Annotated in this window: 48 protein-coding genes and 1 pseudogene (2 of these 49 cut by a window edge); 18 read left to right on the top strand and 31 right to left on the bottom strand. The window is 44.3% G+C overall.

Annotation, left to right across the window (positions count from 1 at the left end; translation table 11 throughout):
* The 3 genes from DWX84_RS11930 to DWX84_RS11940 all read right to left on the bottom strand — a co-directional run.
* A protein-coding gene (locus DWX84_RS11930; RefSeq protein WP_036632352.1) for a RagB/SusD family nutrient uptake outer membrane protein crosses the window boundary here: on the bottom strand, window positions 1–1,335 show its 5' portion. It extends 186 nt beyond the left edge of the window; 1,335 of the gene's 1,521 nt are visible here — the first part of the coding sequence; it begins with the start codon at window positions 1,333–1,335; its stop codon lies beyond the left edge, outside the window.
* Between the two features lie 24 nt (window positions 1,336–1,359).
* Window positions 1,360–4,650 carry a TonB-dependent receptor gene (locus tag DWX84_RS11935; protein ID WP_172618163.1) on the bottom strand — a complete coding sequence of 1,097 codons (3,291 nt, stop codon included), beginning with the start codon at window positions 4,648–4,650 and terminating at the stop codon, window positions 1,360–1,362.
* Between the two features lie 253 nt (window positions 4,651–4,903).
* The gene (locus DWX84_RS11940) at window positions 4,904–5,971 is read right to left on the bottom strand and encodes a FecR family protein (RefSeq protein WP_048927973.1); all 1,068 of its coding nucleotides are present in this window, start codon (window positions 5,969–5,971) and stop codon (window positions 4,904–4,906) included.
* 320 nt (window positions 5,972–6,291) lie between these two features.
* Between DWX84_RS11940 and DWX84_RS21855 the strand changes: the two genes are divergently transcribed.
* From DWX84_RS21855 to DWX84_RS11970, 6 genes are all read left to right on the top strand, one after another.
* Window positions 6,292–6,672: a transposase gene (locus DWX84_RS21855; protein ID WP_048927972.1), complete on the top strand. Its 381-nt coding sequence runs from the start codon at window positions 6,292–6,294 to the stop codon at window positions 6,670–6,672.
* 32 nt (window positions 6,673–6,704) lie between these two features.
* A complete protein-coding gene (locus DWX84_RS11950) occupies window positions 6,705–7,553 on the top strand; it encodes an IS3 family transposase (RefSeq protein ID WP_081033073.1) in 849 nt (282 codons plus the stop codon).
* Window positions 7,554–7,865: 312 nt separating this feature from the next.
* Window positions 7,866–8,417, top strand: coding sequence for an RNA polymerase sigma-70 factor (locus tag DWX84_RS11955; protein WP_034527742.1), 552 nt, complete (start codon window positions 7,866–7,868; stop codon window positions 8,415–8,417).
* 130 nt (window positions 8,418–8,547) lie between these two features.
* Window positions 8,548–11,367 (top strand): TonB-dependent receptor, encoded by a 2,820-nt coding sequence (locus DWX84_RS11960; RefSeq protein ID WP_044545677.1) that lies wholly within the window; start codon window positions 8,548–8,550, stop codon window positions 11,365–11,367.
* Between the two features lie 264 nt (window positions 11,368–11,631).
* Window positions 11,632–13,191 carry a sensor histidine kinase KdpD gene (locus tag DWX84_RS11965; protein ID WP_005861390.1) on the top strand — a complete coding sequence of 520 codons (1,560 nt, stop codon included), beginning with the start codon at window positions 11,632–11,634 and terminating at the stop codon, window positions 13,189–13,191.
* Between the two features lie 2 nt (window positions 13,192–13,193).
* The gene (locus DWX84_RS11970; RefSeq protein WP_005861388.1) at window positions 13,194–13,925 is read left to right on the top strand and encodes a response regulator transcription factor; all 732 of its coding nucleotides are present in this window, start codon (window positions 13,194–13,196) and stop codon (window positions 13,923–13,925) included.
* A 53-nt stretch (window positions 13,926–13,978) separates the two neighbouring features.
* Here DWX84_RS11970 and DWX84_RS11975 read toward each other — a convergent pair whose 3' ends face one another.
* The 14 genes from DWX84_RS11975 to rsmH form a co-directional block, all read right to left on the bottom strand.
* A complete protein-coding gene (locus DWX84_RS11975) occupies window positions 13,979–15,388 on the bottom strand; it encodes a carbon starvation protein A (protein WP_008773831.1) in 1,410 nt (469 codons plus the stop codon).
* A gap of 115 nt (window positions 15,389–15,503) precedes the next feature.
* A complete protein-coding gene (locus tag DWX84_RS11980; protein ID WP_005861384.1) occupies window positions 15,504–15,953 on the bottom strand; it encodes a GatB/YqeY domain-containing protein in 450 nt (149 codons plus the stop codon).
* A gap of 19 nt (window positions 15,954–15,972) precedes the next feature.
* A complete protein-coding gene (gene ftsZ / locus DWX84_RS11985; RefSeq protein ID WP_005866974.1) occupies window positions 15,973–17,337 on the bottom strand; it encodes a cell division protein FtsZ in 1,365 nt (454 codons plus the stop codon).
* A 33-nt stretch (window positions 17,338–17,370) separates the two neighbouring features.
* A complete protein-coding gene (gene ftsA, locus DWX84_RS11990) occupies window positions 17,371–18,729 on the bottom strand; it encodes a cell division protein FtsA (protein WP_048927970.1) in 1,359 nt (452 codons plus the stop codon).
* Window positions 18,730–18,734: 5 nt separating this feature from the next.
* Window positions 18,735–19,463 (bottom strand): cell division protein FtsQ/DivIB, encoded by a 729-nt coding sequence (locus tag DWX84_RS11995; protein ID WP_005866972.1) that lies wholly within the window; start codon window positions 19,461–19,463, stop codon window positions 18,735–18,737.
* The gene (murC, locus tag DWX84_RS12000; RefSeq protein WP_005861375.1) at window positions 19,460–20,848 is read right to left on the bottom strand and encodes a UDP-N-acetylmuramate--L-alanine ligase; all 1,389 of its coding nucleotides are present in this window, start codon (window positions 20,846–20,848) and stop codon (window positions 19,460–19,462) included. Before murC ends, DWX84_RS11995 begins: the two co-directional genes overlap by 4 nt.
* A gap of 5 nt (window positions 20,849–20,853) precedes the next feature.
* Entirely contained in the window at window positions 20,854–21,960 is a 1,107-nt protein-coding gene (murG, locus tag DWX84_RS12005; RefSeq protein ID WP_048927969.1) for an undecaprenyldiphospho-muramoylpentapeptide beta-N-acetylglucosaminyltransferase, read from the bottom strand.
* Window positions 21,957–23,264: an FtsW/RodA/SpoVE family cell cycle protein gene (locus DWX84_RS12010; protein WP_005866970.1), complete on the bottom strand. Its 1,308-nt coding sequence runs from the start codon at window positions 23,262–23,264 to the stop codon at window positions 21,957–21,959. Before DWX84_RS12010 ends, murG begins: the two co-directional genes overlap by 4 nt.
* 11 nt (window positions 23,265–23,275) lie before the next feature.
* Entirely contained in the window at window positions 23,276–24,613 is a 1,338-nt protein-coding gene (gene murD, locus DWX84_RS12015; RefSeq protein WP_048927968.1) for a UDP-N-acetylmuramoyl-L-alanine--D-glutamate ligase, read from the bottom strand.
* Window positions 24,614–24,616: 3 nt separating this feature from the next.
* The gene (gene mraY, locus DWX84_RS12020) at window positions 24,617–25,876 is read right to left on the bottom strand and encodes a phospho-N-acetylmuramoyl-pentapeptide-transferase (RefSeq protein WP_005861367.1); all 1,260 of its coding nucleotides are present in this window, start codon (window positions 25,874–25,876) and stop codon (window positions 24,617–24,619) included.
* Between the two features lie 13 nt (window positions 25,877–25,889).
* Entirely contained in the window at window positions 25,890–27,350 is a 1,461-nt protein-coding gene (locus tag DWX84_RS12025) for a UDP-N-acetylmuramoyl-L-alanyl-D-glutamate--2,6-diaminopimelate ligase (protein ID WP_048927967.1), read from the bottom strand.
* 2 nt (window positions 27,351–27,352) lie between these two features.
* A complete protein-coding gene (locus DWX84_RS12030) occupies window positions 27,353–29,548 on the bottom strand; it encodes a penicillin-binding protein (protein ID WP_048927994.1) in 2,196 nt (731 codons plus the stop codon).
* 18 nt (window positions 29,549–29,566) lie between these two features.
* Window positions 29,567–29,920: an FtsL-like putative cell division protein gene (locus DWX84_RS12035; RefSeq protein WP_005861360.1), complete on the bottom strand. Its 354-nt coding sequence runs from the start codon at window positions 29,918–29,920 to the stop codon at window positions 29,567–29,569.
* Window positions 29,921–29,932: 12 nt separating this feature from the next.
* Window positions 29,933–30,850 (bottom strand): 16S rRNA (cytosine(1402)-N(4))-methyltransferase RsmH, encoded by a 918-nt coding sequence (gene rsmH / locus DWX84_RS12040; RefSeq protein ID WP_048927966.1) that lies wholly within the window; start codon window positions 30,848–30,850, stop codon window positions 29,933–29,935.
* Window positions 30,851–31,326: 476 nt separating this feature from the next.
* Between rsmH and DWX84_RS12045 the strand changes: the two genes are divergently transcribed.
* Window positions 31,327–32,151, top strand: coding sequence for a 1-acyl-sn-glycerol-3-phosphate acyltransferase (locus DWX84_RS12045; RefSeq protein WP_048927965.1), 825 nt, complete (start codon window positions 31,327–31,329; stop codon window positions 32,149–32,151).
* 12 nt (window positions 32,152–32,163) lie between these two features.
* Window positions 32,164–33,138, top strand: coding sequence for a GNAT family N-acetyltransferase (locus DWX84_RS12050; RefSeq protein WP_005866962.1), 975 nt, complete (start codon window positions 32,164–32,166; stop codon window positions 33,136–33,138).
* Between the two features lie 104 nt (window positions 33,139–33,242).
* Here the strand turns inward: DWX84_RS12050 and DWX84_RS12055 are convergent, their stop codons facing one another.
* Complete coding sequence (locus DWX84_RS12055; RefSeq protein WP_048927964.1) at window positions 33,243–33,974, bottom strand: YjbH domain-containing protein; 732 nt, start codon at window positions 33,972–33,974, stop codon at window positions 33,243–33,245.
* A 64-nt stretch (window positions 33,975–34,038) separates the two neighbouring features.
* Window positions 34,039–36,369, bottom strand: a complete 2,331-nt coding sequence (locus DWX84_RS12060) for a carboxypeptidase-like regulatory domain-containing protein (RefSeq protein ID WP_009018316.1) — start codon at window positions 36,367–36,369, stop codon at window positions 34,039–34,041.
* 432 nt (window positions 36,370–36,801) lie between these two features.
* Between DWX84_RS12060 and DWX84_RS12065 the strand changes: the two genes are divergently transcribed.
* Both DWX84_RS12065 and DWX84_RS12070 read left to right on the top strand, forming a co-directional pair.
* Window positions 36,802–37,110 carry a TRL-like family protein gene (locus tag DWX84_RS12065; RefSeq protein WP_057328672.1) on the top strand — a complete coding sequence of 103 codons (309 nt, stop codon included), beginning with the start codon at window positions 36,802–36,804 and terminating at the stop codon, window positions 37,108–37,110.
* Window position 37,111: 1 nt separating this feature from the next.
* Entirely contained in the window at window positions 37,112–37,537 is a 426-nt protein-coding gene (locus tag DWX84_RS12070; protein WP_122377521.1) for a hypothetical protein, read from the top strand.
* 293 nt (window positions 37,538–37,830) lie between these two features.
* On the opposite strand, the gene DWX84_RS12075 is transcribed toward DWX84_RS12070, so the two are convergent.
* A complete protein-coding gene (locus DWX84_RS12075; RefSeq protein WP_121961108.1) occupies window positions 37,831–38,196 on the bottom strand; it encodes a hypothetical protein in 366 nt (121 codons plus the stop codon).
* Window positions 38,197–38,354: 158 nt separating this feature from the next.
* Between DWX84_RS12075 and DWX84_RS12080 the strand changes: the two genes are divergently transcribed.
* Both DWX84_RS12080 and DWX84_RS12085 read left to right on the top strand, forming a co-directional pair.
* Window positions 38,355–39,284 (top strand): IS1595 family transposase, encoded by a 930-nt coding sequence (locus DWX84_RS12080; protein ID WP_121961107.1) that lies wholly within the window; start codon window positions 38,355–38,357, stop codon window positions 39,282–39,284.
* Window positions 39,281–39,484, top strand: coding sequence for a hypothetical protein (locus DWX84_RS12085; protein WP_121961106.1), 204 nt, complete (start codon window positions 39,281–39,283; stop codon window positions 39,482–39,484). Before DWX84_RS12080 ends, DWX84_RS12085 begins: the two co-directional genes overlap by 4 nt.
* Before the next feature lie 80 nt (window positions 39,485–39,564).
* On the opposite strand, the pseudogene DWX84_RS12090 reads toward DWX84_RS12085, so the two are convergent.
* Window positions 39,565–40,836 (bottom strand): annotated as a pseudogene (locus tag DWX84_RS12090) (hypothetical protein).
* Window positions 40,837–41,412: 576 nt separating this feature from the next.
* Between DWX84_RS12090 and cls the strand changes: the two are divergent.
* Entirely contained in the window at window positions 41,413–42,849 is a 1,437-nt protein-coding gene (gene cls, locus DWX84_RS12095) for a cardiolipin synthase (protein ID WP_005866953.1), read from the top strand.
* Here cls and DWX84_RS12100 read toward each other — a convergent pair.
* From DWX84_RS12100 to DWX84_RS12110, 3 genes are read right to left on the bottom strand one after another with little or no spacing between them, the layout of a single operon-like run.
* Entirely contained in the window at window positions 42,821–43,378 is a 558-nt protein-coding gene (locus DWX84_RS12100) for an RsmD family RNA methyltransferase (protein WP_005861342.1), read from the bottom strand. The two genes, cls and DWX84_RS12100, sit on opposite strands and share 29 nt — an antisense overlap.
* Entirely contained in the window at window positions 43,369–44,193 is an 825-nt protein-coding gene (locus DWX84_RS12105; protein WP_008773842.1) for a DUF3822 family protein, read from the bottom strand. The genes DWX84_RS12100 and DWX84_RS12105 overlap by 10 nt, the downstream gene beginning before the upstream one ends.
* A 12-nt stretch (window positions 44,194–44,205) precedes the next feature.
* A complete protein-coding gene (locus DWX84_RS12110; RefSeq protein ID WP_005861338.1) occupies window positions 44,206–44,841 on the bottom strand; it encodes a hypothetical protein in 636 nt (211 codons plus the stop codon).
* Window positions 44,842–44,934: 93 nt separating this feature from the next.
* Between DWX84_RS12110 and DWX84_RS12115 the strand changes: the two genes are divergently transcribed.
* The 5 genes from DWX84_RS12115 to DWX84_RS12135 all read left to right on the top strand — a co-directional run bounded on the left by DWX84_RS12115 (window position 44,935) and on the right by DWX84_RS12135 (window position 49,453).
* Window positions 44,935–46,350, top strand: a complete 1,416-nt coding sequence (locus tag DWX84_RS12115; RefSeq protein ID WP_005861336.1) for an ATP-dependent RecD-like DNA helicase — start codon at window positions 44,935–44,937, stop codon at window positions 46,348–46,350.
* Window positions 46,351–46,459: 109 nt separating this feature from the next.
* On the top strand, window positions 46,460–47,155 hold the full coding sequence (locus DWX84_RS12120; RefSeq protein ID WP_048927962.1) for a hypothetical protein: 696 nt from the start codon (window positions 46,460–46,462) through the stop codon (window positions 47,153–47,155).
* 9 nt (window positions 47,156–47,164) lie between these two features.
* Window positions 47,165–47,869, top strand: coding sequence for a 16S rRNA (cytidine(1402)-2'-O)-methyltransferase (rsmI, locus tag DWX84_RS12125; RefSeq protein WP_005861332.1), 705 nt, complete (start codon window positions 47,165–47,167; stop codon window positions 47,867–47,869).
* A 19-nt stretch (window positions 47,870–47,888) separates the two neighbouring features.
* Window positions 47,889–48,761, top strand: a complete 873-nt coding sequence (locus tag DWX84_RS12130) for a hypothetical protein (RefSeq protein WP_005861330.1) — start codon at window positions 47,889–47,891, stop codon at window positions 48,759–48,761.
* Window positions 48,761–49,453, top strand: coding sequence for a YjjG family noncanonical pyrimidine nucleotidase (locus DWX84_RS12135; RefSeq protein WP_005866942.1), 693 nt, complete (start codon window positions 48,761–48,763; stop codon window positions 49,451–49,453). Before DWX84_RS12130 ends, DWX84_RS12135 begins: the two co-directional genes overlap by 1 nt.
* A 131-nt stretch (window positions 49,454–49,584) precedes the next feature.
* Here DWX84_RS12135 and DWX84_RS12140 read toward each other — a convergent pair whose 3' ends face one another.
* From DWX84_RS12140 to DWX84_RS12170, 7 genes are all read right to left on the bottom strand, one after another.
* Window positions 49,585–50,592 (bottom strand): FAD:protein FMN transferase, encoded by a 1,008-nt coding sequence (locus tag DWX84_RS12140; RefSeq protein ID WP_048927961.1) that lies wholly within the window; start codon window positions 50,590–50,592, stop codon window positions 49,585–49,587.
* Window position 50,593: 1 nt separating this feature from the next.
* On the bottom strand, window positions 50,594–52,174 hold the full coding sequence (locus DWX84_RS12145; protein ID WP_009018323.1) for a peptide chain release factor 3: 1,581 nt from the start codon (window positions 52,172–52,174) through the stop codon (window positions 50,594–50,596).
* 29 nt (window positions 52,175–52,203) lie between these two features.
* The gene (rfbD, locus tag DWX84_RS12150) at window positions 52,204–53,067 is read right to left on the bottom strand and encodes a dTDP-4-dehydrorhamnose reductase (RefSeq protein WP_048927960.1); all 864 of its coding nucleotides are present in this window, start codon (window positions 53,065–53,067) and stop codon (window positions 52,204–52,206) included.
* 14 nt (window positions 53,068–53,081) lie between these two features.
* Complete coding sequence (locus DWX84_RS12155) at window positions 53,082–53,630, bottom strand: DUF4924 family protein (RefSeq protein ID WP_005861320.1); 549 nt, start codon at window positions 53,628–53,630, stop codon at window positions 53,082–53,084.
* Window positions 53,627–54,553, bottom strand: a complete 927-nt coding sequence (locus DWX84_RS12160) for a Mur ligase family protein (protein WP_005861318.1) — start codon at window positions 54,551–54,553, stop codon at window positions 53,627–53,629. Before DWX84_RS12160 ends, DWX84_RS12155 begins: the two co-directional genes overlap by 4 nt.
* A 63-nt stretch (window positions 54,554–54,616) precedes the next feature.
* Entirely contained in the window at window positions 54,617–56,086 is a 1,470-nt protein-coding gene (locus DWX84_RS12165; RefSeq protein WP_121961105.1) for a PD40 domain-containing protein, read from the bottom strand.
* A protein-coding gene (locus DWX84_RS12170) for a DUF6057 family protein (RefSeq protein ID WP_121961104.1) crosses the window boundary here: on the bottom strand, window positions 56,083–57,671 show its 3' portion. The gene runs 187 nt beyond the window's last position; 1,589 of the gene's 1,776 nt are visible here — the last part of the coding sequence; the start codon falls outside the window, past its right edge — the gene reads right to left on this strand; its stop codon occupies window positions 56,083–56,085. Before DWX84_RS12170 ends, DWX84_RS12165 begins: the two co-directional genes overlap by 4 nt.

A 57,671-nucleotide genomic window follows, 5' to 3' on the forward strand; every position in this document is an offset into this window, starting at 1 on the left:
TCTATGACCTTCAAAAGCTAATTCATGCCGACGCTCTTTCGCGACAATATCAGCATTTACCATAGACAAAGCCTTTAATCCTGCTCGTTGGCGAACTTGATTTACGAATGTTACAGCTTCTCCCGCCTTACCTTGTTCTACCAAACATTCCGCTAGTAAAAGAAGAGCATCCGAATACCGATAAACAGGCCAATTATCATCCGTATTTTTCACTTTTGAATGAGCATGATGATATTTGTTGATAAAATAATAAGATATAGGATAGTCCTTAATTCCAAGATCCCCTACATTAAAAACTTTATCATATACAAAACGTCCATACTCATCATTATGTCCTGCTATTACAGAAACCGAAGGATCTACACGCAAGTCCCCCTCTTCATAAGAATCGACCATCTCCTGTGTGGGTATATTCCAGCCAGCATCGCTAAGTGTATTACTTGCGGGAACGCCTGTTATAATCTCAGCCTCACTTGTTCTCGGTATAAAATAATACAACCAGTTGCTTTCCTGTCCTTGATCCCCCTGTTGAAACTGAACTTCAAAAATAGATTCCTTGCTATTCTTATTCGAGGGTTCAAAGACTGACGCATAATTTGTTTGTAATTCATATCCCATCTTCAGTATTTCCCTTAATTGAGCCTCTGCTCCAACATAATCCCGAGAGGGCATTGTCATCAAGACATAGGCCAATAGCATACGTGCAGAACCTTGTGTAGCAGAACCATTTTGTGGAAAACTAACAACAGGAAGTTTAGCAACGGCATCATTTACATCACTCAAAATTATCTTGTAAACCTCCTCCTCAGAAGAACGAGCCAAAAACGCATCATTAACACCGATTACCTCATGTAAATATAAAGGAACTCCTCCAAAATACTGAACTAATTGAAAATAGTAATACCCTCTCAAAAACTTCGCTTGCCCTATTATATGATTTTTAAATTCTTCTGAAAATTCCATTCCCTCGATACGATCCAATATAGAGTTTACCCTAGAAATGCCAGAAAAACAGTTATAATACATATCATCAGTTACAATATTCTGCTCATCATTTGTAAAATCTGCCACTTCCTCATATTGACGTTGTGCCCTATCCGCCTCAAAGCGGATATAATGAGTATTATCGGCACGCATTTCGGACATTAATGTCCCATAAACGCCATGAACATCACGTAATCTTTGATATGCTCCATTAATGGCTTGCGTAAAATGCTCTTCTGTCTTGAAAAAAGTAGATTCACTACCTGTATGCTGAGGTGCCAAATCTAAAAAATCACCAGAACAAGAGCTTAATAACAAAGTAGTTATACATATACTTATTAACTTCTTCATAATTCATTTATTTTATACAGATTCTTAAAAAGTTATATTACACCCAATACTAAATGTTCTAGGAACTGGATAAGCCGTACGATCTACGCCTAATCCTCTCCAATCCATTCCATTTTGACTAACTTCTGGGCTAAGACCCGGATATTTCGTAAAAACGGCAAGTTGTTGGGCAGTCAAATACACACGAAGTTTCGATATATAATGATTAGGAGTAAATGGAATCGTATACCCCAAAGTAACATTTTTGATCGCCAAATATGAAGCGTCATACACTTGTCCACTATGCCCCAAACGGAATAACTCTGTAGTCCCTGATTTTGTACGCGGAACAATACCATTGCCCGGATTCTCCGGTGAACGCCATCTGTCTTGTACATATTTACGGACATTGAACACACCATCTAGATTTTCCGTATTTTCATAATTGGCATTCATTATATCTCCACCAATCTGACCTTGAAGTAATATACTCAAATCAAAATTCTTATATTGGAATTCATTAGTCATACCAAAAATAGCATCAGGAGTAGGATTTCCTATAATCGTCCTGTCATCAGCGTCAATTTTTTTATCATTATTTACGTCCACCATCCGAGCGGTTCCAATCTCCGATGTAGCATGTTTAGGTTGGGAATTTAATTCTTGTTCCGTCATGTATACTCCATCATAAATATACCCGAACAAAGCACCAATCGGTTGTCCAACTTCTAATCGATTAAAATCACCATAAGTCTCATATCCTCCAATCGGAGCATTTTCCGTACCTAATTTTAAGATTTTATTTCTGTTGAAAGAAACATTAAGATTAGTAGTCCATTTAAATTCATTTACAAGATTACGAGATGTAATGGTTATCTCATGCCCCCATATCTTGAAATCCCCCATATTGGATTGTATATCCCAAAAACCTGTAGCTGCAGGAATATCCGTTTGATACAACATTCCGTCCGTCCGTTTCAAATAATAATCATACATCATAAAAATACGATCATTCAAGAAACCAAGATCAATACCCAAATCCAGCTGTTTTGTCTCTTCCCAAGTTAATTCATTATTCCTCAGGCTTTCCAATGCTTTACCCGGAGCTAAAGCTCCCCCTAAAACATAATTTGCCTTAGCAACCCGAGCTAGATAATTATAATTATCAATATTATAATTACCAGTCAAACCATAGCTCGCACGGACCTTCAAATAATTCAATATTTGAGACATCGGCTGCATAAATGCCTCGTCAGAGGCAATCCATCCCGCAGAGACTGAAGGAAAATTCGCATATTTATTTCCTGAACCAAAACGAGAACAACCATCACGACGGAAAGTTACTTGCAACAAATATCTATCCTTAAAGCTATAGTTAGCCCTTCCAATGAAAGAAGCCATCGCCCATTGTTGCATCGTACTAGTTCCATTTTTAGTAGCTGCGGCATCAATCCAAGAGATATCATCATCTGGAAAATCTGTTCCTGACAAATCTGAACCTTCCCACGTATATTTTTGTGCAGTATAGCCAATCAAAGCATCTATACTATGATCTTTAATTGTCTTATTATACATCAACATGTTTTCAACCGTCCAGTTATAATAGAAGCCCGTATTAAAATTAGCCGTTGCCTTCTGAGGGGGGGCAATATTAAAAGCGCCTCCTGCAGTGGATGGAGTAAAGTCACGTAAATTATTCGATCCAATATCTACTCCAGCTTGAAATTTATACTTGATGCCATTCCAAATATCCAGCTCCGCAAACATATTGCTCAAAACCGTTATCGTTTTCCTCTGATCAATCTTTTCATCTAATACCCTTCGCCAGTTTGGTTGTGGAAACATATTAGGTGCATTCAAAGCCAAAACATAATCTCCATTTGCATCATAAGGACTTAACAATGGAGAAGCTAATGTAGCTGCACTCAGCAAATTACGTTGCCCGTCAATCGTTTGATTTTTGGCCAATTGTAATGTCGGAGCTATATTCAAGCCTAATTTCAAACGGTCATTCACTTGATAATCATTATTCGCACGAAGAGAGAAACGCTCAAAATTAGTATTATACAAAACACCATCTTGACGGAAGTAACCTAAGACAATCGCAGAATTGAATTTATCCTTACTTGCCGAAATACTTAAGCTATAATTTTGAACAGGAGCCGAATGAGTTAATTCTTTATACCAGTTCGTACCTTCTCCATATTGCTCTGGATGTTGATAAGCCTCTGGGACACCTTCCGTATAGCCTTCATATTTAGCCTTGTCCTCATAAAATTCTTTTTGGAATTGAGCGAACTCACGTGCGTTCATTACATCTGGTTCTTTTAATCCCCGGATCGATTGTATTCCATACGAAGCATTTAAGCTCACTTCCGTCCGACCTTGTTTTCCTCGTTTCGTGGTAATCAAGACAACTCCATTTGCGGCTCTCGAACCATACAGAGAAGTTGCCGCAGCATCTTTCAATATAGAGAAAGATTCTATTTCATCCGGATTGATATTATTTAACCCGGTTGATATCGGTAGTCCATCCACCACAAACAATGGTTCATTACCTCCATTTATAGAGGCAGCCCCACGAATACGGAATGCCATACCTTGACCCGGCATTCCTGAAACTTGATTGATCTGCACACCTGCAACCTGCCCTTGTAATTTTTGCCCAAGCTGCCCTACCGGTATACTTGATAACTCGTCCGCATTGACCTTAGAAACAGATCCAGTCAAGTCTCTCTTCTTTTGTGTACCATAGCTCACGACAACCACTTCATCCAACGATTGCATATCCTCAGACAACGTAGCGTTCACAACAGAATTATTCCCTACTAATACATCTTTAGAGACATACCCGATATATGAAAACACCAATACAGCTCCAGAAGGAACATCAATACTATAGTTTCCGCCAATATCTGTAATCGTCCCATTTGTAGTTCCCTTTTCAATAACGTTCACACCGATTATAGCTTCACCTCTGCTATCCGTTACTTTACCTGTCACCTTACGACCATCTTGAGCTTTACTCTTGGAGTCCGCAACTGTAAGTATAACGTCTTTATCGACCACCTTGTAAAGAATATTTGTATCTTTAAAGATTTGATTTAGGACAGAAAAAAGATCTTGTCCTTTAACATTCACCGATATCCTACGATTGACATCAACTAGTTTACTATTATAAAAGAAATGAAAATCGGTTTGCTTCTCCAAAGTTTCCAAAACATCAGAAACAGTAGTCTCTGATAGATCTAGAGATAATACATTTCTTTGGGCTTGTGACTGATTGGCAAATACAAATCCAATAGATAAACAAAGCAACAAACAGGTTAACTTCATGGTTCTTGCGACTTTGGGAACCAACCCTAGGGTAGGAATATGCCTTCCCTGTTGGTAATAATAATTTTTTACCATACTTTTGTAACTGATTTAAGATTAAAAAAATAAATTCTTTAGTACTGTTTAAAGACTTACTATTGATGATTTCATACGGAAAGATGCTGGTAACATCTCTCCGTATGTTTTTTAATAGAGTCTGAAGGTTCTATTCTCTCATAAGCAATACATTTAAGGTTAAACTTCTATTTTAATTTCACTCATTTCCTTTTTTCTTTCTCAATATAACCATTGTACTTTGGGAACCTTGGCTGTCATCCGTCATAGCTTGTTTGATCTCATAGTCTATCCGTGAAGAAATCTTCAAATAATCCAAAACTTGAGATAATTGTTTATTCTCAAATGTTCCATTAAAGTAATAGCTATTAATCACTGGATCTTGTATTTCAAATTTGACATTATAAAAATAAGATAATCTCTTTAGTACCTGAGGTAGAGGCATATTCTTAAACATAAGTTTCCCTTCCATCCAAGCTGTCTCATAAATCGTATTTACTTTCGTTATTAAGACCTTTCCTTCATCTATATCACAAACAGCTTTCTCTGAAGGTTTTAATTCCCATTTATAAATTTTCCCTATCTTATTTTTCACTTCTACATTCACTGAACCTTTTACTAAAGTTGTCGATATTTGGTCTTCACTCGCATATGCTTGCATATTAAATTCTGTCCCCAATACCCTCACATTATATCGATCACCGAAAGCACTAACAATAAAAGGCTGTTTTTCGTTATGAGTAACTTTAAAATAAGCTTCTCCCGATAAACATACTTTTCTCTCTTTAGAATCGTATGGCACTGGATAGGACAGGCTACTTCCTGAATTTAAATACACGACTGTACCATCTGGTAAATTAAAATGAGTACGTATCCCCGCATTAGCTTCAAGCGTTATATACTGAGGATCATCGGTACTCGAACCAACCCTTATATATGAAATTAAGCTTGATAGTCCAATAATAGCAATTATACAAGCCGCAGCGACAGAGAACCTCTTCAACCAATATAAACGGGCCCGTTTCACCAATCGTTGTTCCAACTTCTCATAGGCAATCAATGGATTCCGGCTAGCGATCCGTTCCATCGCATTGTTCGCATAATATATACGAGCGGTCTGTAATAAGATCCTCTTATTATTTTCATCCGCTTCCAGCCAAGCCTCAATATAAGATTTTTCCTTATTGGAAGCTGTATCTTTTATATACCGTAAAAGCATCATACCTTCCGGCTCTTGGAAATTAATATGTCTATTTTCCGTTTTCATTCTTATCTGTTTCTATAACTAAGACAATCCTGAAAGAACGCACCCTCAACTAAAAAGCGATTTTTTTTCAACTTTCTCATTTTAACCCGGGACAACCGCTCCAAATATCATTTACTTCCTCTTTTGCCGGGTATCCCCGGATAAGAAGAATCTTACAATAACTCGCCTTGTGAGATCAATCCTGTCACAAAGGATATATACTCCATCAGTAAAGTAGGCAATACTTCATCAGCAAAGTAAGTAGTACTTCATCGGTAAAATAAGTATGTTGTCTTGTCCTGAAATAGCTTGACACTTTTAAGGGGCTAAAAAGTATAGAAATGATCAAAAGAAAGCCCAAAAGAGTGTTCACGGAACCCTTTAAATTATCCGTGTTACGCGAGTATTACAGTAGCGGAATGAGCAAGTATGCGATAACGAAGAAATATTCTTTGAGCCCTCCTTGCATATATAGATGGCTAAAAGAATACCCAGTGGGATCGGACCAGTTACCTTTGCCATCAGAAACAAAAGAGAGGTTACAGATGGTTCCCAAGCAATCGGATTTGACAGATATGGAGTCCCTTCAAAAGCGCATAGAGGAATTGCGTCGTTCTTTGGAGCTGGAGAAGATGCGTAGCCGTGCCTTCGAGAAGATGATAGAGATAGCGGAAGAGGAAGAAGGCATCAGTATATTAAAAAAAGATGGTGCCAAACAGTAACGGCGTTACGTGAGGAGTATCCCCATGAGAGTGTGGCTACCCTTTGCGGGCTGTTTGGAAAGAAACGCCAATGGTATTACGCGAACATGAAGGCGGATGTATCGGAGAGACAACGCGTCAAGCTTCTTGCTGACATGATAGGCTATTATCGTCTTTGTTGTCCCCGTATCGGAGGTTTCAAACTGTTCCATTTACAGGAAAAGGATTTGGGACATGCTGTGACCCTCGGGCGAGACTCGTTCTTAAAGGTTTATGAATCAAAAGGCTTTAAGCTCAAGCCCAACAAACGTAGGCGTACGACAGACTCCAATCATGTCTATAAAAGGTACCCCAATCTTATCAAGGGAAAAGACGCGCGGTATTCCAACCATATATGGGTGTCGGACATCACGTACGTGTGGATATTGGGGGACGTGTTGTACTTGCATCTTGTCACCGACGCCTATTCGCACGCCGTATTGGGCTGGTGCCTGTCCGACAGTCTCAGCGCCTCGCATACGACAGAGGCCTTGCGCATGGCGATCCGGATCGCCGGAGGCGGCAACCTTTGCGGTACCATACACCACTCGGACAGGGGGTCACAATACGCCAGCGACGCTTACGTCAGCTGCCTCATGGAGCATCACATACGGATAAGCATGACAGAAGGATATGAGCCGACAGACAACGCCATGGCGGAAAGACAGAACGGGATCTTCAAGGTCGAATGGATATACGAGCAGGAAATGTACAGGGATAAAGAACAGGCGATCAATGAGATCAATCGTATGATTGACTTTTATAACAACCGAAGACCTCATATGAGCATCGGAATGGAGTGCCCGATGGAGGTGTATAAAGGCAAACTGCCGGGGAAAAATCTTTGGCGAAAAAGACCCTGATTCTTTTTGATTCCTTACATTTGTACGCCGAGAATATGGATCACTCTGGTATATCCATTGTCCATTCTTGATGACAAGCTTTTTGGTAGGCTTTATCAGAGAGTGACAAGTAAGCCAGGAGGATCATGAGTTTATTGACAAGTAAAGTTGTTTAACTACCCCAAAAGTGACAAGTGATTTTAGGAATGGACATATCTTACGATAAGAATGTCCTAAAAGTGATATTTCGATGTGGTTACCCTAATTTTAACCTTGAATATCCAAGATAAAATATATCTTTGCTTACAGAAAAGAAAGGATGAAGAAGGTGCTATGGATGATTCTACTTTAATTGAACAAATACAATTAGGAAGTAAAGACGCTTTTAAACAGATGTTTATCAAATTTTATTCGCCACTATGCGAATATGCTTCCCAATATGTTTCTGATGAGGATGCCGAAGAACTTATTCAGGAGCTAATGTTATTTATATGGGAAAACCGAAATTCCTTATTTGTAGAGATATCCTTGAAATCCTATCTTTTTATGGCTGTTAAGCATCGTTGCCTCAATGCGATCAAAAGGCAATTGTATCATGAGCGAGTACATAGCCTGATTTATGATAAGATTAAAGATCAATTTGAGAATCCTGATACCTATTTCGTAAACGAGCTTACAGAGAATATCACGAAAGCAATCGAAGAATTGCCTGAGAATTATCGGGAGACATTTAAACTTAGCCGATTCGGAGAACAATCTAATCTCCAAATCGCAGAGGCCTTAGGGGTTTCTATAAAAACCGTGGAATACCGGATTACACAATCCTTGAAAATATTGCGAGTTAAGTTGAAGGACTATTTACCTTTTATAATGTTCTTGTTCTAAGAATACTCTCCATAAATCCAAAGGCCTGCACGATTGTTAATAATATCAAATCCATAAAAGCTATATTAAACTATTTTGAATGAACCATGTCTATCTTTTCGTAATTGTAAACAATGTAATCCATATAGTTATGAAATCGGGAAAGTGCCTTTTGATGTTGTTGATGATCCTTTTTTCACCGATGGCTTTCGCACAGCAAAGCGGTGTTAATGTTACCGGATCTGTCGTTGAGCAAGGTAGTGATACCCCCATCGAGCAAGCAACGGTACGATTGCTGAACGTAAAAGACAGTGCCATGGTACGAGGTGTGGTGAGCGCCCGTAATGGTAGTTTTACCTTGAAAAACGTAAAGAAAGGAAGTTATTTACTACACATCACATTCATCGGATACGATCCATTGTACCAACCCTTGCAAATCACCGGAAAGAAAAACCCCGTAAACGTAGGTAAACTTGAATTAAGCGACGGAGCGATCGAGTTGGGAGAAGCCGTAGTTATAGGTAAGGCACCCGAGGTTACCGTTCGCAACGACACTGTGGAATACAATGCGGATTCTTATAAAGTAACCGAAGGCTCCGTTTTGGAGGATTTATTGAAAAAGATGCCCGGTGTGGAGGTAGATAGCGAAGGCAAGATCACCGTCAATGGAAAAGAGGTGAAAAAGGTAATGGTGGACGGAAAGGAGTTCTTCTCCGATGACCCGAAAGTGGCCTCCAAGAATCTTCCAGCCAAGATGATCGATAAATTACAGGTACTTGATAAGAAAAGCGATATGGCCCAAATGACCGGCTTCGACGATGGAGAGGAAGAGACCGTCATCAACCTAACCGTGAAACCCGGCATGAAGCAAGGTTGGTTTGGCAACGCATATGGTGGATACGGAAGTAAAGATCGGTATGAAGGCAACGCCATGGTCAATCGTTTCGTGAATAATGACCAGATCACGTTCATGGGGGGAGCGAATAACACGAATAATATGGGCTTTTCCGATCTAGCCTCAACAATGTTCTCCGGTATGGGAGGCGGTGGAGGCCGACGAGGAGGTTTCGGAGCGGGTAGCGGTATCACCTCTTCCGGAAACGCAGGTTTGAACTTCAGCAAGGAATTCAAGCCGGATAAACTAACTCTTGGGGGAAATACTCGTTATTCCCATTCCGACAATGACGCTCGCAGCAAGAGTGATCGGCAGAATATCCTTCCCGGAGATAGTTCCTCCTATGATAATAGCGAGGCGATGAGCCGTACGAAGAGCGATAACTTTGGCGTAGACTTTCGCTTGGAATGGAAACCGGATACGATGACTCAACTTATCTTCCGCCCGAGTTTCAGCTTCAGCCACAGCATGAACGACAATTTCAGTGATGCTACCACCTTGGATAACGAACGGGATACGGTCAATACCAACAAATCCAGCAATTACTCGGAAAGTAACGGGTACAACCTAAATGCCAGCATCGATTTCAGCCGTAAGCTGAATAACAAAGGGCGTGTGTTCAGCGCCACCCTTTCCGGAGGCAATAGCGATTCGTACAGTGACGGCATGAACCGTTCCGACATCGTTTATTTCAACCAGACTGATGCCTTGAAGAATAGCATTATCGACCAGCGCTCACGTTACGACAACAAAGGTTTCAATTACCGGGCCTACGTATCGTGGGTAGAACCGATCGGGCATAATAATTTCATCCAAGCCACTTATAGCATCAGCCAACGGAAACAAGAAGCCTTGAAGAATGTTTACAACCAAGACGCTGATGGTATATATAATGTATTAGATTCCGCCTACAGCCAAAGCTATCGCAATAACTTTATCAGCCAGCGGGCCAGCTTGAGCTTCAAGTCTCAACGGGAAAAGTTCAACTACACGATCGGCTTGAATCTGGACCCATCCTATTCCAGCAGCGAGAATTTCGTTGGCGACACGACCTTATCCAAGATAACCCGTAAGGTGGTCAACCTCTCCCCGATGGCTCAATTCAACTATATGTTCGATAAGCGTACGAATCTTCGTATCATGTATAATGGCCGTACCAGCCAACCGAGCATGACTCAATTACAACCGGTAGCGGATATCTCGGACCCGACGAATATCACGATCGGTAACCCGGATTTGAATCCCCGCTATACGAACAACGTATTTATTCGTTTCCAACAGTTCACGCCGGAGAAACAACGGGCCTTCATGATCATGGCAAACGGTAGTTATATCATCAACGATATCGTAAGTTATACCTCTTATAACCAAGAGACAGGTGTAAAGACCACCACTTACAAAAACGTAAATGGCAACTATAGTGGCAACGTCCGTATGATGTTGAATACCCCCTTGAAGAATAAGAAATTCTCCATCAACTCCATGACAATGGCCTCGTTCGCTAATAGCAACGGATATATCAACGAGGAGAAGAATACGAACCGGAATCTCATATTGTCCGAACGTGGTGGTATCGACTTCCGCTCCTCTTATCTGGATCTGGGCGTAAACGGGAATATTCGTTACAATGCCACCAGCAACTCTCTGCAAAAGGAAAATAACCAAAACACCTTCAATTACGGAGCCGGCGGTTACACGACAATCTATCTGCCCCTCAATTTCAAGATAGAGAGTGACGTGAACTGGTCTACCAACTCTGGCTACGGGGACGGATTCAAACAGAACGAAGTCCTATGGAATGCCTCAGCCTCCAAGTCTTTCTTAAAGAATAACCAAGGGACGCTCCGTTTCAAGATCTACGACATCCTGCAACAACGAAGCAATATCTCCCGTTCCGTTACCGCTAGCTATATACAAGACTCAGAATATAACACGCTAGGCAGTTATTTCATGGTACACTTCATCTATCGGTTCAGCATCTTCAAAGGCGGAGCCACTACCAGCGACGTGAAAACGCCGGGTAGAGGCGGACGGGGAAGAGGTCCGATGGGCGCTCCTCCGGGACATCGATTTTAATCCCCTAAGTGGAGACTTTATAAAGTCCGTACGCAACAAAAAACGCACCGGACTTGTTTTTACTTAGGATAATATATAAAAAACTTAGGATAAAATAACGCTAACTAGCGCATTAACAGCGGAGTTTCAATGCTTAGCTAGCATACATTCTCTATGCCCACAAAGTATTATTAACATTTTAAACGGATTATTTTTACCTTTTTTGTGTAAATATTAAACTAAAACATACGTTATTTGTTGCAATATTAAGAGAAAGATATTGATATGAGGAAGTCGACAATTTGGTTGCTTGCGGTAGTTATGGCTTTTGCCTTCGCCGGGTTATTATACCTACAGGTAAACTATGTGAGCATTATACTTAAGACACGCAGCGAACAGTTCAATGAGACTGTCAAAAGAAGCCTGCGCCAAGTATCTAAGAATCTGGAATTGGATGAGACCCGTAAATACCTTGAGGATGATATCAACCGGGATGAGACAAATTTCATGTATCAAAATGCCCCGGATGCCCAAAGCCTAGGACAAGTGATCAACCATGAGAAATACCAATTACAGATCAAGGATTCTAATGGAACCGTTCAACAAATAGAGATGCAAAGTTTTAGCGCCCATAAGTTCGAGCCGCTCTCTTCCTTGTCAAAACGGCAGTCTGCCAACAGCATCGTAAACACATCTAAAGATTTACAGAAGACACTAAAAAGACGTTACCAGTACCAAGGTGGACTGATAGAGGAGGTGATTTACAACATCTTATACACCGCGAATCTAAAGCCGATTGAGGAACGTATAGATTTTAAAAAGCTGAACAATTACTTAAAAACAGAATTTATTAACAACGGTTTGAACTTGCCGTTTGTGTTTTCTGTTATTAACAAAGATGGAAATGTAGTATACCAGAGCGGAGAATTCCAAAAGCAACCGATCGCCTCTGACGTGATCACCCAAGTGCTTTTCCCGAACGATCCCCCATCGAAACTAAACTACCTGAGAGTTTATTTTCCGACGAAAGGGGATTATATCTCAAGCTCTATTACTTTCATCGTTCCATCGGTTATATTCTCATTGATCCTGTTGATAACCTTCGTCTTCACGATTTACATCGTATTCCGTCAGAAGAAGTTATCCGAGATGAAAAACGACTTTATCAACAACATGACGCACGAGTTGAAGACACCGGTATCCACGATCTCGCTCGCCGCCCAGATGTTGAAGGATTCGGATATAACGAAGAGTCCGGACGTATTCAAGCATATATCCGGCGTAATCAACGACGAGACGAAGCGATTGAGCTTCTTGGTCGAGAAAGTGCTACAGATGTCTTTGTTCGAACGACAGAAAGCAGCGCTTAAATTGAAAGAAATTGACGCGAATGATTTGGTAGCGAACGTGGCTAACACCTTCGTTTTAAAGGTCGAGAAGTACGGCGGTACAATGGATATAGACCTGCAAGCTACAGAATCGGATATATATGTGGATGAAATGCATATCACCAATGTATTGTTCAACTTGATGGACAATGCGGTTAAATACCGCCGCCCGGAAGTTCCGCTTACATTGATGGCACGCACTTGGAACGAGAACGGAAAGCTGTTGATCTCCGTGGAAGATAATGGTATCGGTATCAAGAAAGAATATCTGAAAAAGGTATTCGACCGTTTCTTCCGCGTACCGACAGGCAACGTACATGACGTGAAAGGGTTCGGCCTCGGACTCGCTTACGTACGTAAAATTATTGAGGACCACAAAGGTACGATCCGTGCTGAAAGTGGTGCCGGAAACATTGGAACAAAATTTATTATTACTTTACCTCTTATAAAAAGTTAGTTATGGAAGAAAAACTAAAGATCTTCTTTTGTGAAGACGATGAGAATTTAGGAATGCTTTTAAGAGAATACTTACAAGCTAAAGGGTATGTAACGGACCTATTCTCTGACGGAGAAGCCGGATACAAAGGTTTTACCAAAGGTAAATACGATCTTTGTGTGTTGGATGTCATGATGCCAAAGAAAGATGGTTTCACCTTGGCACAAGAAATTCGCTCTATCAATCCTGATATCCCTATTATCTTCCTTACAGCCAAGACTATGAAGGAAGACATCTTGGAAGGATTCAAGATCGGTGCGGATGACTACTTGACAAAACCGTTTAGCATGGAAGAGCTATTGCTTCGTATCGAGGCTATCCTTCGCCGTGTGAAAGGTAAGAAGATGAAAGATATTCCTTTCTACAAGTTAGGAAACTTCTTGTTCGATACCCAAAAACAAACGTTGGCTATCGGCGACAAGGTTACGAAACTTACTACGAAGGAATGCGAATTATTAAGCTTGTTGTGCGCCCATGCAAATGAGATCCTTGAGCGTAACTACGCCTTGAAGACAATCTGGGTAGACGATAACTATTTCAACGCTCGTAGCATGGACGTTTATATCACGAAATTACGTAAATTGTTGAAAGACGATCCGGGTATCGAGATCATCAACATCCACGGCAAGGGTTATAAATTAATCACTCCTTCCGGGGAGGAACAAGCCCGTGAGGAAGGCATACAAGTGCTTTAATTCACTTGAACAATAACGACAGAAAAGGCTGGCTAAATGTAAGCCAGCCTTTTTTATACTTTCTTTCTTTTCCAGACTAAGAAGATCCCGAAAACGATCAATGTAACTAGTAGCCCCAAAAGTTGAGAAAAACCGGAGGAAAGACCAAACCCTTCCGGAGCTACAAAAATATAGGTAGAACATACCGCCGTCATGAATAAGGCGGGAATCAAGGTTATCACATATAATTTCTTTGCTTGTACCAAATATACGGTTAAGGCCCATAGGGTAAATACTGCCAACGTCTGGTTACTCCATGCGAAATAACGCCAGATCATATCGAAGCCATCCTTATCTTTTTGACTATATAATAAGATTCCTATCGCAACGATAAACATGGGAATACAGATCATCAGACGTTTGACCACCGTTTTTTGCTCCATATGCAGGAAGTCTGCGACAATCAGACGAGCCGAGCGGAAAGCCGTATCGCCAGAAGTAATCGGAGCTGCTATCACACCCAGTATCGCTAATACACCTCCGACAGCGCCCAGCCACTCTTTCGTGATACTGTCTACTACGACAGCGGCATTGTTCTCCTCCATTCCGTTATTATGGAAGAAATACGTAGCGGCGGCGGCCCAGATCAAGGCTACGATACCTTCGGTAATCATCGCTCCGTAAAATACGGGACGGGCGTATTTCTCACTTTTCATGCAACGGGCCATCAATGGACTTTGGGTAGCATGAAAGCCAGAGATAGCGCCACAAGCGATACTAACAAACATGATCGGAAAAATAGGCAAGCCTCCCGGATGCGTATTACTAAGTCCATCCGTAATCTCAGGTAACGGCGGCTGGTTAATAAATAACATAACCAAGATACCTACGGCCATAAATAGCAAAGCGATGGCGAATAATGGATAGATCTTTCCGATAATCTTATCAACAGGTAATAGAGTAGCCAGTATATAATAAATGAATACGACGATAATCCAGAACGTAGCATCTAGATATTCCGGAGTCAGTTTAGCCAGCAACCCTGCAGGCCCAGCTACGAAAACAGCACCCACCAAGATCATCAAGATAACCGTAAAGCCCCGCATAAATTGCTTAAAGTTGTTCCCCAGATACCGTCCGATCAATTCAGGAAGACTTTCTCCATCATGCCGCAACGAAAGCATTCCAGATAGGAAATCATGGGTAGCGCCCGCAAATATACTTCCCAATACGATCCAAAGGAAAGAAGCTACCCCAAATTTAGCCCCCATGATAGCGCCGAAAATAGGTCCCAGACCCGCTATATTCAAAAATTGGATCATGAAAATCTTCCAAGTAGGCAAGGGTATATAATCAACACCATCTTGTTTTGTGAAAGCGGGAGTAACCCGGGAGGGATCTACGCCAAACACCCGCTCGACAAATTTACCATACGTAAAATATCCAACGATAAGGGCTATCAGACAACATGTAAAAGTAATCATGGTTTTCTAAAGAATTAAATTGTCAAAGGAAAAGGTATATACGAGAAAACCGTACCAAGGGCATTCTAACGAGTAATTGTCAGAATGCCCTTAGTGCGGTCTTCGTATGAATCAATTAATTAAGTAAACGCTTAACCGTCTCGGAAATCATCCGTCCTTCGGCTCTTCCTGCCAATGCTTTTGAGGCTACACCCATTACCTTACCCATATCTTTCGGGCCAGCGGCACCGACTTGAGCGATAATAGCTTTCAATTCTTTCTCCAATTCCTCGGCAGACATTTGTTGAGGTAAATATTTCTCAATCACTTTTACTTGCTCCAACTCAACATCCGCTAGGTCTTGACGGCCCTGTTGCACATAAATCGTAGCAGAATCTTTCCCTTGTTTCACCAACTTCTGCATGATCTTCAAGGCATCCGCATCCGTCAGCGTATCATTGGCTCCCGGAGCGGTTTTCGCTTCCAAGAAAAATTTCTTTACATTTCTCAATGTCTCCAAGGCGACTTTATCTTTCGCCTTCATCGCGTTTTTAATGTCTTCACTGACTTGTTCAAATAAATCCATATCCTTATTATATTATTAACTATCGGAAACTGATCACTTGTTTACCCCCCCGCTGAGAATCTTGGCGAGGTTGGTTAGCCGGTTGCTTCGCCGTTGTCGGAGCCGATACTTGAATATCCTCTCCCGCTACTTTGGAACGGGCACGGGCCACGATCTTCGGATCCCGGTTATAAGTCGGATTATCCTCTATCAAAGCGATCAAGGCATCATCGTCCAACTCTTCCTGAGTCAAAACTACCGCTTTCGCACGAGAGGTAAAACGACCCGCCTTTTGTGCGGAAGCACCATAATATTTACCAATCAAATCACGCTCCTTACGCTCTTTCTCGATTCGCTCTTCTTCTAAGCGCAATTCTTCTTCCGTCATCTGAGCGGCTTCATTCCTGCGTTTATCAGCGATCAATGGAATATCATCCATCGTAAATCCAGTAGCGAGGATCGTCATTTTCACTTTATTACCTAATGTATTATCCACGGCAGTACCCCAGATAACCTCTATATCACGGTTGAACTCGGACATAAAGTTATGCACGTCGTTCATCTCCTCCATGCGCAACTCGGCTTCCTCGCTGAAATATACGTTGAACAGGATTTTCTTGGCGTTCTTTACGTCGTTGTTGCTTAATAGCGGAGAATTCAGAGCGTCTTCCACCGCTTGGCGAACACGTCCTTCTCCTTCACCAAAACCATTACTCATCAAAGCGACACCACCATCTTTCATCGTGGTGTTAACATCGGCGAAGTCGAGGTTGATAATACCCGGAAGCGTAATGATCTCCGCGATACTCTTGGCGGCGATCGTCAAGGTATCATCGGCCTTGCCGAAAGCGTTCATCACGGAAAGGTCCGAATAAATCTCACGCAAACGCTCGTTATTGATTACCAATAAGGCATCCACGTTCTTCGCGATCTCCTCCACACCATTCAAGGCCTGTATAATCTTACGCTCACCCTCGAACAAGAAAGGAATGGTTACGATACCTACCGTCAATATTCCCATATCCTTCGCGATACGAGCGATAACCGGAGCGGCACCCGTACCGGTACCACCACCCATACCGGCGGTAATAAATACCATCTTCGTACCGTCGTTCAACATACCTCGAAGATCGTCCAGACTCTCCTCGGCCGCCATCATCGCACGTTCCGGCTTATTTCCCGCGCCCAATCCCTGCGTGATCTCACGTCCCAGCAATAACTTGATAGGAACATCCGAACGGTTCAAGGCTTGATTATCCGTATTACATAACACGAATGTAACATCGTGTATGCCCTCCTTATACATATGAGTAACAGCGTTTCCGCCACCGCCTCCAACACCAATCACCTTAATGATTTTGGGAGTATCCGTAGGATAATTAAAATTTAATATTGTATCGTCCATTGTCTTCCGGTTTTATTACATTCGTAGATCACGTTATTTACTCTCGTTATCATCGTCATCGAAGAGGGTTTTACCAAAGGTATCGATTCCTTTTGTCAACCGCCCGAACAAGCCGGGACCTTTTTTCTTCTCTTTCTTCGGCTTCTCCTTGACGGGTTCCGGTTCCGGAGTCGGTTCCACTGTCGGTTCAGGCTCAACCACCGGCTCAATCTTAGGCTCCGGTTTAGGAGGAATATATAACGCGCAATTCTTAGTTCCTTTCGCCAAGAGGCCGACGGCTACCGCATATTCGGGATTGCTGGCGACCACTAAATCACCACTAGCGACAACCCCCTTGCGAACCGCTGAATAGCGAACCTCCATCTTCAAGCGTTCGCTCATAACAGCCGGTAAATTCTTCAAAGCGGCGCCTCCACCCGTAATCACGATGCCGGCACCGAGAACGCTCATCAAGCCTGTAGCCTCCAGACGAGCATATACATTCTCTAAGATCTCATCCATACGGGCCTCGATCACGCCGTTCAACTCGGCCAGCTTAATCTCACGCAAGCCCATTCCATCCGCTAAACTCACTTGGATGGTCATATCATTATCCCGGTCCGCTTTCGCGCTACCATAAGTGATCTTCAAGCGTTCCGCCTCAGACTCTACGACCCTGAGATTGGTTATATCTTTTGTTATCAAATTACCTCCAAAGGGAACAACGGAAAGGCTGGCCAACTTACCACCCTTATAGACAGATATCGTCGTCACGCCGGCACCGAAACCGATCAAGGCGCAACCCAAGTCCTTCTCATTGTCGCTCAAGACAACATCTCCCAACGCAAGGGGTGACACCAGAATACCGGCGATCTCGATTTTCGCTTGTTCCGAGATGCTATTGACAATATTTAATTTCAAGGAAGGACGTCCAACAATCAACTTATAACGAGCCTCGATACGGCTACAAGGCACGCCCACCGGGTTGGACTCTGGCTTATCATCTAAAAAATAGGAAGGAGAAACCACGTCAAGAACGGTCAACATATCCGGACGATAATCCTTACACTCTTGATAAAGAGAGTCTATGATCTCCTCCGTAACCACTCCTTCCATTCCCAACACCTTGCAAACCGTATGCTCGATAGAACGGAGTGACTGGCCACCCAGTCCCACATATACCTGCCCGATCTTGGTCCCCCCCAGTTTATTCTCCAACTTGAGGATCAAGCGTTTTATCTTACTCGCCGTCTCCTTCACGTTATATACACATCCTCTTCGTATGCAGGTGCCGGAGTTCTCAACTTCGTAGGCGATGATTGAAAGAGCGCCCGTCGCATTCTTAGTCCCCACCATTCCTACCATATGGGAGGTACCTAGGTCAATAGCTGCTATAAAGTCTGTGTATGCCATATCATCTATTTTTTAGTACAAACAATCTGATTCTTATATTTTAAATTAATCATACTGTACTTTTCCCAACCCACTTTAGGGATCGCTTGTTCATAGAAAAGCTTTAAATTCGCAAGCTTTTCTTCGAATTCATCCAAAGTACCCAACATGATCCGGTGGTTACCCACTCTTGGAATAAGTTCTATATCATTATCCGGATAGACATAGATTTGTTCAATCTGGTCATTCCAGAACTCATTCTCTTGCAAAAATAATGCAAATTTGTATAAGTCGGTCACCGCAAGCTCTTTTTCCACATATCCACTCACAATTGGCACATGCGCAGCATACCGACGACTGATCGGCATGGTGGTTCCCAGATTATCCACGTAATAACTACCTCTTACGCCCATAATCCGGAGGATAGGCATCTTTTGCATGACCTCTAGCTTGATAATACCCGAAGGAGTCTTATACGCCTCCACTTGGGCGATCATCTCATTCTTAAGCAATTCCGTCTCTATCCGATCCGTATTCACGTCGGCCATTGACCGCTTGATCGGATCTAGCCCGGCTTTCTTCAGTATAGACACAAGGTCACTCTCGCTCACGAAGTGTTTATCCAGACTGTCTTTCACCACGACTTGCAGATCTTGGCAAATAGAGTCCTGACGTATTTCCCGAAAGAAAAACGACACAAACACGATGTAACAGAACAACAACGTGGCTACTACTATGGAAATTATTCGGATCACGGTTTCCTTATTTGTTTACATAAAATCTCTTTTACAGGCTCCACCAAACGGTCGATATTACCGGCGCCTACCATTAATACTACCTCATATTTCCCGGCGGCAACCACGTCCAAAAGCTCTTCCTTCTTACACAGCGTCTTGGAAGGGATCGTCACCTTATCAAAAATGATCCGAGAGCTCACCCCCGGAATCGGTTCCTCACGAGCCGGATAGATATCCAGCAAGATCAACTCATCCAATAAAGAGAGACTCGCGGCGAAATCACCAGCGAAATCCCGGGTACGGGTATATAGATGCGGCTGGAAAATACCTGTCACCTTACGACCCGCATATAATTCCTTCACCGACAAGATACTCTGTCGCAATTCGGCCGGATGATGGGCATAATCATCGATCAATACCACTTGATCAGTCTTCAAATGGAAATCGAAACGGCGGCGAGGTCCGGCAAATGTAGCCATACCCTTTTTCAAATCCTCCGGTTTCACTCCGTTCAACCAAGCGATCGCCATAGCCGCTACCCCGTTCTCTATATTAACCTTTACGGGAACACCTAATTCCACATCAGGAATACGGATTTCCGGACCAACGAAGTCAAAGGTAATATTTCCGTCGCAAATACGAATATTTTCAGCGTAAAAGTCCGCTATTTCCGTAACGGAATAGGTATATTTCTTGACACCCTCCTGTAAACGGGGCGTTACGTTGATTCCCTTCTTGATCAGTAGACAACCATCAGGACGAATTAAGGAGGTAAATTTCTCGAAACTCTCCCGGTAAGCCTCCGCCGTACCGTAAATATCCAGATGATCTGGATCTGCGGAAGTAATCACTGCCATATAAGGAGTAAGCCAATGGAAAGAACGATCGAACTCATCCGCCTCGATCACGGTAAAGTCGCTCGTATCAGACAACATCAAATTACTCTCGTAGTTCTTTAGGATTCCTCCGAGGAAAGCATTGCAATCCACCGGCGATTGTTTCAGCAAATGAGCCAGCATAGAAGAGGTCGTTGTCTTGCCGTGCGTTCCCGCCACGCATAAACCCCGGCTGCTTTTCGTAATCTCTCCCAAGACACGTGCCCGCTTCATCACCTCAAAACCGTGCGCCCGGAAATAGGTCAATTCCGTATGCGACTCCGGGACCGCCGGCGTATAAACCACCAGCGTATCATCGGGCGACTTGAACGCCTCCCCGATCAAAGCTACATTATCCTCATAGTGAATATCGGCTCCCTCCTTTTTCAACTCCTCGGTTAAATCGGAAGGGGTCTTATCGTATCCGCCCACTCGTTTTCCCTTAGCGAGGAAATAACGGATCAAGGCACTCATCCCAATGCCCCCGGCACCTACGAAATACACCGCTGTCACTTTATTTATATCCATATTCCTTATTTCTTATCTATAATCTTAACAATCTCATCCACGATACGGTCCGCGCTATGGCGTTGCGCCAAGGTCTCGATATTACGGCTCAACGTACACAAACGTTCATCGTCATGAACTATCTTCAAGGCAGTAGGCACCAAATCCTTTTCCGCGTCTTTATCGGCGATCATAACGGCGGCATCCTTATGGACCAAGGCTAAGGCATTCTTGGTCTGATGATCTTCCGCCACATTCGGCGAAGGCACCAAGACCACCGGTTTTCCTAATAAGCAAAGTTCCGAGATAGAACTAGCCCCCGCACGGGATATCACCAAATCGGCCGCTGAATAAGCATAATCCATACGGGTAATAAAGTCTGAGCACCAAACCGGCATTCCCCGGTACGCCTTCAAATGCTTGGAAGCGTCGCTGTAATAATACCTACCGGTTTGCCAAATAACCTGTACATCCGAGGCGAAGAACTTATCCAGATCCCCTTGAATACTCCGGTTAATCGTCCGTGCGCCAAGGCTACCACCTACCACAAGGATCGTTTTTTTCTCCGGAGAAAGCCCGAAGAACGCCAACGCCTCCTCTTTCTTACTCAACGCCTCTTCCAAATCCTGTCGCACCGGATTTCCCGTAATCACGATCTTATCCGCCGGAAAGAACTTCTCCATGCCCTCGTAAGCGACACAAATCTTGCTCGCTTTCTTCGCCAACAACTTATTGGTCACACCGGCATATGAGTTTTGTTCCTGTATCAACGCAGGAACACCTTGCGAAGCCGCCATCCATAAAGTCGGTCCACTGGCATAACCGCCCACGCCGACCGCTATATCTGGCTTGAACTCACGGATCGTCTTCCTCGCCAAGCGCAAGCTTTTCGCTAAACGAGCCATGACCTTCACGTTGTTCATCAAGTGGGCACGATCAAACCCACTCACTGGTAAACCTACGATTTTATAACCGGCTGCCGGAACCTTATCCATTTCCATGCGGTCTTCCGCCCCCACAAATAAGATTTCCGCATCCGGAAAACGTTTCTTGAAAGTATTAGCGATAGATATGGCCGGGAAGATATGGCCTCCCGTACCACCACCACTTATTATGATCCGGTACTTTCTCATACTTTTGACTCTACAGTTATCGTTTCGACAGCCGACAGCGGATTATCTTCTTTCTCTCCCTCGACCGCCTGATTTATTGTCTCTCCGGATGGCTCGTCGGAAGGATTCTCTGGATTCTCCGTATCCTCCTCTTCCTCATCCTCATTTCCGATATTGGCTCCAAAACGACTTACGCTCAATATGATCCCGAAATAGATACAAGATATAAGCGTAGACGTACCACCCCGGCTCACCAACGGCATCGGTTGCCCGGTAACGGGCACTAAATTCACGGCTACCGCCATATTCGCCAAGGCTTGGACTACCACCAGCAACCCACATCCCAACACTAGGAATTTCGGGAATGATTTATCACATTTCCGGGCGATCATCCCGACCCGCACTAGCAGCATTATATAAAGCAACAGTACAAAGATCCCCCCAACGATACCCAGTTCCTCTATGATAATCGCATAGATAAAATCAGAATACGCCTGTGGCAGGAAGTCACGCTGTTGGCCATGTCCGGGCATCTGTCCTAATACGCCTCCCCTGGCAATAGCTATCTTCGCATGGGTTACCTGATAATTATCATCGGTTATCTTATACGTACCACTCTCATCCAAATTATCCTTATGCCCGTCGAAGAAACGCTCCAAACGCCCCTGCCAAGTAACGAATCGATCCGGCAAATACTGAGTAATAGCGGCTGGCGTAAACTTAAGCAACACCAAGAACAATACCAACGCCAACATCAAGATGCCCGCCAGCTTCGCCAACTTACCAAATGGCAACTGACCGATAAACATCATCAGGAAACAAACCCCGAATAGCATAAACGCCGTAGAGAAGTTCTCTGGCAGAATCAAGACACAGGTGAGTCCTACTCCAATCAGTATATACTTAAAGATCTGGTTCTCCGTTAATTTCCCCCGCTTGCTGAGCAAGAAAGCGACAAACACGACACAAGCCAGCTTCCCGAACTCCGAAGGCTGGAACTGTATTCCCATGATTTCCAGCCATCGATGCGCGTCATTAGCGTCCACGCCGATAAAGGGCGTCACGATCAACATCAACATCGAGACCGGCAATAATATAATAAACGCAGAGAAGAAACGACACGGTATATTATGTAACAGCAATACCATGACGAAACCTCCCAATAAAAAGGTGGCGTGCCGTACGATAGGCGCCCAGTGATTCGCGTTCTTATAAGCGATCGTACTGGTCGCGCTGAACACCTCCACCACCGATATAAGACACAGGAACATGAAGATGATCCATATCACCCGGTCGCCCTTAAACAGTTTACTCGCCAGATCCATTTTATCCTTTATTACAAATTACGTACGCAAGCCTTGAACTGATCGCCCCGATCCTCATAGCTCTTGAACAGGTCGAAGCTGGCGCAACAAGGAGAGAGCAATACCGTATCTCCCTTATGAGCCATCTTATAAGCTTTCGCCACAGCCTCCTCCATCGAGCGGGCGTCTTCGATGTTCGCCACTTTCCCGTCGAAGAACGCATGCAGTTTCGTATTATCCACACCCATGAAAATCAATGAATGTACCTTCTTATTCACTAATTCCTCGATCTCCGAGTAATCATTCCCTTTATCCGTGCCCCCTAAGATCAAAACGACCGGAGTCGTCATGCTCTGCAAGGCATACCAACAAGAGTTTACGTTCGTAGCTTTCGAGTCATTGATATAATCAACACCACGCACGCGAAGCACCTTTTCCAAACGGTGCTCGACACCCGTGAAATCACTGAGTGAGGCACGTATTTTCTCATCATGAATGTCCACGATCTTGGACGCTATCCCCGAAGCCAAAGAGTTATACAGGTTATGCGTACCAGTCAATGCCAATAGGTCTTGTTCCATCGTAAATGTTCCGTTTGCCGTTTCAATAACTACTTGATTATTTTCCGTATATCCCTTCACGCCGTTCTCATGTGTCTCGGCGAATGGGTAAAGAGTAGCCTTAGGATGCCGTTTGGCGATCTCACGGGCTATGATCGGGTCATCGTTCCAGAAAATGAAGGCGTCGTCCTTCGTCTGATTTTGCAAGATGCGGAACTTAGCGTCTACATAATTCTGCATCTCATAGTTATAACGGTCCAGATGATCCGGTGTTATATTCAATATAATAGCGATATCCGCTCTAAAGTCGTACATATTATCCAGTTGGAAACTGCTCAACTCGATCACGTAGACCGCATGTGGATCTTCCGCAACCTGAAGCGCCAAGCTGTTTCCGACATTTCCGGCCAAGCCCACGTCCACGCCCGCTTCTTTCAGTATATGATACGTAAGCATCGTCGTTGTCGTCTTGCCGTTGCTACCCGTGATGCAAATCATCTTCGAGTCCGTATACCTTCCGGCAAACTCGATCTCGGAGATGATCGGCGTACCTTGCTTCTTCAATAACTGTATGATAGGAGCCTTGTCGGGAATACCCGGGCTCTTGACAATTTCGTCGGCATTCAAGATGTCGGCTTCGGTATGCTGTCCCTCTTCCCAACGAATCCCGTGGTTGTCCAGCATCTCCTTATACTTAGGTTTGATAGACGATTTATCGGACACGAACACGTCGAATCCTTTCGCCTTCGCCAAGACAGCGGCTCCCGCGCCACTCTCCCCGGCCCCTAATATAACCATTCTCTTACTCATCTTTTATCTCATCTTTAACGTAACTATCGTCATAACAGCCAAAATAATACCGATCAACCAGAAACGGACCACGATCTTCGATTCAGGCACGACATTGAACGGCTTTTGGATCAACGCCTGTATACCCGCGTTTCCCGGCTTCTGGAAATGATGGTGTAAAGGAGCCATCTTGAAGATACGGCGACCTTCCCCATACTTCTTCTTCGTATATTTAAAGTAGGCCACTTGCAACATGACCGATATATTCTCCACCAAGAAAATACCGCAAAGGATCGGAATCAACAACTCCTTACGGATGATGATCGCGAAAACAGCGATAATACCTCCCAAGGTCAAGCTCCCCGTATCTCCCATAAATACTTGGGCCGGATACGAGTTGTACCATAAGAAACCGACCGTGGCACCGATAAAGGCAGCGGCATAAACCACCAACTCCTCCGCACCGGGTATAAACATGATATTCAAGAACGAGGCGAACTCAAAGTGGGATGACATATAGGCCAAAATACCGAGCGCCACCCCGATGATCGCCGATGTCCCGGCAGCCAAGCCGTCCAATCCATCCGTCATATTGGCTCCGTTCGACACGGCAGTCACCACAAAGATCACCATCAGCACGAACACCAGCCACGCGGCCTCCTCCTTATAATCGCCCGCCCAGTTCACCAAGTTGGCGTAATCGAAATTATTGTTTTTCAAGAACGGGATGGTCGTCTTTGTCGATTTGGTCTCCACCGTATGATAACGCACCTCCTCGATCACGTTATCATGGCGCACCTCCATATTCTCCTTGATCACCACATCCGGGCTCATGAACAATACCAAGCCAACGATCAGGCCCAGTCCTACCTGCCCGACGATCTTGAAACGTCCGTGCATGCCCTCCTTATTCTTCTTGAACACCTTGATATAATCATCCGCGAATCCCAAGGCTCCCAGCCAAACCGTAGTCACCAACATCAATATCACATAGATATTATTCAGCTTGGCACACAGTAAAGTCGGGATCAATATAGCGATAATAATGATAATACCTCCCATCGTCGGCGTTCCCTTCTTGCTCATCTGGCCCTCCAGCCCAAGATTTCTCACCGTCTCGCCGATCTGCAACATTTGCAACTTATCGATGATACGCCGGCCGATCGCCGTAGAGATAAACAAGGACAAGATCAAGGCCAACCCCGAGCGGAAAGATACGTACTTAAACATACCCGCTCCCGGGAAATCCAACTGATCCAAATAATTAAAAAGATAATAAAGCATGTCGTCTTAAATATTATGATTGTTGTGTCGAAAAAATCTCGCGTAACTTCTCACGGTCGTCAAAGTGATGTTTCACCCCCTTGATCTCCTGATAGTCTTCGTGGCCTTTTCCGGCAACAAGGATCACATCCCCTTTCTTCGCCAACATCGTAGCGGTCTTGATCGCTTGCGTACGGTCCGTGATACATAAGACACGTTCCATATCCATTTTCGTCAATCCGGCTACCATATCGTTAATAATATCATCCGGTTCCTCAAAGCGCGGGTTATCGGAAGTCAGAATTACCTGATCGCTCAGCTTGGCAGCCTCTTTCGCCATCAACGGACGCTTCCCCTTGTCCCGGTTTCCCCCGGCACCTACCACGGTAATGATACGTCCTTTCCCATCCAATACCTCATGAATGCCATTCAGTACATTCGTCAAGGCATCCGGCGTGTGAGCGTAATCCACGATCGCCGTATAACCGAGCGGAGACTGGATCGTCTCGAAGCGACCGGATACGGAGCGAAGCGTGCTCAGCACGATCAACACCTCCTCGGGATCTTTCCCCAAAGAAACTGCGGCTCCGTACACGGCTAGTAAGTTATAAGCGTTGAAACGTCCCACGAAATGCACCATAACCTCCCGACCGTTAATGATCAAGTCTGTACCCTCGAAATGAGATTCCAATATCTTTCCCTTGAAATCGGCCAAGGTACGCAAGGAATAGGTCAGCTTCTTCGCCTTCGTATTTTGCAACATCACCAAGCCGGATTTATCATCGGCATTCGTCAAGGCAAAAGTCCCGGCAGGCAGGTCATCGAAGAATTTCTTCTTCGCTTTCAAGTAATTCTCCACGGTCTTATGATAGTCCAAATGATCACGGGTCAAGTTCGTGAAAATCCCCCCGTCGAAAGACAGGCCGCTGATGCGCCGCTGATCGATCGAATGAGAGCTAACCTCCATAAAAGCATACTCACACCCGGCCTCTACCATCCGGGCCATCAAGGAATGAAGCGTAAGCGGGTCCGGTGTCGTATGATCCGTCGGTACCGCCTCGCCATCTATATAATTACATACCGTGGAAAGCAATCCCACCTTATGTCCCATCTTCCGGAACATCTCATATAATAAAGTAGCGATCGTAGTCTTCCCGTTCGTACCCGTCACGCCTACCAACACCAATTTCCGGGAAGGATCACCATACCAGCGGGAAACCAAAAGACCCAACGCCTCCGCCGAATCCTTCACCACGATAAACGAGCATCTCCCCTCCAAATAGGACGGAGCCTCCTCGCATACGATAGCGACAGCCCCCTTCTCTATGGCGCTGTCCATATAGGCATGGCCATCCACGGCCGTACCTCTCACAGCGACAAACAAAGACCCTTTCGTCACCCGACGAGAGTCTGATTGAATATTCGTGATATCCACATTATCCGCCCCCATCAACATAGGAGCTTCCAACGCACCGATTAAATCCCTTAGTTCCATACCTATTTCAATGTTAATAATACGGTCTGCCCCTTAGACACTCGCTGTCCGGGTTGAATACTCTGCGAAACGACCCGTCCGACACCCGACAAAGAGACACGCAGACCGGCTTGCTCCAACAAGAAAACCGCATCTTTAGCCCCCATGCCGACTACCCGGGGTACCAGTCCCTCACGAATCGTCAGATCGCTTAATTTCACCTTATTCTCTTCTTGCTCGGCGGAGGCTACGACCCACTTTGTCTCCAAACTGTCCGTATCCGCCTTAATATCCAATTCATCTAATACGTCCTCTACCGCCCTCAGATCGCCGCCTTTCACACGAGGTACCATCACGGCCGTCGAATCCCGTTCCATATCCCGGACATCGAACGACATATGGCTGGCGTATATCTTCTCGGCGATCGCACGCACCACGCCTCCCGACATCGTACCGCCCGAAGGATAACCAATACGAGGACGGCGGATCACCACGATACAAGAATACTTCGGATGATCGGCCGGGAAATAGCCACAGAAAGAGACTTGGTGCCCGCTCGTACGGTAGACACCGCCCGTAGCGATCTGCGCCGTACCGGTCTTTCCGGCGATCCGGACAATATCCGAATGAACCGCCTTACCGGTCCCTTTCTCCACGACTCCCAGCAACATATCTTTTATCAACGCCAGCGTATGATCCGAGCAGATCGAAGAGTTGATCACCTCCGTGGAAAAACTCTGCACGGTCTTGCCGTTATGTAAGATCTCTTTCGTAAACATCGGGCGAACCATCTTTCCGTTGTTCGCGATCGCGTTAAAGAACGCCAACGTATTGATCGGCGGTACCTGCGTCTCGTAACCGAACGACATCCAAGGCAAGGTGGTCTTGGACCAATAACGGGTCGTATCATCCGGACGACGTATCTTGGCACGTCCCGCCCCCGGTATCTCCAAACGAAGATCCGCGTTCATACCGATACGGTACAGTCCCTCCACGAACTTTGTCGGGTTATCCGAATAACCTTTCAGGATCGTCTTGGCCACACCGATATTGGAGGAATACCAAATCGCCTGCTCCACCGAGATCCGGCCGTATCCACCTTTATTCATATTATGGTCCGTCATGCGGGCACCCTTATACATATATATACCATTGCCTACATCGACCGTATCTCCCGGATTGCATAAACCATCCTCCAAGGCCACCATGATAGAGGCCACCTTGAAAGTAGAGCCCGGCTCGATCTCGTCCGCTACGGCATGATTCTTCGTCTCGCCATATACGCCCTCACGGATACGCCCCATATTCGTAATTGCCTTGATCTCTCCGGTCTCGACCTCCATCACGACAGCCGTACCAGACTCGGCATCGATCGCCTTCAATTTATCGACCAGCGATTTCTCGGTTATATCCTGTATATTGATATCGATCGTGGTGCGGATATCCATGCCATCCACCGGGTCCACCTCAATCACGTTCGTCCAGCCTCCACCGACACGGCGAACGGAACTCAACCCGGCCTGCCCCCGCAGGAGCGAATCGTATTGCAACTCCAATCCATTCTTCCCCTTCGTAGTTCCACCCTCCTCGATCTCTCCGTAGATATCACCGATCGTACGAGACGCCAAGGTCCCGAAAGGTTTCTGGCGCTGCACCATCTCCTTCGTATAAAAACCGCTCTTATAACGTCCCAGACGAAGGAACGGGAACTTACGGATCTCCTTCAAGTCCGAATACGAGACCTTCCCCGCGTAAATCGGGAACTGGCGGCTTTTACCGCTCAGCCCTTTCAGCAGATAAGCCTTATAGCCCGCCGGCGTACGATCCTTCAATTTACGGGAAAGATAAAACGCCAACGAGTCCACCCCATCCTTCTTGGACGTCTTGAACGTATCCAGCCAATTATACTTGGCATCCTTAGCCGGAGTATACGCATCCGCCTTAAAGTCGATATACATATAATAACGAGGCACGCTGGTAGCCATCAACTTACCGTCCGACGAATAGATATTGCCACGTCCGGGCAACACCAAACGGTTCGGTCGTTTCTGGCTCTCGGCCACCTTCATCCATTTATCCCTCTCCACGAAGGCCGTATCAAAGGCACGGAACAGGATTCCTACGGCCACAAGCCCCAGCAACAGCACGACCACGAAGTAACAGAATAAAATCCGGCTACTTTTAGGCTCTATTTCTTTCGGTTCGTTTTCTTCAGACATACCCATTTACACCTTATCTCACTTATATAACTCATAAGGAGGGGTTTTCGCACCCTCCAGATCAATACCTTGCTCCTCGATCAGCAACTCGATTTGCGATTGGCGGCTATTGCCGGTCAACTCGGATGAGATCGACAACGCCTCGAAACGCACATCCCTCAATTGCTGTTGCAACCGGTCGATCTCACGCAACTTTTGCATACAAGTATACCGGTTACCGATAAAGAAAAACGCCAACACGACAAGTAACACGATCATGCGCGTATGCCTCAAGATAAAATCCTCTTTCAGCACGCCGCCACCGAGTATATACCAGAACGAAAGACGTTTCTCCTTCTTCCTCGTTTTCTTATGTTGTCCGTTTTCTTCCATATCTATTTCTCCTTATACCTTCTCAGCGATTCTCAACTTGGCGCTCCGGGAACGGGGATTCCGCTCCACCTCCTCGTCGGTCGGGACGATCACCTTATTATTGACCAAGCGGAAAGGCGATCGTACGTTCCCGAAGAAATCCTGCTCGCATTTCCCCTCGAAGTTTCCGGTCTTCAAAAAGTTCTTTACCAGACGATCTTCCAAGGAGTGATACGTGATAACCACCAAACGTCCTCCCGGCCTCAACACCCGCAAGGTACTCCGCAGCATCTCTTTCAGCGCCCTCATCTCATCGTTCACCTCGATACGAAGCGCTTGAAAGACTTGCGCCAAGAATTTCTTCTCCTTGTCCTTTCCCGTAAACGGCTTGATCACCTCCAAGAACTCCTCGATCGTCTCTATCTTCTTTGTCTCACGGGCTTTCACCAGCACAGAGGCTAATTTCCGTGACACCTTCAGCTCGCCATATAGATAAAACACATCGGCCAACGCCTCCGCCGTATAATTATTCACGATATCGGCGGCGGTCTGCCCCGCACGCGTATTCATCCGCATATCCAACGTCCCGTCGAAACGGAAAGAGAAACCGCGATCCTTATCGTCGAAATGATGGGAAGAGACACCTAAATCCGCCAACAGACCGTCTACCTCCCCGCTTTCTCCATAGTAACGCATAAAATTATACAAATAACGGAAATTACTGCGCACGAAAGTGAATCGTGGGTCTGCCGGGACATTATGCTCGGCGTCCGCGTCTTGGTCAAAGCCGTAAAGTTCGCCCCCGCTACCCAACCGTTTCAAGATCTCGCGGGAATGTCCTCCACCGCCAAACGTAACATCCACGTAAATCCCGTCGGGACGGATATCCAATCCCTCCAGACTTTCCCGCAGCATTACCGGTACATGATAGCAACTATCTTTTTCTTCCATTCGTCGTTCTTACGTTAAACTTCCTCTTAAAATCAAGCGCCGTACTCCTTTGATACGCACGCACATGCCTTATCGGTGGGTAAAAGTACACATTTCCAAAATTACCCGCCAACATTTATATAAGAAAAGTAGGAAAAAGTTATCAACAGGTCGTTAACCCTTCGTCTTTTCGTCCTTATCTCTTACGCTTTTCACCGGTATCCGTTAACCAATTCTTCCTTTCACCTTCATCTTCTAACGGCCGTTGGACGATCATGCAACAGTTGGTAGATGATCTTCTAACAGTTGGTGCATGATCGTCCAACAGCCGTTAGATAACCGATAGTCAAGCTCCCGGGGACTAACCTCCCTAATGGTAGCGGCTAAAAGATCAAGGGGAAAAGGCCAAGATAGCTGGCGAAAAAGCAAAAACTTCACTCAAACCTCTCTCGTTTTAATTATTAACTTTATCTTTGCCCCTTGACAAGCTTATATAGATGGCAAAACAAGGTGTGACAAAGATAGATATCAAGCAAGTATTGGCACAAAAGGCGCCCAAGGCGTCACGCAAGATCCCAGGGTTTATCGTGGACTACTTGATTCGCACGGTTCATCAAGAGGAACTGAATGATATATTAACCCGTTACCACGATAAGGAAGGGGTAGATTTCATGCGTGAGCTTATCGGCTATTTTGACCTTACCCTCGATCTGGTACATGCGGAAAACATCCCGACCGAAGGGCGCTATATCTTCGCCTCCAACCATCCGCTCGGAGGGTTGGACGGCATCTGTCTCTCCGCCGTTATCGGTTCCCGGTTCGAAGGCCGCATCAAGTATCCGGTCAATGATTTATTACTTTATCTCTCCAATCTAAAATCTATCTTTGTACCGATCAACAAACACGGCGCGCAAGGAAAGGACAACGCACGGATGCTGGAGGAGGCTTTTGCCTCGGACGACCAGATCATCACTTTCCCCGCCGGATTATGCTCTCGCAAGATTGGTGGCAAGATACAAGACTTGGAGTGGAAGAAATCGTTCATCCAGAAGGCGGTGCAATACAAGCGGGATATCGTACCGGTCTATTTCGACGGGAAGAATTCCAATTTCTTCTACAACCTCGCCCGGATACGCAAGGCGCTGGGTATAAAGATGAATTATGAGATGATTTATTTACCGGACGAGATGTTCCGGAGCAAACATAAGACCTTCCGGATTTATTTCGGGAAGCCTATCCCTTGGCAGACATTCGACAACGGCAAGAAACCCGCCGAATGGGCAGAGTGGATAAAAAACAAGGTTTACAAACTCAAGGATTAACAGACGAAACATATGCAAGACATTATCAATCCCATAGACAGGGCACTACTGAAGGCTGAATTGACCAAAGAGAAGAGGTTGAGAAGTACCAATAAATCGAAGAATGAGATTTATATCGTCACGGCGCACGACTCACCCAATGTCATGCAAGAGATAGGGCGTCTGCGGGAGGTCGCTTTCCGTTATTACGGGGGTGGCACGGGATTCCCTGTGGATATCGATGAGTATGACACGATGGAAGACGCTTACCGCCAGCTGATTGTCTGGAGCCCGGAAGATGAGCAGATCTTGGGGGGATACCGTTTCCTTTGCGGTTCGGACGTTAAGTTCGACGAGAATGGTAAACCGATCTTGGCGACCTCGCACTTGTTTAATTTCTCAGAGAAATTTATCAAGGAGATCCTTCCTTATACGGTAGAGTTGGGACGCTCGTTCGTGGCTCTGGAGTATCAATCCACCCGTTCCGGGGCGAAAGGCTTGTTCGTGTTGGATAACCTGTGGGATGGATTGGGGGCTTTATCCGTGGTTGATCCGAGCTTGCGGTATTATTTCGGGAAGGTGACTATGTACAATACGTACAACCAAGAGGCCCGTAATATGATCTTATACTTCCTCGGATTGCATTTCCCGGACGCAGACCAACTGATCACTCCGGTATATCCTTTGGAGACTAATATGGATGTAGAGAAGATGAGATCTCTTTTCCCTCACGATAATTTCAAGGATAACTACAAGGTATTGAACCAAGAGGTTCGTAAATTCGGCATCAACGTGCCTCCTTTGGTAAATGCTTACATGAGCTTGTCGCCTAAGATGCGTGTATTCGGCACAGCGATCAACCATGAGTTTGGAGAGGTGGAAGAAACGGGTATCTTAATCGCTATTAACGAGATATTAGAGGATAAGAAGAAACGGCATATTGAGACGTATCTGGAAGAGGAGTACAAGTCCGCCGAGTTGATACGCAAGAATTTCATCGGGGAATAAAGCCGTAGATATGGCTAGCGCGACAGCGTAACAAGATATAAAAAGGTTCAGCCTAACCGTTCGCCTCCAAGCGGATTAAAAACGGACAAAGGCTGAACCTCTTTTTATCTCAAATAAATCTTATAGCATAGTCCACCGGAGAAATATTTCATTCGCTGCAATTCAAATTGAAAATGTATATGATTGAATAGTAGGTAAGTGGCTCCCATAGCGAAGTCTTTCGAATCGTATTCGGCTATGACGTTCAAATGTGGGGCGAATGAAGGATTGTAGGTGATACCTCCCGCTACACCGTTCAAGGGATAATCCTCACGGCGGTTATACAGATAGGATAAATGAACACCTAAGGTTTCCCTTCCCAGCTGAAAATGTTTGGTAGCGGCCAGATAATAACGGCAGAAATAGCCGTTTCCCGTAGCCGAAGCGAATTTATGCCCGGATGACGTAAAAGGGTCCGAAGTCCCCAGCACGACAGCGGGGATGTATTTGCTTTCTTTCAACACACGTAAGCGGGCGGAGAAATAACGATCTTGGTTCGTGAATCCGGAATAGCCATGCTTATCCAATCCAAGGCTCTCGGCCGTAAACAGCGTACAAGTATACGCTACTTCCAGAAACGGGAAGATCGTCACGTTCAAATAATAATTCCACGTATTAAAATTAAACTTGGGAGGCGTAAGCTCTTGATGCAAGAAGTTTCCGCCAAGCATCACGGTCTTGTCCTTTTGCATATCGGCGGACGGGGCATGCAATAGCCCTGTCGTGCCATAAGATAATTGAGCCGGAAGTAAGGTCCAGCAACTTAAGAATATGATCAATAAGAGTAATTTCTTCATTTTTCTTTGTTTACTTATAAACTTCCGGCTCAACATTATTTAATCAAGCTTCAAATATCAAGCATTAATCCGGGATGATGATACCGCCACCGGCGTTATTGCCATCACCATGTCCGTGACCGTGGGATTGCTTGTAAACAGGAGTACCTTCTATCTTGATAAGTTTTTTAGCTACAACCTGAATCTCTTCCACCTTTTTACCCTTTGTCATAAACTTAAATACATACGTATTTGTAGTATATGTCTTCTTCAAGCTCATAGAAGCGACCGTACGATCAGCTTCCGTAGGAACGGATGTTGTCAATGATGTTTGGATACCTATCTGATAACCATCAGCTTGCAAACGATTAGAGATTCGGTTATAAACCGCATTCTTAGCGACTTGACCATCTACGTTAGATTTTCCGACTAGATCCTGCAAGTTTTCTCCAACATAAGCATTTGTAGTTGTAACAACTACAGGAATGTTTCCTGCCTTACCATCAGAGCAGTAGTCAACAACCTTTTCTACGATTGTAGTATCAGTACTGATATCTTCAGTTTCCGCTAATGCCAACTCAAAACCTGCGGCAAACTTAGAGAAGTGAGCGACAGACATTTCCGCACCAGTACCATTGATATAAACAGGGTCCGCCGTAGGATCAATCTTCATGATCTCCTTATTATCTATGCCTGTGGTCGCATATAACAATGCCATAGGCTGTGTAGAAGAAACCAAATCCTTCGGAGCGTCGAACGAGATCTTCAAAGCCGGAGAGAATACCGTACCGCTAGGCTCGCCTTTATATACACGGCTTACACTGGCTACCGCACCAGCATCAGAAGTCACATTATTGGATTGCAGAGCTTCCGCAGACATATCACGTTCAATCACCAATGTTTGATTACTACTTGCCGGCATAACGATAACGACAGGCTTACCACTTTCCGCGACCAAACTTACCTCATCTTTCTCTTTTATACCATCAGCGGTCGTACTTTCAATCACTCCTATCGATTCTGTCAATTTCTCAGCATCACTTTGATTCAAAACCTTAATAACTGGAGCTTGAACCTCATTATCCGCACCTTTATAGTTATCTAAGACATTAGCAGGAATGACAACGTCTACTTTTTGCTCAACATTATTCTCATCCACATAAGTGACACCAGACACCTTAACCTCTTCGGTTCCGCCTGCGTTAATCGCATTCTTAATCTCATCCGCTACTTTTTCCGCTTCTTTTTCCGGAACCTGAACACCATATTTAGAAAAATCAATCTCCGTATTTCCACCTGTACCTATAGGGTTCAATGTGATAGGAAATACATAGTTCATACTCTGACCGACCTTAAAGATGATCGTACGAGAGTAGCTCGTATAACCTGCGGCTTTAACACTCAAGATAAATTGAGCATCCTCCGTAACCTTTGATGATGCGATATTGAAAGAGAACTCACTCTCATTCTTAGAAATAAATAACTCTTCACTTCCTAACATCAATGTGACTTCCGCTGTCTTGATGTCTGCGCCCGTAGATAGGTCTGTTATTATACCAGATACGATATAAGTCGCTTTTGACGGATCTGTCGGTTTGGAAGGATCGGAAGGATCAGACGGGTCTGTTGGCTTGGAAGGATCAGACGGGTCAGAAGGATCTGTCGGCTTAGAAGGATCATCCGGGTCTACTGGAATAGAAGGAGCGACATTCATCACGATAATAGCTGGATACTCAACGTCGAATGTATCACCTTCGCCCTCTTTCTTTTCTTGATCCGGAACGGCTGAAACGACAACCTTAGCCACGGCTTTAGTATATCCGGAAGCTGTAGCTACTACGTCGTAGATACCGGGAGTCACATCAGAGACCTTAAAATTAGGTTTATTCTCTTTAGCGATCTCTTTATCCCCGTATTTTACGACAACAGAAAGGCTGGAAGTAGAGATAGCTTTTCCCACAACATCCTCGATCGATACGGAAAGATTGTACTTCGCCTTCTTATACTCTTTCGGAGTATCGGGAGTCGTGCCCTTTACCATGACGGCGTTTACTACATACTGTCCAACACCCGATTCGATCTTCTTCACATCCACATCATAGCTTCTGTCTGCATAGCCTTCCGACTTAAAGGCGATTTTGTAAGAGCCTGGTGTACTTTTCAAGTCGAAAGAGTACGTTCCATCAGAACCCGTCGTAGCACTAAGAGATTGAGCTCCAGAAAGAGCTACGCTAACGCCAGCCATTGGGTTGTTGCTGGCATCCATAACCGTACCACCAATCGCATAGGTGGCAACAGTGCCACCACCATCCGGAGTAGGCACATCATCATCGTCATCCTTACAACCAACGAAGCCAATCATGGCTGTCGTAAGGAACAAGACCAATAAGGTCTGTAACTTTGTAATTGTTCTCATAATAAAACTAGGTAATTATATACCAGTTTACACCTCCCTATAAAAAGATAGACAAATCTCATTTTTATTGACCGACCCTATGATAAAGCATTAAAAAGTATGTCATAGGGTTGTTTGCGTTTCTAAATATCTATATCTTTGCCCCACGTATTAGAATAAAGACGTAGAAGCGTTAAGATATTATCTCGTATTTGAAATCTGGACAATTTCAACCACTCGGGATAATAGACAAAGATGCCTCCTACGCCTATGTTGTTATATTTATACCTCTAGGGGCAAACTATACACAATCATAAGGCGTGGGGCTGTTGTTTGTTATCGAGTGGTGGGCAGTCCAGAGCCTCAAATACGGTAACATCCAATAGTCCCCACGCTTCTTTTATTTAGAAACCACCGAACGAAGGGGACAGGGAGGGCAAAAACAAACACACAATGAAAAAAGCATTCTTATTTATCAGTACGGCATTCTTGTTATCAAGTTGCGCAGCGGTAAAGTCTCCGGTAACAGGTTATGTCTATCAAGAGACTCAATCACCAGTCTCGGTAACTTCAAATCCTTTAGGATCTAAGAAAGGAGAGGCTACGGCAACAAGCGTCTTGGGCTGGTTCGCATTCGGGGACGCAAGCGTACAAAAAGCGGCTAAAGACGGCGGTATCACAAAGATTAGTCATATTGATCAGAAGTCAACAAGCGTCTTAGGGCTGTTCGCCAAGTATACGATAACGGTTTATGGGGATTAACATGAAACGTATCATATACTTATTAGCGGTATCATGTTTCCTGCTTATTTCTTGCCACGATGACGATCGTTTTAGTGTCGAAAATGTAGTTGGCAATAATACCTCTATCGTAGGAATGTGGCTTCGAGAAGCAGGCAAAGAACAAATGGTATATGCGTTCTTTGAAGACGGGACTGGGTATGAAAAAACAACTGATAGAAGAAACAATACTGTTAGCGTAGATGGATTCACATATGAATTTGATCCAAATACGATGAGTATAGTTTTTGATAAGGAGTTTGATAATGCAATATACTCAGAGTGGACCGTGGAAATGAAAGGAAAATCTTATATGATCCTAACACATCACGGGATCTGGGACGCTGGACACGGCTTAACACATGAGGATACTTACTCATTCGAGCTATTCAGAATAATGGATGAGTAGACTAAACAGTAAAATTAAAAGATAAGCGGGATTAGATTTAGGCTAGTCCCGCTTTTGTTTTATCATATTTATTAACTTTTAAAATTATAGACATGAATAAAAGAAAAGTCAAAAAGAAACTCTATTTAAATAACAAAGAATTTCAAGTCTTATTTCGTTCAGACAAGAAATACTTTAGATATGCGATAAATAATATATGCTTTGCTTTTGGATGTTCTTCATTAGAATATTGGATATACTTTTTTAGAGGTAAAAGGATTGATGGAGAAATATATTATAAAAACATTTCGCAATTAAACCGCATTAGCTAGCAATATACGTATCCTTTCATTATAAACCAATACTGGAATATTTTTACCAGTTTCGGATAATGTATATTTAATATGTTTATTAATAGTTTCATTTATTAATCTTGCAATAAGATCTTGATGCTTTGTCAAAGATATGTCTGATATATGTACCAAATAAGTTGAAACTGTTTTGTATATATTATTGTTTTCTAAATCGGTCTCTATTGTGATTTCAATAAATATGCCATATAAATCCTTTTTTACAGTATGAACTATTTGAATATAAGGATTGTAGTCTAGTTGATACGATTTTGGTCTGCAATTATTAAAGGATTTATATTCCTCATATTTTATTCCATAAAATTCCATAACATTAGATTTTAAAGTTTGTTTTCAAATATAGCAATCTTATTTCTAAACAATCCTAATTAAAACTGAAATAAATTTAACGTGGTTATATTGGACTGTAGTTTGATTGTTGGTTTGAAACGAATTTGTTATCTTTATAGGGTAAAAATCAGAGTGTTATGTTTGAGATGAATCATTTTAAATCTATCGATGAGTTAGTGAAGTTCTTCCCTACCGAGCAATCATGTATTGATTTTTTGGAGAGGCAGAGATGGGGTGATCATGTCGTGTCTCCGTACGATCCAGACTCAAAGGTTTATAAATGCAAGGGAAACCGATACAAGTGCAAGAATACGGGGAAGTATTTCAACGTCCGGACAAACACGATCTTCGAGAACACGAAAGTGTCGCTGAGGAAATGGATGTTGGCTTGCTATATCGTCATAAACGCTAAAAAGGGTGTCTCTTCCGTTCAGTTGGCTAAGTTCATTAACGTAACACAAAAGACGGCTTGGTTTATGTTGCAACGTATCCAAAATTGTTTCAATATAGATGCCAGTCAATGTCTAAACGGAGGGGTTGAGGTAGATGAGACTTATATAGGGGGATTGAATAAGAATAGGCATAGTAGTAAGAAGGTAAGAAACGCAAGAGGCAGGAGTTGTAAGGACAAGGTTCCGGTATTTGGTATGCTACAAAGAGAAGGCTTTGTTATAGCCAAGGTTGTTAATGATACTAAAGCCGGAACTTTGATTCCGATTATAAACGATGTTGTATGCCCGGGATCTACAATCTTCTCGGATGAATGGCAAGCTTATAGAAACTTAGATCCTAACCTATACGATCACGGTGTAGTCTATCATAAGAAAGGCGCTTACGTCATTGGGAATAGACATACTAATACGATCGAAGGATTCTGGGGACACCTAAAAAGAACATTGAAGGGTGTCCATCATTGGGTGTCTAGGAAACATCTACAAAGATACGTGGACTCATCAGCTTTTAGGTATAATACCAAACATCTTTCCGAATATGAAAGATTCGACGTACTTTTGCAGAATATCGGACACCGATTAAGGTATTCACAGTTAAAAAACGTAGCGGCATGAAAAAAAAGAAAGACCTAGAAGATATAAAACATACTTGGAAATGTAATTCTTTAGAAATCGAGAAGGAGATGAAGAGAATAGCTGATAACATATTCGGCTATAATCCGAAAACAGATCCCCGTGATCCTCTTTTTCGGAAAACTCTTTCTTGGAGCGTTAAAAAAGAAGGAAAGGGAAAGAAAAATGAGAAAAACGATTGAATAATAAAAGGATACATAACCATGTATCCTTTTATTATTTTAGTGATAGTGTAAAGTAGTATATAATTACCTAAAACTATTTAAAAATTGAGTAATTCCGACTTTATAAAGTACGGGTTGAATTGATTCTGTTGCATGATGTTATCATTCGGTGAGGCTTTATACCCCTTATAATAATAGCGTTCATTACCGGCGTTGTAAGACATACCCCAGTTGTCAGAAGGAAGCACCCGCACATTCTTACGTTTATATTTATAAGGAGGAAGAGCCACTTGAAACCGGAAACCTCCGTTTTTCAAAGCACCTTGCGCCTTCATCGCATAAAAACCGATAGAGCAATGGCGGAAATGACGGATCAAGTCAATCCGTCCACCGACCTCTCCCAGCAAGTACTGCTCGGCTTTCAAAGAGACCTGTGTATTGTATTTGGACCAGTAAAAACTACCTCCCAACGACCAAGTGACCCGCTGATGAGTCCCATAATGATATTCGAACTTATGCCAAGATCCCGTACCCGTACAACCAATACGTCCTTCCAAAGAAAAACGTTCATCCTTCAAATGATGGGTTACCGCTAAATCCACGCCATAACGATCCGCATTGAACAAACCGATACTGGCTCTAGCAAACGTACGATAAGGTAAACGAAAAGATTAGGAAAGGGTAACCATGCCCGGGTGAATCTTACCCGCCCAAGGACCATATCCATCATTATATATAGGAAACACCATTTGCGCCGTCAGCTTCATCCCATTCCAGAAAGAGACCTCGATCGCAGGCGAGAGGTTGAATAACACTTGGTATATTTGTGTGATAATGAGGTTCTTCAGATACAACTCCGGATAAACCACCACGTCTACTTTAAATAAGGAGCTATTCATACGGTACTCTTTTTTCACCTTATCCCAGCTATCGCCCAGATCGTAAGTAGCATCCCAGGCGGAACGGGCCGCATAGGAGCCGGGAGCCGCCTTCAAGCTGTCCGGATTTGCCGTATAGATCAATGAGATCTGCGGTATATTATTATCCAATACGACGATACGGCAGGATTTGCCCTTCTCCGGCAAGCCTGTTTTCTGGATGCGGTCTATGGCATGGGCCAGTCCCACACCCTGCAAACGCCAAGGGGTATTCTCCAAGACATACACTCTCTCCTTCTCGTCCTCCGACCAGACAACATTCTCAAAACCCATATCGACCAGCATATTCGCGGTGATATCCGCATATACCTTATTATATTGGGCCTTTGTAAACATAGGCAATAGTAGCAAAAAAAATAAAAGGCATTCCTTACGGAGTAAAATGGCTCGTATAGAAGACTTTCTATTCATATCTCTAGAGTTTGATTCCAAGTTATCATTGGTTTACTGTTTTTCTTATTCTTACCCTTCCACATAAAAAACGACTAGTGAAAACGATCGTTTAGATCTTGCATTTTTTTAGAAAGCAAAAAGATGATGCTCTTTTGTCATATTCGTGACACTTTGATTAATCTATCCTGTTGAGAAGAAGATATATAGCAGGATAAAATTTAATCGGAAAAGGTTGCCGGTCTCGGAGAAATGCCTACCTTTGCAAACGACTAATTGAAACGATCGTTTTTTACAGTCGTTTTCAATCTAAATATTTTTATTGTTATCATAGATACTTCTCATAATAGCCTGCGCCAAAATCAACAAATGACACTTCATATTTAGAAAACGACCTCATTATTTTAAAATGTACATAACCCCGCTTCCAAAGTCAGCTAGCTTCGCTGGCAAAGTAAGTTAACTTACTCGGGCATTTAAGTTAGCTTACTTTGCCATTTAAGTTAACTTACTTTTTGGCCCTTCTATACAGCCCAAAAAGAATACGGAAATTTGCTATTCTCGGAAAGCATTCTTATCTTAGCAAATTATAGCAGATTATAGCAAAGAGAGAGTTTCATGTTAGCAGCCATTCATATACAGTTAATCGTTGGTACGATATTTATCATATTGTATAGCGTCACTATATTAGGACTGGTATTAGTTATCATTACAGAGAATAGGAATCCGTTAAAGACAATTCCTTGGGTAATCGTCTTATTATTAGCACCCGGTATCGGACTGCTTTTCTATTTCTTCTTTGGACAAGATAACCGGAAACAACGGATCATATCGAGGCGTACCTATAAACGCATCATGAAAAGGCCGCAAGAGGGTAAATTACCTCAAGACGCCTGCGTAGTTCCGGACCCCTATAAACCTTTATCGACCTTGTTGACTAACACCAACCAATCCTCCCTCCTATACGGAACACAAATCACGATTTATACGAATGGTACCGATAAGTTCAAAGACTTGCTGGAAGAGATCCAGAAAGCGACCCACCATATCCATATACAATATTATATATTCTGTGATGACGAGATAGGAAAACAGGTGCAACAACTCCTTATCAAGAAAGTAAAAGAAGGTGTGAAGGTACGTGTACTTTATGATGATGTGGGTTGCTGGAATGTAAAAGACGGCTTCTTTAAGGAAATGAAGGAAGCGGGTATCGAGGTATATGCGTTCTTGAGGGTAGCGTTCCCCGTTTTCACCAGTAAGGTGAATTACCGGAACCACCGCAAGATTATCGTGATAGACGGTAAAGTCGGGTTTATGGGAGGCATGAATATAGCCGACCGATACGATAAGGGAACCTCTTGGGGCACATGGAGGGATACGCATTTCAAATTCGTAGGGAAAGGAGTGCACGGGCTTCAATCCGTATTCCTCATCGATTGGTACGTGGTTAGTAAAAAACTCTTGAACGATCGGATTTACTATCCGGCCGCCCAAATCTATAGCGATAATATTATGCAAATCGCCACTAGCGGTCCGGTAGGTCAATGGAGAACTTTGTTGCAAGCGACCATTTTCATGATCGCCAACGCCAAGAAGTATATCTTTATACAAACCCCTTATTTCCTGCCTACCGAAGGATTGAACCAAGCGTTGCAAACCGCCGCCTTAGGGGGAGTGGATGTTCGTTTGATGCTGCCTAAGCGTTCCGATACACGTTCAGCGAATATGGCCAGTCATTCCTTTATCGACGAGATGGTAAAGGCCGGCGTAAAAGTATACCTCTACAAACCGGGCTTCTTGCATTCCAAGCTAGTCGTGTCCGACGACGCATTGACAAGCATCGGGTCCGCCAATATGGACTTCCGTAGCTTTGAGCATAACTTCGAGATTAACGCTTTCGTATATCAAAAGGAATTCGCCCTGCAAATGAAACGCATCTTTACACACGACATGCATCACTGTGAGCGCTTGATCCCTTCCCGCTGGTTAAAGCGCCCCCTCAAGCAACGCATGGCGGAATCATTTATGCGTCTGTTTTCTCCCCTTCTTTAAGGAAGATGCTAAAGTTCACGGAGCCATACACCCGGTGCTGATAAAAATAAGGCAAAGATGAGAAGTCATTGGTCTTAGGATGTTCCATGATGAATATCCCTCCATCCCTTAGTAAATCACGCTCGAAAACCAAGGCGGGTATTTCCGGCAACTCCGGCAAGGCATACGGGGGATCGGCAAAGATGAAATCGAAACTTTGCTTAGGGGCTGAATTCAAATAACGGAAAACATCCCCACGAATCAGAGCCAACGCATCCGTCTTCAGCTCTTTCGCTACCTTGGCTATAAAAGAGGCATGAGCGTTATTTTTCTCTATGGCGGTTACATTCCGGCATCCTCGTGAGATCAACTCAAAAGAGATACTTCCGGTTCCGGCAAAAAGATCCAACGCATCCATACCTTCCAGATCCACCAAATTATTTACTACGTTAAAAATATTCTCTTTCGCAAAATCCGTCGTAGGACGTGCGCTAAACGAAGAGGGCACGTCAAAACGCCGACGACCGTATATACCGCTTATTATTCGCATATTAATAAAGATATTAAATCCATAGGGGCTTTCGTTACATCCGTTCCCAGCAGATAGGCTTCCGAAGGGATCTCCACCGGCTTAACATGGCGTAAATAGGCTCGCAATCGCTCCAGAACCCGCATTCGCGAGGAAGATTCCCCCGCTAAAAGCAACTGGTCCTTTTCTTGGTCCAATCCCGCCTGTTTCCATACATATAATATATAGTATACTATATCGTCCGATTGGTCGATCGGGTAAGAGTTCACAAATAAGAGTTTCCCTTGAGCGTAACACGCCACATCCATCCGCTTTCGTTCTATCACGACATACATTTGCCGGGGTAAGCTAGCACTACTTTCTTTTGTCCATAGCGTTAGCGGAGAAGTCATGTAGTGGGAGAAAAAAGGATGCAAAAGAGAACGGGAGCAAAATTCGTAAACCTCCTCGTCTACACCAAACACCAACTTAGCCTGTTGTTCCTTTAAAGTATCGGTTAAGCAATGCAATTCCAGTGTAGAAAAGCTGAAATCCAATAAACGCCCTTCCTTACCGTCCCCCCAATAATTATCAGGGACCAAGCTATATTCCGGAGATACACAGATCACGTTAATCCGTTTATAAGTCCACGTAAGAAACTCATGAGCGAAGAAAAACTCCTTAAGGGAAGAAATGAAAGAGACCGCCCGATCGAATTCCGTTTCCCGATAAAAGAAACTTCCTCCAGCCGAGGGATCATACCCGGAAAAAGAAAGTCCACCCGACCGAAGCCGGATGGACACTATATACTTTTCCGAATTATCAGTAGTTAACGTATCAGGAATGCTGATAGTCATATGAGCCGCTGATTATTCCCAGTTACCTGCGTTGTTATTAATTTCTTCCAAAGAACCTACGCGCAATCCCGGGAACTTACCTTGTTTCTCTGCCTTGTCGATCAAGTTATAAGTCAACTGAGCATCCATGTCACGCAAATATTCTTTGTAAGGAACCTCACAAGCGAATACTTTGATCTCATAACCAGAACCAGATTTCAACGTAGCCGTATCCATCTTGAAAGTAATCTTTTCACCCGGAACGGCCGGAACATAACGCATAGCCGCTACATCATAGTTCTTACCCAGCAAAGTATCTTTCGCCAATACCCACATGGTATCACGTCTGATTAAACCTTTCTTAACAGCCTCTGCTTCTGTCATACCTTTCTCCAACTGCTCATCCGTCAATACACCTTCCTTGATCAAGAACGGCAACTTATCCGTATTCAAGAATTTCTCCAAATCGTCGAAACTTCCGGCATGAGTCTTATACATGTTCTTGTATTCGATCTGAGCCTTACGGATTTCAATCAAACGGGCGATGATCGCATTGTCACGAATAGTCTTCTGATCATCATACTCAATCGGACCAGTGACGCTCTTGTAGCACATGTAAACTAGCAGTACAACTGCGGCAGCTAATAAAATCTTTAATGTAACTTTCATGGTTTGTATTGTTTTTTGAATTTATTTCGTTCGGCAAATTTAAAAAAGAATATTTAATACACTACCTTTATCGCGAAAATTATTGCGATCAAAATGATAAATAGTTACATAAGCCAGCAAATCGAACGAAATTTCCCCTATAAACCGACGGATGATCAGTTTTTAGCGCTTCATACGCTTACCGAATTTCTCTTGTCTGAGGAACCGGACAGCCTTCTACTGATGAAAGGCTACGCAGGAACCGGAAAAACCTCTCTGGTCGGGGCTTTGGTGAAAACGCTTAACGAACTAAAGCAAAAAACGTTTTTGTTGGCTCCAACCGGACGAGCAGCCAAAGTTTTCTCGGGCTACGCTGGCCAAAAAGCGTATACAATTCATAAAAAAATATATCGTCAACGGGCGTTTTCCAATGAGCCGACGGGCTTCATGCCGGCAGATAATTTACATAAAGATACACTTTTTATCGTCGACGAGGCTTCTATGATCGCCAACGAGGGGTTGGATTCATTTGTTTTTGGTTCCGGACGCCTGTTGGACGATTTAATCCAGTATGTCTATTCCGGGGAAAACTGCCGTCTTATCCTAATGGGAGATGTCGCACAGCTTCCTCCGGTAATGCAAACGGAGAGTCCCGCCTTGAATCCCGAGATATTACGGGGTTACAACCTACAGGTTTGGGAGATAGCGTTAACTCAAGTCGTACGCCAAAGCGAGGACTCGGGAATCCTGTTCAACGCTACCCGGCTACGAGACGCACTACGAAACCACACGGTCGAGATCTTTCCGAAATTACAATTAAAAGGCTTCTCCGATTTCACGAAAGTCAATGGAGATGAGCTAATTGAGGAAATATCTTCCGCCTATAGCCGCGACGGTATGGAAGAGACAATGATTATCTCCCGCTCGAATAAACGAGCAACGATTTATAATAACGGCATACGTAACCGTATCCTATACAGGGAAGAAGAGCTATCGTCCGGCGATCGTTTAATGGTAGCGAAGAACAATTATTATTGGACAGCGAATTGCAAGGAGATGGACTTTATAGCGAACGGAGAGATCATTCAAGTCATGCGGGTACGCCGTGTCACGGAGATGTATGGCTTCCGCTTTGCCGACATCACGGCTCGTTTTCAAGATTATGATCTGGAAATCGATTTGAAAATCCTATTGGATACTTTACAGACCGACTCACCCGCCCTCCCTAAGGAGCTAAACGACAAGCTCTTTTACACCATATTGGAAGATTACGAGGACATTCCTACCAAGGCGGGAAAAATGAAAAAGATGAAGGTAGATCCTCATTACAACGTCGTCCAAGTAAAATACGCTTATGCGGTAACCTGCCATAAAGCCCAAGGCGGCCAATGGATGAACGTCTTTCTCGATATCGGTTACATCACGGAGGAAATGCTTGGTGAGGATTTCTATAGGTGGCTCTACACGGCTTTTACCCGGGCGACCCATCACCTATATCTGGTGAATTTACCGGACGAGTTCGTCGAATGATTTACAATATTTTAAGATCGAAACTGGCAACATTGACAAGAAATACTTATTTTTGTTGCAAAACATACGTATGTCCGGATGATTTATAGCATCTGAAAAACATATAGAAATGGCAAACAAGGAAAAAATAGATTATCTATTGATCGATATCAGGGAGCTGGAGAAGTTGGTAGCCGGAATGAGGGACGCGGAAATTTATCCCGCCTCTTTCTTCAACCAGACCTTCCAGTTGACCCACAAGGTATTGAAGGAGCTTCATACGCTGGAGGAGTTTCAGTTAGAGGCTTTGCGTAAACAAATGGAAGAACATCAACGACTTATCGATTCTATTCCCGTAAGTAAACCTTTACAGATGCCGGAGGTGCAACCGGCTCCGGAAGTATCCCCTACGATCGAGGTCGTACAGGTACAAGAACCGGTCGTTGAGGAACCTATCGTAGTAGAACCAATTGTCGAAAAAGAGATCCCAGAAGAAAAGATCGTACAAGAGACAATCCCCTTGAAAGAGATAGAGATTCCACATAAAACTATATTAGCGGATAAATCCAGTATTTCACTGAATGATATATTGGAGAAAAAGAATCTTTCTGATTTCCGTAAGGCATTCAGTTTAAATGATCGTTTCCGCTTCAGAAGGGAATTATTCGGAGGAAATGAGGAGAAAATGAATAAGGCGATCTCAGACCTGAACGATCTTTGCTCGTACGAGGAATCGGTCACTTATCTGAACAAGGTGTTGAACTGGAATATAGAAGACGCTTCCGTAGCCGATTTCATCAAGCTATTGGAAAAACGCTTCTCATAAATATACGATATGGCAAAATTGACTGTAGTCCCAACCCCTGTTGGTAACTTGGAAGATATGACATTCCGGGCGATCCGTGTGCTAAAAGAAGCAGATCTTATTTTAGCGGAGGATACCCGTACGACCGGCATCTTGCTGAAACATTTCGAGATACAGAACAAGATGCAGTCCCACCACAAGTTCAATGAACATAAGACGGTGGAGCAAATCGCGGCCCGTATCAAGGGAGGCGAAAATATCGCCCTTGTTTCCGATGCCGGTACGCCGGCCATCTCCGATCCGGGATTCATGTTGGTGAGGGAATGTGTTCGCCAAGGGGTAGACGTAGAGTGCCTGCCCGGAGCTACGGCTTTCGTGCCCGCCTTGGTAGCGTCCGGATTACCCAATGAGAAGTTCTGTTTCGAGGGGTTTCTCCCTCAAAAGAAAGGAAGGCAGACCCGGCTAAAAGAATTGGCTTTGGAATACCGGACTATTATTTTTTATGAATCACCTTTCCGTCTGCTCAAGACCTTGACGCAATTCGCCGAGTTTTTCGGTACGGACCGCCAAGTATCAGTATCCCGGGAAATCTCCAAATTACACGAGGAAACCGTACGAGGCTCCTTAGAAGAAGTAATTCAGCATTTTACCGTGAACGAACCAAGGGGTGAGATTGTTATTGTATTAGCAGGCTTAAAAGATAAAAAGGACAAAGAGACAGAAAAAGATGTTTAACTTAACAAGCAAAAAGAACATGAAGAAAGTATTATTAGTATGTGTCTGCACAGCCATGCTGGCCTCTTGTGGCCAAAATTCAGCGGATTACAAGAAACTAAAGGCTGAGAACGATTCTCTACGTATCGAGAATACGAAGAACACGGATGAGCTTAATGATATGCTCTCCACCCTAAATGATATTGAATCTGATTTTCAATCTATACGTGATGCCGAGAATTATTTGACAATCCAACAACAAACCGGCGGTGAGCTAAATCAGTCACGCAGAGATCAAATCAAGCAGAACATGCAATTGATCAGCGAGACCTTGAAGAAGAACAAGGAGCAAATCAGCCAGTTGGAGGAGAAATTGAAGAAAAGCGGTATTCAATCTTCCGCATTACGAAAGACGATCGATCGTCTTTCCTCCGAGCTGGATCAAAAGGCAACGATGATTGTCGCTTTGCAAGAGGATTTGGCAAAGAAGAACGTACGTATCCAAGAATTGGACGAGATGGTAAGTTCCTTGAATGAGGATGTGGAAAGTCTGGCTACTACCGCAGCCGCTCAATCCGAGAAATTGAACGCTCAAGATAAAGCCCTTCACACGGCTTACTACTGTTTCGGTACTTCCAAGGAATTGAAGGAACAGAAGATCTTATCCGGTGGTGGCCTGTTCTCTAAATCTAAAGTATTGCAGAGTGGTTTCAACAAGGATTATTTCATCTCTATCGATATCCGTGAGGTAAAAGAAATTCCTTTGTTCGCAAGCAAGGCTAAACTAAAATCCAATCATCCGGAAGGATCTTATGAGTTCGTAGAGGATGAAGACGGAAACTTGACCTTGAAAATAAATGACGAGAAGGCTTTCTGGAGCCTAGGCAAGTATTTAGTGATCGAAGTTGGATAATGATTTATAAAAGTATATTTATCGATTTGGACGATACCCTTTGGGATACGTACCATAACAATAAAGAATGCCTTGAAGAGCTATATACCGATTACCACTTTAATCGGTATTATGCCTCCTTCGAGGCTTTCTTTGATATTTATATGCCTCATAATCTAGACTTATGGGCCAAATACCGTTCGGGGGAAATAGACCGGCAAACCTTAATCTTGGATCGATTTCTCTACGTACTTCGTCCGTTAGGAATAGAGGATAAGAAAACCGTCTTATCGGTAAATAATGATTTCTTGCAACGCACGACCACCAAAACCCGATTAGTGCCCGGAGCCATTGAATTACTGGAATATCTCCGCCCTTCCTATCGGTTATTTATTTTATCCAATGGATTCCGTGAGGTACAATTCAAGAAACTTAGCAACGCAGGCTTGGCCCCTTATTTCGAACGGATGATCCTGTCCGAGGACGCTAATATACAAAAACCCCATAAAGGTATTTTCGACTTCGCCTTAAAGAACACGAACTCACGCCGGTCCGAGAGCTTAATGATCGGGGATAGCTGGGAAGCTGATATCATTGGGGCTTACCAATCCAAGATCGACCAGATATGGTTGAATCCGGAAGGATTACCTGCCGATGGATTCACCCCGACCCATACAGTCCGCTCTCTGGAAGAGATCAAATCCATCCTATAAACAGACCTTTCTTACAATGCCCATTATAGCATGCTTACGATGGGCATTATAAGCTCCTTAGAATGGGCATCATAAAGATCTTACAATGCCTATTCTAAGAACAACATCTTAACAGCTTATAAATAAATCGATTATTTATCGGCAGTCACCAGATATCGGCGAAAGCCCTCAGAGTATTCCGGATGATACCCGTCTCCTATCGAATCGGAACAAATAATAAAATATTCAAGACCCGGCACTTTAGCGCATAAGGACTTAGCCTCCTCCGAGCCTAAGACCATAAACGCGGTAGCATACGCATCAGCGGTCATGGCATCCGGAGCGACGATCGTAGCGCTAAGGATATCCCGCTGTACAGGGCAACCTTCACGAGGGTCGATCGTATGGGCGTATTTACGTCCATCCTTTATATAAAAATTACGGTAATTACCTGATGTAGCCATTCCTAACGGTTTAGGGAAGCTAACGATCTGCTCGAGTTCTTGATTCATGCCGGCAGCGTCATCCGTAGGCTTCGTGATCCCTAAGCGCCAATCCATGCCCGAGGGATTCACGCCTTTCACACGCATCTCGCCACCAAACTCCACCAAATAATTACGGACCCCTTTCTTCTCCAGCATTTGGGCTATCATATCGCAAACCGTTCCATCCGCCAAAGAAGAAAAGTTCATCATCAAGCGAGGATCGTCCTTCACGATGCGATCCCCTTCTAAACGAACTTTCTGAAAACCGATAAACTGACGGACACTGTCGATATGGGCAGGCGTTACGCTATCCTTCCGACTGAAGCCAAACCCCCAAAGGTTGATCAACGGGGCGCAAGTCACGTCGTAGGCCCCATTTGTCTCGGCAGATACTTCCAGTGCCTTCTTAAAGACTTTTTGGAAGAGCGTATCTACTCGTATGTCACGGTTCTGGTTCACCTGACTGATTACCGAAGTAGAATCAAAAGCATTAAACAGGTGGTAGAAATATTTCAACTGCTCGTCAATCTCCTTATCCAATGGTTTAGTATGCTCAAACTTAATATGATAAGGTGTATGAAGCCTTCCGGATACCTCATAGTATTGGGGAGCCTGTTCACAACTTATCAACAAGATATTAACAAGTAAGCAAAGGATGGAGAATCGACTTTTCATATTAGAACTCTGATGTAAAATGGAACTTAATATCCGGAAAATCCTGTTGGGCCATCATCAATACATAGCCGGAATCCGCTAAATAAACATCACGGCCTTCCTTATCCAACGCCATATATTGCGCCTTACGTTTCTTGAAATTCTCCAATGCCTCTTGGTTATCACTCTCGATCCAGCAAGCCTTATATAGGCTGATCGGCTCCCATTTACATTGAGCGGCATACTCATGCAACAGGCGGTATTGAATAACCTCAAACTGCAATTGTCCCACGGTACCGATAATCTTCCGGCCATTGAATTGATTGGTAAACAACTGGGCTACACCCTCGTCCATCAATTGCTCGATACCTTTGTTCAATTGCTTTGCCTTCATCGGATCGGCGTTCTCTATATATTTGAACATCTCGGGAGAGAAGCTCGGCAATCCCTTGAAATGCAATTCCTCTCCGGAAGTCAACGTATCCCCTATCTTAAAATTCCCGGTATCCGGCAAACCGATAATATCACCCGCGAACGCCTCATCCACCACTTCTTTCTTCTGAGCCATGAAAGCCGTCGGGCTACTGAAACGCATCATCTTACCGAAGCGTACATGCTTATAGTTCGCGTTACGCTCAAAACGACCGGAACAAATCTTCACAAAAGCGATACAACTGCGATGGTTCGGGTCCATATTCGCATGGATCTTGAAAATGAAGCCGGTGAAATTATCCTCATTCGGGTCTACCACACGCTCTACCGCATGGATCGGACGTGGCGAGGGAGCGATACGAATAAAGCAATCCAATAGCTCTTTCACACCGAAGTTATTCAGAGCGGAGCCAAAGAATACCGGAGCGATATCCCCATCCAAATACGTATTCACATCAAATTCGGGATAAACCCCCTCTATCAACTCTATATCCTCACGAAGCTTCGCAGCTTGCGTAGGATCAATATAAGTCTCGAGATCCGGACTAGTGATATCCTTGAATTCCACATTCTCCGTCACATATTGCTTACTCGGGGTATATAGGTTCAGTTTCTGCTCAAAAATATTGTATACGCCCCGGAAACGTTGTCCCATATCGATCGGCCAGCTCAATGGGCGTACCTTTATCTGTAATTCTTCTTCTATCTCATCCAGCAAATCAAAAGGATCTTTACCATCACGGTCCATCTTATTGACAAAAACGATCACCGGAGTCTTACGCATACGGCAAACCTCCATCAACTTACGAGTCTGCGCCTCTACTCCCTTGGCGATATCGATTACGATAATAACGCTATCCACCGCCGTCAAGGTACGGAACGTATCCTCGGCGAAATCTTGGTGGCCCGGTGTATCCAAGATATTAATCTTATGATCGGAATAATCAAAAGCCATTACGGAGGTAGCTACGGAGATACCGCGTTGCTTCTCAATCTCCATCCAGTCGGACGTGGCAGTCTTCTTGATTTTATTAGACTTCACCGCTCCCGCTACATGGATAGCGCCACCAAATAACAATAATTTCTCGGTAAGCGTAGTCTTACCGGCATCCGGGTGGCTGATTATGGCAAACGTTCTTCTTCTTTCAATCTCTTCTGAATACTGGCTCATTCTATTTTATATGTATATATTGTTATCAGTTACACTTTGTTATTCATGCAGTAGGCCAAGCTAGTCTCCCAATGGGGAATCGTCAGTCTGTACGTGCTTTTTATCTTACCTTTATTCAATACGCTATAATGCGGCCGACTGGCCGGTGTCGGATAATCCTTGGTCTCTATGGGTATCACCCGGTTATTCATACCTGCTATTTGCAAGATCTTTACCGTAAAATCATACCAGCTACACACCCCCTCGTCCGAGAAATGATAGATACCCGGTATAAATTTACCCGCCTCGGCACGTTCCAGCACGGTAAGCATAGCGACCGCTAAATCTCCGGCATAAGTAGGCGTACCCACTTGGTCGAATATGAAACGCAACTCATCCCGCTCCTTTCCCAAACGCAATACCGTCTTCATAAAATTGTTTCCATACTCGGAATACAACCAAGCCGTACGGATAATCACGGAATCCGGACACACCTCCATCAAGGCCTGCTCTCCCGCCAGTTTCGTACGTCCATATACGGAAACAGGACAAGTCGCATCGCTTTCCAGATAAGGACGGCAACTCGTTCCATCGAACACATAATCGGTAGATACATGAATCACCTTCGCACCTACGGCATGAGCGGCCTCACCTAAGTTCCGTACCGCATCCCGGTTGATGCGCATACACAAATCCTCATGCTCCTCCGCTTTATCCACCGCTGTATAAGCGGCGCAATTCATGACATATTGAACATCATTTTCCAAGACATATTTCCGGACGGCCTCCTTGTCGCAAATATCCAACGTATCTATATCCGTAAAAAGAAAATTATAGCCGAGATACTGGCTGATACGAGCGTGGATAGAACTTCCCAATTGACCGTTCGCTCCGGTTACCAAAACTGTCTTCATGTCTATATCTATTATTAATCCTCTAGTTTAAGTTCCCCTTTCATATCTTCCCGATATTTCTCGGCGAGCAACGCCAAGAAGGAACTGATTTGTTTAATGCCCTCTAACGTCTCCGCACTCACCTCTTTCCCTTGCATACGCAAAAGCAGATAGCCATATACGGCGGCGAAACAAGTTTCCAACTCCGGCAGATCCTCTCCACCCGATTTAGCCCGGAGCTGTACGATATAAGGAAGCGTCTTATAATAAGCCGCGCTATAAACCATCTCTTTCGGAGATTTCAAAAGACGGAGATGCAAATCGGTCAAAGTAATAATCACATTCTTGTTCAATTGGATATGACCTTTCTCCATCACCCCTTCGCTACGCATCATCTCGATCAATTCCTCGTACCATTGAGCGATTTCCTTCTTCACCTCCTCGGGCTGGTCGTAATGGGCGATCACCGTGCGGTTGATCGAATCCATATCGAACTTATTCGCCCGGATCAAGTCCTCAACCTGCCACATATAAAGCAGATATTCAGCGATATTCTCTTTTCTTTTTTGTCTAGCTATTATCATATCGGCAAAGATAAACTATATTCCGATAACGCTTGATAAAAATCCGCGTCTTTAACGCCTAACTGCCGGCAAGCCAAACGTGCAGCATTCAGATTGATCAAGAAATAGCGATTGGGAATCCGTACCGGATAGTCTCCGTAGCGAGTATGCAGAAAAGTCTGCCCGTCTTTCTCCACGACCGGATGTTCCTCAAAAGGGATAGCGGTGATATCGCTCCGAACGTCCCCTGCCAACTGACTGACAGTATCATCACCTCCAAAATAAATCAATTTCCCTTCCCGCTCAATAGAAACGGAGAAAGATTGATAAGTGGATAAATAGGCCTCCGGAGTCGCATGATCCGTCTCGGTAGACCAAGATAAATTCGTCAGGATGGCGATATGCGGACGATAGAATTCCAATTGGAAACGCTTGTCCAAGGCAGAGGTGATATGCTCATCTCCTTCGATCAAAGCGATACGTGCCTCATAACTCAAATGTACCCGATTCGGAAGCGAGTCCACCTTGCTAGTCAACGCATAGTCGAACGCCAACTTTTGCCGGCGCAACGCACAGACCATCATGGAAATAATTGTCTTCTTTCCACGACTACCCGCCACAACAACCCGAGTTTTCGACCGAGTCCGTTGAAATATAAATTCCGGAATGGATTGGATTAACATCCCCAATTCCTTCGCACGCAATAATTCCGGGTTATCTTGCTTTACTTTAGCACCCAAAACCACCGAGTGAATATCTTTTATTAATTTCTCCGGAAACCACCCATCCCCATAACAGGTACAGCCCGCGTTATGAAGTCTTCCTATCATCTCTTCAGTCAGACCACAACCGGAAGCGCTTACCTCATATCCTTTTTCTCGAAGTGCTAGGGCTAGATCTAAAACCAAAGGTTCGGTTACGGAGATCAAATGAACTTTTCGCATCGTTTTGATTTTAGCGCAAAAGTACGACTTTTATAAATACCTTCGGCACAAAGAAGCGAAAAATTAGATGCCCTCGATATGTTTAATGGTCGTAGTGTCTTCTTTTCGTGAAGCCTCGACCAGCCTTTCCTTCGAGATTATAACCGGAGTATGTATAAATTCCGGAACATTAAACGAGAACAGGGAGCATTCATAATAATCCGGAGACGCTTGCGGTAACAAGAAGGGTTTACCGCACTGCCCCCGCTCATCCACATGTACCAAATACGGGCGTGTGAAAAGCCCATCGTCCCGGCGGCTGGAAAAAACAAACCAACGACTATTGCCGCTCCAAGAATGATAGCTCTCTACATCCGGGCTATTCACTTCCGGCAAAGAATCGATTGCCCCGGTAGACAGATCCAGCATATGCAAATCCGCATCCTTATGCCAAATAGAGAAATTGCCATAATCGGACACCGTATAAAGTAGCCGCTTCCCATCCGGAGAGACTCTCGGGAACTTAACACTCCGGCCCGCTTCCCTCGCATTATATAAGGTATCCACTTGGGTTCCAATCGAACCGTCTTCCGGATCAAAAGCGACTCGTAGCAGGTTATACCGGACATCCCGATAATTTTCCGGCATACAGACAGAATCCGCCGAACAGAACAGCAGATAGTTACCATCCGGAGTAAAAGTGGGAAAAGTCTCATAACACGCCATGGAAGCCAATAATGGCGAACTGAATACCCTCTCCTTCTCCGTGTCATAGATCAGCACGTCCGATTCCACGTCATATACCTCAATCCGATTCTCATCGGAAAGATGGAAGTCTTGGTGGGTCTCATTGGTAGAAAAAGCGACATACCGGCCGGATGGATGCCAATACGGATAAACGAACGAAGCCGGCTTACCGTCCCGTTCCAATGCGATCGTCTTTACCTGCCGATGATCAATCAAGTAAGTCCCATTATGAGAACCCCGCTGATGAAAAAGCATTTGTTCCCCTTGTCGCTCACAAAAGGCATGGCAGTTCATACAACTATTATTTGTCGATTGGTTATCAAGAATAGACTTTTCAACATAGTTTTCAACACATCGTTGATAAATCCCCATCTCGTTCCACATCCGATATCCGGGAAAAATACGGCGATACACCAAATAAGCGTCAACGGAATCTCTTGACACATAGATAGGGAAACTCATTTGTTTCCAATCACTTTGAGGTTCTCGAAAATAAACCGTCACATCTATTTGTTTTCCTTGTGCGTCCTGCGATAAGACCTTCCAATCCGTTTCCGGCAGGTTGAAAACACCATGATCGGCTGCGATTATCAACTCCCTATTCATAGTTTTCAACCGAGTTATCCCCTGTAGCTGTTGATCAACCAACTTGAAATTGGGAGGGGCCATATTGACCGGTACAGTAACTTCCCTGTAATCCGGAAACACGTCAGTTTCTCCTTGTTCCGCTTGCGCAGGAACTTCCGGTCTACAAGCCACAAGTCCCAAAAGACAACCTATAATCCAACAGATAGATAATCGCTTCATTGTTCTTCTCCTTTAAAGATCTTGAAATAGTAATAATACCAATAGGTATCTCCAAATTGTCGATACATCGAGGACACATCCACTTGGTTGGCAGATCGTCCCAAAACCTGCTTGAATTCCCGGTATCGGTCTACGATCTCCGGCTCTATGGAATAGGAGGAAAGCGATATACTGTCTTTGTCCGCCAACAACAATCCGGCTTCTTGGAAATGCCGGGGTATCGGTTCCCCCTTCATGAAAGGTGTCTCTTCCAAGAACCGGCCAAATGCATCCAGCTTCTTACCCAACAAATAATAACATCCCCGGTATTCCCAACCGATCCGATGATCCGGAAGATTGTATCCACTCCATAAGGAATCGACAGGTACGGACAAACTCAGTCGATCTCTTTTCTCAACAGGCATATATTTGTCACTCAACTCCGGATCTTTATCCATTAATTCCGGATGTACCAGATAGGTAGCATAACGGCAAGCCCAATCTTTATAGAATGGCATAGCGGCAAGTAAGTCCAAATATTTCTTGGCCAGCGCCACCTCACCCCTAATCAGACAAACTTGCACGAAACGTTGCATCATGCGGGCACTCCCTTTACGTTTGGCTTGCGTAAATCCGTCCATCGCAAAGCTTTCAGACAAAGAGACATCGCCAACAAGAAAATGAACATCGCTCAATAAACGATCCATGTAAAAGGTCTGATTCCAATCGGCACATAAGCTTTTCGTTCCTTTCTGATCGAAAGTAAACATCCGGTCGGCCAATTCTCCCTTATGGGCCAACGACATATTCAAATAGTTTAAGCTAACATAATTATAGATCTGCTTTCCCCGGTACTTATCAATAATGGCGTCCCATTGCCTCTCCCTGGCCAAGAAAGAGAGCTCGTCAAGCATCATGCGTTGCGCATGCCAAGGTTCCGGCAGGCAAAACCGGATGGATACCAGCGCCGTGATCAGACAAACAACAAGGGCTACCCGATCCATCCATTTACTCTTCTCGCCAATCACCGGAACAAAGCGAGCAAATAAAGCAACACCGACAATCGAAAGGGTAAAGAAAGTCCATACACGATACATATAATAATGAGGTAATCGCTGTATCTCCAGATAGGCTTCCGGCATCCATCCATCAGACAAAGGTACAGGAATCCCTAACCATCCGCTAAACAAATAGATAAAAAGCGCTGGGATCAAGCAGGCAGCGGCGGCCAATCTTTGCCGCGACGTTTTGTAGCGGAGTAAGGCTAACAGCGTATATAAGAAAGCGTAACAGACCGAAAGAAGCCCGGTCAGCCCACATAAAAAAAGTGTAGAGGCAATTCCGTATCCGGCAATAGAACCCGCCCGCCGCACCTTTAGCGAGACCGACAAAGCTAAAAGCATCAAAACCACGCCAACCGTCCCGTCCACCAAATACTCCCCATGAATACTCATCTTAACCAGATACAGGACCGGCAATAAAGAGAGGAACAGCAGGTAGGTCTTGTCAGAAAAACAACGCAAGATCCTATAGACCATAAACCCGCAACCAACGAGTAAAACCGTATGGAGAACCACCGCCGACATAGGCTGCCGGTAGTATTGAA

This window comes from Parabacteroides sp. AF21-43 (assembly GCF_003635435.1).
In the GTDB taxonomy this organism is placed as follows: Bacteria; Bacteroidota; Bacteroidia; order Bacteroidales; family Tannerellaceae; genus Parabacteroides; species Parabacteroides distasonis.

What these genes read in the sequence shown, in the direction of transcription:
- DWX84_RS12100 (WP_005861342.1), bottom strand. Translation starts at nt 43,378, where the DNA reads ATGCGAATAATAAGCGGTATATACGGTCGTCGGCGTTTTGACGTGCCC.
- DWX84_RS12050 (WP_005866962.1), top strand. Translation starts at nt 32,164, where the DNA reads ATGCAAGACATTATCAATCCCATAGACAGGGCACTACTGAAGGCTGAA.
- DWX84_RS11965 (WP_005861390.1), top strand. Translation starts at nt 11,632, where the DNA reads ATGAGGAAGTCGACAATTTGGTTGCTTGCGGTAGTTATGGCTTTTGCC.
- DWX84_RS11955 (WP_034527742.1), top strand. Translation starts at nt 7,866, where the DNA reads ATGGATGATTCTACTTTAATTGAACAAATACAATTAGGAAGTAAAGAC.
- DWX84_RS12165 (WP_121961105.1), bottom strand. Translation starts at nt 56,086, where the DNA reads ATGAAGCGATTATCTATCTGTTGGATTATAGGTTGTCTTTTGGGACTT.
- DWX84_RS12130 (WP_005861330.1), top strand. Translation starts at nt 47,889, where the DNA reads ATGAAGAAAGTATTATTAGTATGTGTCTGCACAGCCATGCTGGCCTCT.
- rfbD (WP_048927960.1), bottom strand. Translation starts at nt 53,067, where the DNA reads ATGAAGACAGTTTTGGTAACCGGAGCGAACGGTCAATTGGGAAGTTCT.
- DWX84_RS12060 (WP_009018316.1), bottom strand. Translation starts at nt 36,369, where the DNA reads ATGAGAACAATTACAAAGTTACAGACCTTATTGGTCTTGTTCCTTACG.
- DWX84_RS12085 (WP_121961106.1), top strand. Translation starts at nt 39,281, where the DNA reads ATGAAAAAAAAGAAAGACCTAGAAGATATAAAACATACTTGGAAATGT.
- murD (WP_048927968.1), bottom strand. Translation starts at nt 24,613, where the DNA reads ATGAGTAAGAGAATGGTTATATTAGGGGCCGGGGAGAGTGGCGCGGGA.
- DWX84_RS11980 (WP_005861384.1), bottom strand. Translation starts at nt 15,953, where the DNA reads ATGGATTTATTTGAACAAGTCAGTGAAGACATTAAAAACGCGATGAAG.
- murC (WP_005861375.1), bottom strand. Translation starts at nt 20,848, where the DNA reads ATGGATATAAATAAAGTGACAGCGGTGTATTTCGTAGGTGCCGGGGGC.
- DWX84_RS12075 (WP_121961108.1), bottom strand. Translation starts at nt 38,196, where the DNA reads ATGGAATTTTATGGAATAAAATATGAGGAATATAAATCCTTTAATAAT.
- DWX84_RS12135 (WP_005866942.1), top strand. Translation starts at nt 48,761, where the DNA reads ATGATTTATAAAAGTATATTTATCGATTTGGACGATACCCTTTGGGAT.
- DWX84_RS12045 (WP_048927965.1), top strand. Translation starts at nt 31,327, where the DNA reads ATGGCAAAACAAGGTGTGACAAAGATAGATATCAAGCAAGTATTGGCA.
- DWX84_RS21855 (WP_048927972.1), top strand. Translation starts at nt 6,292, where the DNA reads ATGATCAAAAGAAAGCCCAAAAGAGTGTTCACGGAACCCTTTAAATTA.
- DWX84_RS11940 (WP_048927973.1), bottom strand. Translation starts at nt 5,971, where the DNA reads ATGAAAACGGAAAATAGACATATTAATTTCCAAGAGCCGGAAGGTATG.
- DWX84_RS11960 (WP_044545677.1), top strand. Translation starts at nt 8,548, where the DNA reads ATGAAATCGGGAAAGTGCCTTTTGATGTTGTTGATGATCCTTTTTTCA.
- DWX84_RS12120 (WP_048927962.1), top strand. Translation starts at nt 46,460, where the DNA reads ATGGCAAACAAGGAAAAAATAGATTATCTATTGATCGATATCAGGGAG.
- DWX84_RS12160 (WP_005861318.1), bottom strand. Translation starts at nt 54,553, where the DNA reads ATGCGAAAAGTTCATTTGATCTCCGTAACCGAACCTTTGGTTTTAGAT.
- DWX84_RS12145 (WP_009018323.1), bottom strand. Translation starts at nt 52,174, where the DNA reads ATGAGCCAGTATTCAGAAGAGATTGAAAGAAGAAGAACGTTTGCCATA.
- DWX84_RS12070 (WP_122377521.1), top strand. Translation starts at nt 37,112, where the DNA reads ATGAAACGTATCATATACTTATTAGCGGTATCATGTTTCCTGCTTATT.
- ftsZ (WP_005866974.1), bottom strand. Translation starts at nt 17,337, where the DNA reads ATGGACGATACAATATTAAATTTTAATTATCCTACGGATACTCCCAAA.
- DWX84_RS12010 (WP_005866970.1), bottom strand. Translation starts at nt 23,264, where the DNA reads ATGGATCTGGCGAGTAAACTGTTTAAGGGCGACCGGGTGATATGGATC.
- DWX84_RS11970 (WP_005861388.1), top strand. Translation starts at nt 13,194, where the DNA reads ATGGAAGAAAAACTAAAGATCTTCTTTTGTGAAGACGATGAGAATTTA.
- DWX84_RS12115 (WP_005861336.1), top strand. Translation starts at nt 44,935, where the DNA reads ATGATAAATAGTTACATAAGCCAGCAAATCGAACGAAATTTCCCCTAT.
- DWX84_RS12025 (WP_048927967.1), bottom strand. Translation starts at nt 27,350, where the DNA reads ATGGAACTAAGGGATTTAATCGGTGCGTTGGAAGCTCCTATGTTGATG.
- DWX84_RS12035 (WP_005861360.1), bottom strand. Translation starts at nt 29,920, where the DNA reads ATGGAAGAAAACGGACAACATAAGAAAACGAGGAAGAAGGAGAAACGT.
- ftsA (WP_048927970.1), bottom strand. Translation starts at nt 18,729, where the DNA reads ATGGCATACACAGACTTTATAGCAGCTATTGACCTAGGTACCTCCCAT.
- rsmI (WP_005861332.1), top strand. Translation starts at nt 47,165, where the DNA reads ATGGCAAAATTGACTGTAGTCCCAACCCCTGTTGGTAACTTGGAAGAT.
- DWX84_RS12155 (WP_005861320.1), bottom strand. Translation starts at nt 53,630, where the DNA reads ATGATAATAGCTAGACAAAAAAGAAAAGAGAATATCGCTGAATATCTG.
- DWX84_RS11935 (WP_172618163.1), bottom strand. Translation starts at nt 4,650, where the DNA reads ATGAAGTTAACCTGTTTGTTGCTTTGTTTATCTATTGGATTTGTATTT.
- DWX84_RS12065 (WP_057328672.1), top strand. Translation starts at nt 36,802, where the DNA reads ATGAAAAAAGCATTCTTATTTATCAGTACGGCATTCTTGTTATCAAGT.
- DWX84_RS12110 (WP_005861338.1), bottom strand. Translation starts at nt 44,841, where the DNA reads ATGAAAGTTACATTAAAGATTTTATTAGCTGCCGCAGTTGTACTGCTA.
- DWX84_RS12105 (WP_008773842.1), bottom strand. Translation starts at nt 44,193, where the DNA reads ATGACTATCAGCATTCCTGATACGTTAACTACTGATAATTCGGAAAAG.
- DWX84_RS12140 (WP_048927961.1), bottom strand. Translation starts at nt 50,592, where the DNA reads ATGAAAAGTCGATTCTCCATCCTTTGCTTACTTGTTAATATCTTGTTG.
- DWX84_RS12055 (WP_048927964.1), bottom strand. Translation starts at nt 33,974, where the DNA reads ATGAAGAAATTACTCTTATTGATCATATTCTTAAGTTGCTGGACCTTA.
- DWX84_RS11975 (WP_008773831.1), bottom strand. Translation starts at nt 15,388, where the DNA reads ATGATTACTTTTACATGTTGTCTGATAGCCCTTATCGTTGGATATTTT.
- DWX84_RS12030 (WP_048927994.1), bottom strand. Translation starts at nt 29,548, where the DNA reads ATGTCTGAAGAAAACGAACCGAAAGAAATAGAGCCTAAAAGTAGCCGG.
- cls (WP_005866953.1), top strand. Translation starts at nt 41,413, where the DNA reads ATGTTAGCAGCCATTCATATACAGTTAATCGTTGGTACGATATTTATC.
- murG (WP_048927969.1), bottom strand. Translation starts at nt 21,960, where the DNA reads ATGAGAAAGTACCGGATCATAATAAGTGGTGGTGGTACGGGAGGCCAT.
- DWX84_RS12080 (WP_121961107.1), top strand. Translation starts at nt 38,355, where the DNA reads ATGTTTGAGATGAATCATTTTAAATCTATCGATGAGTTAGTGAAGTTC.
- mraY (WP_005861367.1), bottom strand. Translation starts at nt 25,876, where the DNA reads ATGCTTTATTATCTTTTTAATTATTTGGATCAGTTGGATTTCCCGGGA.
- rsmH (WP_048927966.1), bottom strand. Translation starts at nt 30,850, where the DNA reads ATGGAAGAAAAAGATAGTTGCTATCATGTACCGGTAATGCTGCGGGAA.